The organism is Candidatus Dorea massiliensis AP6 (assembly GCF_964245105.1).
Taxonomy (GTDB): domain Bacteria; phylum Bacillota; class Clostridia; order Lachnospirales; family Lachnospiraceae; genus Laedolimicola; species Laedolimicola intestinihominis.
This window is the reverse complement of the sequence record NZ_CAXTKW010000008.1, coordinates 115344-173014: the sequence shown is the minus strand read 5'-3', so window position 1 is coordinate 173014 and position 57671 is coordinate 115344. Positions and strand designations below refer to the sequence as shown.

The following is a 57671-nucleotide window of genomic DNA, read 5'->3' as shown; positions in this document are numbered from 1 at the left end:
GGCAATATCAATAATGGAATAATTTGTATTGATCAGATATTTCTTACTTTCCTCAATTCGTGTATAATTCAGAAATTCCTTAAAAGTAGAACCGGAGCATTGCTTAAACAGTGCAGAAAAATAAGAAGGATTCAGTTTTACATGATCAGCGGTTTCCTTCAGGGTAAGAGGCTGGTCATAATGCTCGGAGATATAAGCGATGGCAGCGGTCATCAGTTCCTGTTCGTTGCGGTAATTACCGCCTTCTCTGGCGGCACTCTGCTTTTTGGAACAGGATGAGCAGGATGTGGTGCAGAAGGAGCAGGAATCTGACTTTGCCGAGAACAGCGGAGGAAGCATATAGGACAGAAGCCAGCTGATCTGTTCTGCTTTTTCCGGCGAAACCAGAGAAATGCTGGAGGTGTACGCACAAAGCTCCAACAGTGGTTTGGAGGGAAGCGCGTATCGTTCTCCGATATCGCTGAGCATATCGGTATCCGCAGGCGCAGTCAGAAAGGGGCCGATGAGAATACAGCCTAGAGCCTCGGAATCATGGTATAAGGGATAGACCAGATGATTCAGATTGGCATGACAGGAAAAAATATAGGGCTTCTGAGATTTTAGAGCGCGCAGAGCCGCATCCGCGTGGAGCTCCCGACAGGAGTCCTTGGGAGTGGAATAGACAGAAAGCAGCTTTTTAAAACAGTCGCAAAAGGGCGTGGAGATGCCGAAGCCGCAGAGTGTCTGCCCGTTTTCGTTTAATGCCTGCAGAGGAAGCTCCAGGCAGGAGTAAAGACATTCCAGGAGCTTTTCCAATTTCTTTTTTTCAATATATTCGTAGAGTTTAACTTCCAAAACAAAGCCTCTTTTCCGGTAATTATTTTGTGAAATAAATAATACCATAAGTTTGGTAAAAATACCATTTTTTATGCAAAAAACTTACTAAATTTCTGATTATCTTTTCATAAGTTGGTAAATGCCGATATATCCCATATTTTCGGGCTTTATTGGCATTTTCCTTTTGGAAGATACCTCGCATAAGATGGCATTTACCAGCATGAAAATGCAACCAAAAGTAGTAAATAAGTAGTAAGATACATTTTCGATATTAAGAAGCCAGCCTTTCTAATTCAGCCTTTGCAGACTGGAAAGTACCGTGAGCATAATACCCTAATGTCATGGTTATGTTTGCGTGCCCCATGATGTATTGCAGGGTGTTAGGGTTCATTCCCTTATTTGCCATGTTCGTACAGTAAGTATGTCTGAATGAATGGGGTGTGATGTTTGGCAACTTGTCCTTATGCGTCTTGTTGTACTTCTTAATCAGCCCACGCACCATACTTTCATAATTTCCTGCGACCTTTGGCAATCCCTCACGGTTCAAGAACAAGAAGTTGCTGTAACCGTCAACAACAAGCGGTTGTGCTTTTCCTCGGTTCTTTAAAATTCGTTCAAGTGCCTGATATGCTCTTTCTGTCAATGGAAGCTCACGCTTCCCGTTTTTTGTCTTAGGTGTGGAAATATAGTAACCCACCTCTGTATCACGCAATAGCTGGTGGTCTATGTTAATCACACGGTTAAGCATATCAATGTGTGTTGTCAGTCCGCATAATTCAGAGATACGAAGTCCCGTTTCCAGCAGAAGAATAACTTCATCACGATACTTGCTGTAGACATTATCTGTTTCCATAAAGGCAAGGAGTTTTTCTTCCTGCTCTGGTGTTAGGATAACCTTTGCTTCCGTATCATCTTCCAGAACATCACTCAACTTGAAATTGAAAGGATTTTTTCTGATACAGTCGTCTTGTATCGCCATATAGAATGAAGCCTTTAAGGAACGCTTATAGTTATCTATCGTTTTGTAGGAATAACCTTTGTCATCCATTCTGATAGCCCATTCTTTAGCGTCGGACTGCTTGACCGTATCAATCGCCCTCATACCCAATGGGTCATTTTCCAGTGCGTTCATAAGATACTGTCGTCCTATTTTTGTGTTTCTCTTGATGTTCTTTCTTTGATTGTTCTTCTTTTCGTAAAGCTGGCAGACTGTCATTTTACCACCCACTGTGTCGATACCGTCGTCAAGGTCTTTTTTTATCTGCTTTTCTTTTTCCCTCAACGATATATCATCACGTTTTCCAGCAGGTGTTTTGTCTGTGGGTACAAGTTTCCAAGCATATACAAACTGTGGCTTCCCGAATATATCGGTATATTTATAAACGTATCTTCCGTCTTTTCTCTGGCTCTCTCCAAGACGCAAATTGCGTCCTTTACTGTCTTGTCTTTTCATTTTTGACATAGTGTAAAGCTCCTTTCCGTCATGGAATGAGCCGTGATAGGCAACATATAGTCCCACCACTAAGATAATGAGAAGCAGGAAACCAACATAGAAGCCCGTGGAAGAAAAACCGCTTGCGGTAACGCCTGCAAGGGTCTGTATGCTTTGTCCGATACTATCTGCCATATCGTTAATAAAATCAAGTTTATAGGCTTCCTGCACCACATAGCCCGTTGCGTTAGATAAGTAAAGACTTATCGTCCAGACAAAGTTGGTAATACAGTAAAGCCCATACTGCACCGATTTTCCGATACCGTCCAGCCAGTTCCACGGCAACCACGCCCAGCTATTATCTACATAAAAATCAAGCTGGTAGTTGGAAAGCGGATATATGGAGTAAAGATTTTCAGTGTTTATCGTATCGTCCACAAGCCCCGTCGCATGAGCCACCGTCCCCAGAAGTGAAAGCAGGATAAGGGAAAGTGCCGCGACGAACAGAGCCATTTTGAGAAAGTGGAGTATCTTCTTTTTTGTGAACGCACTTTTTATCCTTTCTTTCATCACTCCACCTCATTTCTCTGTACGGGCGGTCTGGTATCAAAGGCGTGTAAGAGTTCTTCAAAGACGGGGTGTATCTGCACTACGCCGACACGCCCATATAAGTCCTGCAATAAACATTGTCCGTTCTCTAAATCTCGCAAGCGTTTCTGGTTGTTTTCGTCCTCTTTGTCGATACCGAAAAATTCTAAGGTCTGCTTTATCTCGTTGATGTCGGTACTTCTAAATGCGAATTTTAAGCCGATATTGTTTTTCAGACTTTCTTTTGACACGTCGCCAGAAGATTGTGTAACAAAATAAACGCCTGCCTGCATAGCTCGTCCAGCACGAACCAGCTTATTTGATAAGGTTTCGCCTTGTGCCACATTTAAGAACGCCCATGCTTCGTCCAAATCTACAATCTTAAAAATACTTCTGTCCGAATGGATAAAATCAAGGGCAAAGGTACTAATCACAATCAGCATAGACACCGATAATAATTCAATGGTCGTGTATTCCTCAAAAGTGGTATCTTTATCTGGCAACACAAGGTCGGCTACTTGAATGATATTAAGCTGGTTATCCAGACTAATAGCATTTTCCACCGTTCCGTCCGAAAACAGCAGATGTGCAAAATCATAGTCCGTGAAACTGTCGATATGGTCTGCGATATTTCTTGATACTGGTGTATCTTCACGGCGTAGCTCGTCTATCACATGGAGCAAGCCCCGACTGTCGCTCTGAGTAACGGAACGTACCGCCTTACGAAGTACGGGGAATTTTTCGCCGTCCCTAGAGGAAATACCCGTAAGGAATGTCAAGATGTCGATTGCCAGACTTTCAGCGTCTTTCACATTCTTCATAATCACAAACGGGTCAAGAAGTCCTGCATTGTCCTTGTCGCTGGTAAGATTAACGATATTGATTTCATGGGCGATTTCTGGGAGCGTTTCTTTCCAGTTGCCACGCTCTGATTTTGGGTCTATTCTTATAGATCAGCCAGAAGATGATTTGGATAATAAAATTATTTACGATGAAGTAATTACGGCAATTACGAAAAAGAAGCAAGAAATTCAATTTATTTTTGCTACGCATAATGCTAACATTCCAGTTTTAGGTGATGCTGAAAGAATTTTTGTGGTTGATTATCAAGATACCAAAATTGATATATCACAGGGAAATATTGATTTGAAATCTACACATCAGCAAATTGTTGATATTATGGAAGGAGGAAAAGAAGCATTCAATAAAAGACAATTGATCTATACATCATGGAAATAGATTATACAAACCTATTAATAGCTCTATTACTCCGGCAAGACGTCAGGAAATCATCGACGAGTTTGATAAAGCGCCTGCAGGTCAAGTCATGGTGGAACAGATTATCGCAGATGGTACAGGGTTTAACATTCAGTCGGCCAGTGTAGTGATTCTATGTGAGCCACAGTTAAAGTCGTCTATAGAAAATCAAATACAAGGCTATAAAACACTGTTTCTCACCGGCTACTAAATGAGAGGGTATTATGAAAGCCAAGATTTCATATACCGGACTTATACAAAGTCATAGGAGGAAACGGATTATGAATGAAAAGAAATTATTATCCATAAAGGAAGCGGCAGCTTTATTTGGTATCGGCCAGCATCGTTTAAGAGAAATAGTAAGAGAGGATTATGATTGTAGATATCATTTGATGATTGGCAGGATTATTCGGATTAAACGGCAGCCTTTTGAAAAATTTATTGATGAAGTCGAGCAGATATAGAAGTCGACAAGGCGTCTCAAGTGTGATATTATTTAACGGTACACATTCGAGGCGCTTTTTACGGAGGGCTGAGAATATGGCAAATAAGAAAACATGCGAAAAGAATAAACCTGCAAGAAAGACATTGCGCGAGAATGAATATTACAATCCTAAGACGAAGAGATATGAGTATCGATATAAGGATGCGATAGGAAAAAAGCGTGTAATAAGTTCCTACAGGCTTGAAAAGACAGATCAGGTGCCGAAAGGCAAAAAAGCTGGAAAGAGCTTACGGGAAAAGGAGGAAGAGTTAAAGGCACAACTGGATTGTAATATTGATATTGACGGTGCGAAGCTTACATTGTTGGAAGTTGTGGAAAAATATTTAGAGAGCTTATACAACCGGAAAAAGTTGAAAGATAACACAAAAACAGGCTATAATGTCACAGTCAATATATTAAAGCAATACCGATTGGGCTATATGGAGATTGGTAAGATTAAACCGGAGCATTGCGAAGCATGGCTGACGGATATGAAAAAGAAATACCGTGGGTCGTCCATACAAAAGGATATTAGTTTAATTAAGCGTTCATTTGAATACGCACTGGATTATGATTACATTGCAAAAAATCCTTTTCGAAGAATCACCACAGACAGAAGTGACAGTAAAAAGATGGAAGCCCTGACAATAACAGAAATGAATCGTTTCCTGGAATTTTGTTCGAGAGACGGGCATTGCAGGCATTGTTATGATATGTTGTATATTCTGTTTTGGGCAGGGCTGAGAGTTTCAGAACTATGTGGTTTGACGATGGATGATATAGATTTGGAAAATCGGTTGATAAGGGTTGAAAAACAATTACAGTGTTTCAATCACAGACATAAGGTCGATAAGCCTAAAACATCGAATGGCATACGATATATCCCTATGACGGAGGGAGTATATCGGAGTTTTAGAAATGTGTTGAACAACAGATATTTGAAAGGTGATATGGAACCTGTGTGTTATGATGAAGAGGGTACTGCATACGAGGGCTTTGTGTTTTTGGCGACACGCAGCCGGAAAACGATAGTGAGAAGTCATGTCGAGGAGTACCTGCAAAATTGTATCAAAAGATTTAATGCAGTGAACCCGGATGCGCCGATCCGTAAGTTTGAACCTCATATTTGCAGACATACCTTTGCGACAAATATGCAAGGGCTTCCGCCTAAAACATTGCAGTATATTTTGGGACATGGAAACATTAATACGACAATGAATTGCTATGTGGATGCCAGGCCCAGTGAACAGCAGTTGATTGAAATCAACAGGGTGGCAGACAGGATAGAAGCTAATTCGTAAGAAACTTTGCATACGAAATATTTACGAATTATATGCAGGAATGAGATGTAATAAAAGGCTATAAAAAAGAATGAAGTGAAATGAAGAATAGCTTAAAAATACACCTTAATTACGGAAACAGTAGCAACGATAGGAGATGACAATCAATGATAGCGATAATCGATTATGACGCGGGCAATTTAAAGAGCGTGGAAAAGGCGCTCCTTTCCCTGGGGGAAGAGGTGCTGATAACCCGTGAGAGAGAAGCATTGCTTCGCGCGGATAAAGTAATTCTTCCGGGCGTCGGCAATTTCGGGGATGCCATGGAAAAGCTGAAAAGCTATGGACTGGTTCCGGTGATTCACGAGCTGGCAGAGAGGGGAAAGCCCTTTCTTGGTATCTGTCTTGGTCTGCAGCTTTTGTTTGAGCGAAGCGACGAAGCACCCGGTGTGGAAGGACTTGGAATCCTGAAGGGCGAGATATTACGAATTCCGGATAAAGAAGGCTTAAAAGTACCTCATATCGGATGGAATTCCCTGCATCTGCAGAATGAAGGCCGGCTGTTCCGGGATTTGCCCGAGGGATCCTATGTGTATTTTGTCCATTCCTATTATCTGAAGGCGGAGAATCCACAGATCGTAAAGGCCACCACGGAGTACGGCGTGACCATCGATGCCTCCGTGGAGCAGGGCAATGTGTTTGCCTGCCAGTTCCATCCTGAGAAGAGCAGCCGGGTGGGGCTTAGGATACTGGAAAATTTCGCGAAGCTGGAGGGTTAGACATGTTTACAAAACGAATTATTCCCTGCCTGGACGTACACGCGGGACGCGTGGTGAAGGGCGTTAATTTCGTAAACTTAAGGGACGCGGGCGACCCGGTGGAGATCGCGGCAGCCTATGACGCGGCGGGAGCGGACGAGCTGGTATTTCTGGATATCACAGCCTCCTCTGACGCAAGAAATACGGTTGTGGAGATGGTACGCCGGGTGGCTGAGAAAGTGTTTATTCCTTTTACGGTAGGCGGCGGTATCCGTACTGTGGACGACTTCAAGGCGCTGCTGCGGGAGGGTGCAGATAAAATCTCCGTGAACAGCGCGGCCATCATGCGGCCGGAGCTTATCAGCGAGGCAGCGGACAAGTTTGGCAGTCAGTGCGTGGTGGTTGCCATTGACGCGAAGAAGCGGGCTGACGGCAGTGGATGGAATATCTATAAAAACGGTGGCCGTGTGGATATGGGTATCGACGCGGTAGAGTGGGCCATGAAGGCTGACAGGCTTGGCGCAGGTGAGATTCTGTTGACCAGCATGGACTGTGACGGCACCAAGGCGGGATACGATCTGGAACTGACCCGCACCATTGCGGAAAATGTGTCCATTCCGGTCATCGCGTCCGGCGGCGCGGGAACGAAGGAGCATTTCTACGACGCGCTGACGGAAGGCAAGGCGGACGCGGTGTTGGCAGCTTCCCTGTTCCATTATAAAGAGCTGGAGATCCGGGCGCTGAAGGAATATCTGCGTGGACGTGATGTATCCGTTCGACTATAAAAGTGATTTTTGATTTAATATATAGATTTTTACAGGAGACAAAACTATCATGTCAATGATTCAAAACGATTGGCTTGCGCCGCTGAAACCGGAATTTAGCAAGCCCTATTACGCGGAGCTTTTCAAGTTCGTGAAAAATGAGTATGCGACCCGGCAGATTTTCCCGCCAGCGGACGATATTTTCAATGCCTTTCATCTGACGCCGCTTCACGAGGTAAAGGTGGTCATTCTGGGACAGGATCCCTACCACAATGATGGCCAGGCCCACGGGCTCTGTTTTTCCGTGAAGCCGGATGTGGACATTCCGCCTTCACTGGTGAATATTTATCAGGAGCTGCATGACGATCTGGGCTGCTATATCCCGAACAACGGCTATCTGACCAAATGGGCGAAGCAGGGCGTGCTGATGCTGAACACGGTGCTGACCGTTCGGGCTCATCAGGCCAATTCCCATCGGGGCATGGGCTGGGAACAGTTCACCGACGCGGCCATCCGTATCTTAAATGAGCAGGATCGCCCGATTGTATTCATTCTCTGGGGTAGTCCGGCCCAGAAAAAGGCTCAGATGCTGAACAACCCGAAGCATCTGATTCTGAAGGCGCCCCATCCGAGTCCTCTGTCTGCATATAGGGGATTTTTCGGAAGCCGTCCCTTCAGCCAGACCAATGAATTCCTTGTAAAAAATGGGCTGGAGCCCATAGACTGGCAGATTGAAAATGTGTAGGCAGATAAAACTGGCCAGAGCCTGGTATGCAGAACAGAAGAAGGGCACGCGGGTGATGCTCGAGCTTCTGACAGGACTGGTGACCTGCTATCTTATATTTTGGCTGTGGCTGATTCCACAGATGATGGCGGCTGTGCCGATGGATACGAAATACTGGAAGGTAAAGCTTCTGGCTGCATTGGTGATGCTGATTCCGGTGTATCTGGGATTGCAGTGGGGTGTGTACCGATGCTCCGGTATGATTTTATCGGAGACCAGCCCCTGTACGGATTCGAAGAAAGAACGGCGGCGTCTGATTTTTTGGGCGGTGCTGGGCTTTGGTGCAGTCTTTATCTGGATGATGGTGTATTTCTACGCTTATTTCCCGGGCTCCTTTGACTGGGATAATCTGGATCAATGGTGGCAGATACAGAACCACCAGTACGACACCTGGCATCCGGTGTTCCATACACTGATTATCGCGCTGTTTTCGAAGATAGTGAACCATTACGGCTTCGCAGTTTTCATGCAGTTGCTTTTATACAGCCTGGTCTGCGGTTACCTTGTATACACCATGGCAAAATGGCGTTTTCCGGTATGGGCATTGGTGCTCACAGAGTTTTTCCTGGCGGCCAATCCGCAGACCCACCGGATTCTGCTTTTTATGTGGAAGGACAGCGCGCTGACGGTGTTCATGGTGCTGTTTACCGTATATCTTGTCAACATTTGGAAGACGAATGGACAGTGGCTTAAGAAAAAAAGGAATCTGGCAGTATTTATTCTGGTGCTGATTTCCATTTCCCTGGTGCGCCACAATGGCATCCTGTATACGATTCCACTGCTGATTCTGATGCTCTTGTTCTTCAGGGAGCTTCGCAGGGAAGCAGCCGTTTCCCTGGTGCTGATGCTGGCGGGCATGTGGATCATCGAGCATCCCATCTACGAACTGGTGGGGGCCAGCCGTCCGGACCAGACCTATGTGGAGACGGTAGGTGTGCCCATGACGATTCTCTGCAATGTCCATGAGATGGCGCCGGAGAGCTTAAGCCCGGAGGCGGCGGAGTTTTTCGCCAAGATTGGACCGGAGAAGCGCTGGAAGATCTACGAGATGGGCAATTATAATTCCTTTAAGTTTGTAACCAATGCAAATACGGTTATCAAGGAGACTGATCCGGCAGAATTCCTGAAATTTACGGCGGAGACCATAAAGAATGCGCCGGGTCTGTCCCTGCAGGCGTTCTACGAGGTCACACGGATGGTCTGGGATATTCGGGGAACAGAAGAGTGGCATGCAGATCTGGAGTATCAGATCCGGGAAAATGACTGGAATTTCAGCTATGTGAAGAACCGGGAAGGCATGCGGACAGCCCTCAATGACTTCGACGAGTGGGTGCTGAACAGTCCCGTAGATTACCTGTTTTCCTACAATGGCACGCACCTGTTGATTCTGATTCTATGTACGCTGTTTGTCTTCATACGGAAGGGCAAGGGTTGGAAAGCCATGACGCTGACCCTGCCGATCCTGGCTTACAGCTATGGAACCATGCTGCTGCTGTGCGGCCCGACCTATCGGTTCTTCCATTTTGACAGCGTGATTTTTGTGCCGCTGTGTCTGCTTCTATTTAGTAGAACCGGGGAGAAAGAGGGAGAACAGAAAACGGTCTGATAGGAGTCAGAAAAAATAAAAGAATATAAAAATATCAAAACCGTGTATCTATATCATAAAAGGTACACGGTTTTGGTTTATAAAAAAACACCCGCAAGAACCCTTATTACTACAGAGTCCTTACGGGTGTTTCAATTTCAATTCGGAGAACTATTTTGTTCAGCTTTCAGATGCTTATTGGCCGTAGACAGCATCAGCTTTAACCGGTTCAGCTGATTGACCTCGCTGGCGCCGGGATCGTAGTCAATGGCTACCACATTGGAGGTGGGGTAGCGGCGGCGCAGCTCTTTGATAACGCCCTTGCCGACCACGTGGTTCGGCAGACAGCCGAAGGGCTGGGTGCAGACGATGTTCGGCACGTTTTCGTGAATCAGTTCCAGCATTTCCGCGGTCAGGAACCAGCCCTCGCCGGTCTGATTGCCCACGGATACAATGTCGGAGGCCATATCGGCCATTTCGTCGATGTTGCCGGGCGCGTTAAAGTGGACGCTCTCTGTAAAGGCCTTGGCGGCGGGCTTCCGAAGCCATTCCATGGCCTGGATACCGGCCCGGGCTACCCGCGCGCCGGAGCGCTTTTTGCCCAGGTGGTCCGCCTTGAACTCGCTGTTCTTAAAGCAGTACAGCAGGAAGTCCATCAGATCCGGAACCACAGCTTCCGCTCCCTCATGCTCCAGAAGCTCCACCAGATGGTTATTGGCAGAGGGTGAGAACTTCACCAGAATCTCGCCAACCACGCCGACCCGGGGCTTCTTCAGATCCTCATGGATGGGCAGGCGGTCGAAGTCCTTGATGATGCCGCGGCAAATCTGGACGAAGCGCTTGTGGCTCACATGCTTCTGGGAGACGAAGTCCTGACAGATTTTCAGCCATTTGGCGTGGAGACGGTCTGCAGAGCCGGCCTCTCTCTCATAAGGACGCATCCGGTACAGGACCCGCATGAAGATATCGCCAAAGACCAGTCCGTAGAGACCTTTTACAGCCAGACCCGGGGTAATCTTGAAGCCCGGGTTAGTCTCCAGATGATTCAGGTTCAGGGATACTACCGGAATCTGCTCCTGTCCGGCCTTGGCCAGAGCCCGGCGGATGAAGGAGATGTAGTTGGTGGCACGGCAGCCGCCGCCGGTCTGGGTGATGATAACGGCCAGCTTATTTGTGTCGTATTTACCGGAAAGGACAGCAGTCATAATCTGCCCTACCACCACCAGAGAGGGGTAGCAGGCGTCGTTGTTGACATATTTTAAGCCCATGTCGATGGCAGCCCGGTCAGAATCCGGCAGTACCTCCAGCTTGTAGCCGGAAGCCCGGAAGGCAGGCTCGATAATGTCGAAATGAATCGGCGACATTTGTGGACACAGGATGGTGTATTCTTTGCGCATTTCCTCGGTGAAGACCACGCGATCATAAGCGGAGGAAACGATGCTCCGGCATTCGCCCTTGTTTTCACGCACGCGGATAGCGGCGATAAGGGAACGGATCCGGATGCGGGCAGCACCCAGGTTATTGACCTCGTCGATCTTCAGGCAGGTGTAAATCTTGCCGGAATTGGTCAGAATGTCGCTGACCTCGTCGGTGGTGACGGCGTCCAGACCGCAGCCGAAGGAGTTCAGCTGAATCAGATCCAGATCGTTCCTGGTCTTTACGAAGCTGGCAGCTGCGTACATCCGGGAATGGTACATCCACTGGTCCATGACGAACAGCGGGCGCTCCACCGGATGGAGATGGCTGACAGAATCCTCGGTCAGTACAGCCAGACCGTAGGAATTGATCATTTCCGGGATGCCATGGTTGATCTCCGGATCCACATGGTAGGGACGGCCTGTCAGCACGATGCCACGGCGGCCGGTCTTCTGCATGTATTCCAGGGTTTCCTCACCCTTGCGCATGATATCCTCGCGGGTATGCTCCATTTCCGCCCAGCCTTTCTTGGCTGCCTCGCGGATCTCATTCTCGGAGATACCGCAGTGTCTGGAAAATTCTGTAACAAGTTCATTTTCCAGAATGGACTCGTTCTCAAAGGACAGGAATGGGTTAAAGAAATCGATGTCGCTGCCAGACAGCTCGTCGATGTTATTTTTGATGTTCTCCGCGTAGGAGGTGACGATGGGGCAGTTATAGTGGTTGCCCGCATCCGGGAACTCAGTCCGCTCATAGGGTACGCAGGGGTAGAAGATGAACTTCAGGCCCTGACGGATGAGCCAGGTCACATGACCGTGGGCCAGCTTAGCCGGGTAGCACTCAGACTCGCTGGGAATGGACTCAATACCCATTTCGTAAATCTTATGGGTGGAAGAAGGGGAGAGTACCACCCGGTAGCCCAGCTCCGTAAAGAACGTGAACCAGAAAGGATAGTTCTCATAGAAATTCAGAACACGGGGGATACCCACAGTTCCGCGCTTCGCAGCTTCCTCAGATAAGGGCTCATAGTCGAAGAGACGCTTATTTTTGTATTCGTACAGGTTCGGAATATTGTCCTTGTTTTTTTCTTTTCCGATACCACGCTCGCAGCGGTTGCCGGAGATATAGCGGCGGCCGCCGGAGAATTTATTGATGGTCAGACGGCAGTGGTTCGTACAGCCGTTGCACTTGGTCATGGAGGTGGAGAACTCCAGGTTGTTGATTTCGTCGATGGAGAGCATGGTGGTCTCCATACCGTCCTCATAGCGCTCCCTTGCGATGAGAGCCGCTCCGAAGGCGCCCATGATACCGGCAATGTCGGGGCGGACAGCCTCGCAGCCTGCGATCTTCTCAAAGCTTCGGAGGACCGCGTCATTGTAGAAGGTACCGCCCTGTACCACGATATTTTTACCCAGGGCAGAGGCGTCGGACACTTTAATAACCTTAAAAAGGGCGTTCTTGATGACAGAGTAAGCCAGACCTGCGGAGATATCGGAAACCTCCGCGCCCTCCTTCTGGGCCTGCTTTACCTTGGAATTCATAAATACCGTACAGCGGGTTCCCAGATCGATGGGGTGCTTGGCGAAAAGCGCTGCCTTGGCGAAATCCTCCACGGTGTAGTTCAGGGATTTGGCAAAGGTTTCGATGAAGGAGCCGCAGCCGGAGGAACATGCCTCATTCAGCTGCACGCTGTCTACAGTGTGGTTCTTGATGCGGATGCATTTCATATCCTGACCGCCGATATCCAGGATACAGTCTACCTTCGGGTCAAAGAATTCAGCTGCATAGTAATGAGAAACAGTCTCCACTTCTCCCTCGTCCAGCATCAGGGCTGCCTTAATCAGGGCCTCGCCGTAGCCGGTGGAGCAGGAACGGGCAATGCGCGCGTTCTTCGGAAGGAACCGGTAGATATCCTTGATGGCGCGGATGGTGGTCGCCAGGGGGTTACCATTGTTACTGCTGTAGAAGGAATAAAGCAGGGCTCCGTCCTCACCTACCAGCGCAGCCTTGGTGGTGGTGCTTCCGGCGTCGATGCCGAGGAAGCAGTTGCCTTCATAGGCCTGGAAATCGCCGCGCATAACCTCATGACGGCTGTGACGCTCCTGGAATTTGGCATATTCATGCTCATTGGCAAAGAGCGGCTCCATACGGGCCACCTCGAAATCCATCTGGATATGGTTTTGGAGACGCTGCTTCATATCGCTTAAGGAAGCGCTCGTCTTCTGCTCGCAGCTTAAGGCGGAACCCATGGCGGCGAACAGGTGAGAGTTCTCCGGCGCAATGATGTGCTCTTCATCCAGATCCAGGGTGCGGATAAAGGCTGCTTTCAGTTCCGATAAGAAATGAAGCGGGCCGCCCAGGAACGCCACGTGTCCCCGGATGGGCTTGCCGCAGGCCAGTCCGCTGATGGTCTGGTTGACCACGGCCTGGAAAATAGAAGCGGCCAGGTCTTCCTTGGTGGCACCGTCATTGATCAGCGGCTGAATATCGGACTTGGCAAATACGCCGCAGCGGGCCGCGATGGTATAAAGGGAATGATAGTTCTTGGCGTACTCATTCAGACCGGTGGCGTCCGTCTGCAGAAGAGAAGCCATCTGGTCGATGAAGGAACCGGTACCGCCGGCGCAGATACCGTTCATACGCTGCTCCACATTGCCGCCCTCGAAGTAAATAATTTTTGCGTCCTCACCGCCAAGCTCTATCGCCACGTCGGTCTGGGGAGCTGTCTGCTCCAGAGCCGTCGCTACAGCTACGACTTCCTGTACGAAGGGCACGCCCAGATGGTTCGCCAGGGTCAGTCCGCCTGATCCGGTGATGGCCGGATAGACGGTCAGATTGCCAAGCCTTCCTTCCGCCTTTTCAAGCAGAGAAGCCAGGGTCTCCTGGATGTTGGCGAAATGGCGCTCATAATCAGAGAAGAGAAGCTCCTGTTTCTCATTTAAAATAGCTACTTTTACAGTGGTGGAACCGATGTCGATTCCCAGTGTATAGATAGTTGAATTATTCATAAAAAATATACGGCGGATTTCTCCGCCTCCCTCCTTTTCTAAATGACAGCAAAAGGTTTCTTTGACACTAATGTACATTATACGACACAAAATTTTTGAAATCAAATAAAAAAAATATAAACAATTTATGGAAAGTTTAACAAAAAGGCGCAGAGGTAACAGGATTTTCCGGATTGCATACAGTAAATATATATAAATAGGAAGAAAAGGAACCGGATTTTATGGAAAAATGCATGGGATTTCTGCATACGGTCGAAAAAGGGGACACTCTCTATGCCTTAAGCCGCCGTTACCGGGTGCCTCTCGGGGCGCTTCTTTACGTCAATCCCTACATCAATGTCTACAACCTGCAGGTGGGGGACGAGGTGTGTATTCCCCTGCGTCGGCGTCCGCGGCAGGTGCCTCCGGAAAAAGAGAGGGGAGAAGGAAAGACCATTGCCTCCGGTTGACAAACAGAGGCTTCCCGCCTATAATAAAATTGTCTGAAAATGTTTCCGGGATTCGTGGAAATACAGTTTCCACGGCCCGGAAATCTTGTGTCACAGACATTTTTGATAGGAAAGGATGAATTATTTTTTATGAACTGGATAGACAAGCTGGAGAAAAAATTTGGCCGCTACGCGATTCACAATCTGATGTATTATGTGATTATTCTTTATGCGCTGGGGTATGTGATTAATGTGGTGGCGCCCGATTTCTATACCGGATACCTGTCTCTCGATCCCACCGCCATCCTGCACGGCCAGATCTGGAGAATCGTGACCTTTATCATTTACCCACCTTCCACAGGGCTGTTTTTCTTCCTGATCAGCATGTACCTGTATTATTCCATCGGCAAGGTGCTGGAGATGCAGTGGGGCGCGTTTCGCTTTAACCTGTATCTGCTGACAGGTATGCTGCTTCATGTGGTGGCAGCTTTCTTAAGCTGTTACGTGTTCGGTGCGAATATTGGCCCCATGTTCGGCACCTATTATTTGAACTATTCGCTGTTTTTCGCTTTTGCGGCCACTTATCCGAACATGCAGTTCCTGCTGTTTTTTATCATTCCGATTAAGGCGAAATGGCTTGGTATCATCAATGCGGTGTACTTTGGCGTAACTATCGTGGCGGGATTTGCAGCACCGTATCTTTCGGTTCAGACGCTTCTGACTCTGTATCAGGCAGGCATCATCGCCCATCCGGCTTATGCGGTCATGGCTCTGGTGTCCCTTGGCAACTTCCTGATTTTCTTCTTCAGTATGAAAACCATGCGTCGGTACTCCCCGAAGGAGGTACACAGAAGACAGGTATATAACCGGAGCGTGCAGCAGGGCGAGAAACGGGCCAGTGTTCACAGATGCGCAGTCTGTGGCAGGACGGAGAAGGACGGCGACGATCTGGTATTCCGGTACTGCTCCAAGTGCAACGGCAATTATGAGTATTGTCAGGATCATCTGTTTACGCATGAGCATGTGAAATAGACATACAAAGCGGACTTCATTCATACACATTGTACGATGGTCATACCTTTACGAGAACGTTATAATTTTAACAAATAAAAAAGGAGGTTTTGTTTCATGAACACACCTGCGGAAATTGCAAAAAATTATGTGGGAATCGGAAAAGGAAAGGTGAATACACCGCCGCTCAAGCTATTTATCCTCGGCATTATGGCCGGTATCTTCATCGGTATCGGCGGTATCGCCTATGAGATGGCAACGGCGACCATCGGCGGAGCTCTGGGCAAGTTGGTTGGCGCCTGCATGTTCCCGGCGGGACTGGCTCTTGTACTGATTGCGGGAAGCGAGCTTTTCACCGGCAACTGTCTGTTGGTTATTCCGCTTCTGGAGGGAGAAGTGAAATTCTCCGGCGTTCTGAAAAACTGGGTTTTCGTATACCTTGGTAACTTCGTAGGATCTTCGATCCTGGCTTTTCTGGTAGCCTTCGGACACAGTCCGTCTCTGCTTGACAAGGGACTTCTGGATGTGGTGATGTCTGTGGCGGCAGGCAAGGTGGCTTTAAGCTTCGGCGACGCTGTATTCCGCGGCATCGTCTGCAACATGATGGTATGTCTGGCTGTCTGGATGTCCTTTGCGGGTAAGACCGTAGCCAGCAAGATTGCGGGACTTTATTTCCCGATTATGATCTTCGTTATGGCCGGCTTCGAGCATAGCATTGCGAATATGTACTATCTGATGGTAGGCATCTTCAGTAATTCTATCTACGGCGTGGGTAACACAGCTGTGAATCTGGGCGCGGCGCTGACGAAGAATCTGCTGCCGGTAACTCTGGGCAACCTTATCGGCGGAGCGGCTATCGGCATCGTATACTGGTATCTGTATTTAAAAGGAACCAAAAAAGACTAAAGAATGAAAAGGGGTAAAGTATGAGCATTCGGGTAGAAGAATTCGGCACCACGAAGGACGGACAGAAGGTAAAGAAATACATACTGGAAAATGGAAAAGGCATGAAGGCGGCTGTCCTGAATCTGGGCGCGGTACTGGCGGAGCTTCACGTGCCGGATAAGGACGGCACGCTCCGTGATGTGGTCTGGGGCTATGAAGATGTAGCGGGCTATGAGGTCAACGGACCGGATCTGGGAGCTGTCGTGGGCCGGAATGCCAACCGTATCGGAGGGGCCGTTATCACCATTGCGGGCAAGGATTACACACTTGTGAAAAATAATGGCGAGAACAACCTGCACAGCGGCCCGGATATGTATTTTACCAGAATGTGGAAAGCGATCATTGCTGACGACAATAAGGTGGAGTTTTCCCTACATAGTCCCGATGGGGATCAGGGGTATCCGGGCAATGCGGATATCACCGTATCCTACACACTGACGGATGGCGGTGAGCTGCAGATTGCTTATGAAGGTAAGGCAGACCGGGATACCATCTTTAACCTGACCAATCATTCCTACTTTAATCTGGACGGTCAGGAGTCTGATTCGGTGCTGGAGCAGAAGGTATGGCTGGACGCAGACGCCTTTACACCGGGTGATGCGGGACTCATTCCTACAGGCGAGATCCGAAGCGTAGAGGGCACACCCATGGATTTCCGTACAGAACATACCATCGGCGAGCGGATTGACGCGGACTACGAGCCACTGAAGCTGGCCGGCGGCTACGATCACAATTATGTATTGAAGAATGAGGGAACATACGCGTTGTGCGGCAGACTCATTTCCGATAAGAGCGGTATCTGCATGGAGGTGTCCACGGACGCTCCCGGTATCCAGCTGTATGCCGCTAATTTCCTGGAGAACGAGAAGGGGGGAAAGGGTGGCCATACGTATGTGAGACGAAGCGCAGTCTGCTTTGAATCCCAGTACTTCCCGGACGCCTGCCATCATGAGAATTTCAAGAGTCCTATTGTAAAAGCGGGCGAGGTGTACCGGACGAAGACCGGATATCAGTTTTCCATAGTAAAATAGAAAAAAGAACGGAAAAGCGGGGAGCGCAGGCTATTTGGCCTGTGCTCTCTTTTGAATTCTGCAAAAAGTACTTGACAGTCTGAAATTAATAGTTTACTATGTGAACTGTTCATTTTGTGAACGAATAGGAAGCATGCAGGAGGGAGGAGCAAAGGATGGAAGCGACCAGAGAAGAGGTCCTGAAGGGCTGGCTGAAATTATCAATGGCGATTAACAATGAGAGATTGGTATCCGGACTGCCGTACAATGAATTTCTGATTTGTGGCATTTTGTACCGGAATCAGAAGAGCGAAAAGCCGGAGGAGCTTACGGCCACAGATCTGTGTAATGCGACGAAGATTCTGAAATCCCAGATGAATCGGATTCTGAACAGTCTGGAGAAGAAAGAACTGATTATACGGACTCGTTCGGAGCGGGATAAGCGGCAGCTTTATGTGACCTTTCGGATGGAGAGGGCGGAAAGTTACGAGCGGGAGCATGAGCGAATCTTGAAATTTGTGGACGAGTTGATGAACCGGATCGGCTGGGACCGCTCCGAGGAAATCGTAAAGCTCTTCGACCTGATTGCAAATATGGCAGACGAGGTAATTGGATGATAAAGATATTGGTAGATTCTTCTTCGGAGCTGACGAAGAAGGAAGCGGAGAAAAAAGGCTTTTTATTTGTACCCATCAGCGTAAATATCGGCGGAAGGGAATATCGGGACGGCGTGGATCTGACGAAGGATAAGTTCTACGATCTGCTGGTGAACGGCGGCGAATTCCCGCAGACTTCCCAGCCGTCGCCCCAGGCCTTTCTGGAACTGTTTGAGCAGGCGAAGAAGAATGGGGATGAGGTTGTGGCGATTCTCCTGTCGTCCGCTTTAAGCGGCACGTACCAGAGCGCGGTACTGGCAAAACAAATGGTGGATTATGAGGGGATTTATCTCATTGACTCCCTGACGGCTACGGGTGTGATCCAGATTCTGGCAGATTATGCGCAGGGACTCATTGAGAAAGGAAAGAGCGTTGCGGAAGTAGCGGAGCGGACGGACATTTTCAAGACCAGGGTACACGCTATCGCCATGGTAGATACACTGGAGTTTCTGCAAAAGGGAGGCCGTATCAGCAAAACAGCGGCCATGATCGGCGAACTGGCAAGGCTCAAGCCCCTGATTACGCTGACCGAAGAGGGAGGCGTGGGCGTTATCGGAAAAGCCATCGGAAAAAATAAGGCCGTGAGCTTTATGCTGAAATGGCTGGAGGAGCATCCGGTGGACGACGCCTGGCCGAAATATTCTATCTACACCAGCGGTACTGAGAACTGTGGGCAGTTCGAAGAAAAGTTAAAAAATCATGGAATTGAAACCATGGGCCGGCTGCAGATTGGCGCAGCCATCGGTACCCATATCGGACCGAACGCTTTTGGAATTATATATGTGGAGAAAGCATAATGTACGAAAAGAGGGGAGCTGCGTAAAGCAGCTCCCCCTTCGTGTATACAAAGTAGAAACTTAGTTTTCCATCGGTTTACTGCCTGCAAAACGCAATCAGGAATTACATCCGCAGCCGGTGGTTCCTGTATCAAATGCCGGGTTAAAGGCGTAGAAGTTCTTCGAATTTAACTTATCCTGCACGATCCGGAGGGCTTCACCGAATCGCTGGAAATGTACAACCTCTCTCGCCCGCAGGAACCGGATGGCGTCGGTAACGTCCGGGGAATCCACGCAAAGCCGTAAGATGTTGTCGTAGGTGGTGCGGGCTTTTTCCTCTGCTGCCATATCCTCAGTCAGATCTGTAATCGGATCGCCCACCGACTGGAACATGGCAGCCGTAAAGGGCGTCCCGGAAGCCGCCTGGGGCCAGAGCGCCAGGGTATGATCCACATAATAGTCCTCAAAGCCGGAGGCCTTCAGTTCTTCCATGGACATATTCCGGGTCAGCTGATGGACGATGGTGGCGATCATTTCGAAGTGCCCCAGCTCTTCGGTGCCGATATCCGTAAGTGTTGCCATACATTCCTTATAAGGCATCGTATACCGCTGGGACAGATAACGCATGGAAGCGCCCAGCTCGCCGTTGGGGCCTCCATACTGGGTAATAATCGCCTTCGCCAGCTTCGGATTCGTCTCCTTGATGTGAATGGGATATTCCAACCGTTTTTCATAATTAAACATAAGCGCGTCCTCCCTTCTATTGCCACGGCCACGGCTGGTCTGCCCAGGTCCAGTAATCCTTCGGATTGTGGACGTGGGACAGCGTCAGCGGGCCGTACTGGGTGGAATATTCATGAAGGGCTTCCTGATACATTCGGTTCTGTTTCTCAAAATAAGCGATGGCTTCCGTGTCTTCCGGATGGGTGTCCAGATAGAGGCAGGCGTCCACGCAGGCGAAGCCGGTGGTGGCGATGCGGCGGAGCAGCTGTTCCTTCGAAAGACCGCTGCAGGAGCAGGAGTCCATGGGACGAACCGGGCCGGGGCCGCTCTGGGGAGCCGTCGGTATGGGACAGCCGGTGGCATTTCTTGGCTGGGGACAGGGCCTTACGGGCGATTGACAATTATTTCTCATCATCTGCAGCCACCTCGCTTTCCTGAAAATGGTTTATTTAACTCCGGAAATATGGTCCCGCACTGCAGGGCTTTTTCCAGGTCGTAGGTCTGCTCCCAGTACTGCCAGGGCACATAGGCGATGGCCAGCGCAAGACCGCGCAGAGGATCCCGCATACAGGAGCAGCGCATGGAATTCTGGTTTCGATAATCCGCCATGAAGTGATTCCTTTCCATAAAACTATTCCTGATATCTTATGAAAAAAAGAAAAATCTGTGAAATTTCTAATTTCATTTACAAACGATAGAAAATATGGTTATAATAGTCAGGAACAAACTGTAGAAATTGCAGACTTTATTGATAAAAACCAGATCAAACTAGGAAAAGAGGAACGTCACCAATGAAAAAAGAACCGTTTGTAACACTGGAGCAGTTACAGGAGATTACAAAAACCTATCCGACCCCGTTTCATCTCTATGACGAGAAGGGGATCCGTGAGAATGCAAAGGCTTTAAAGGAAGCATTTTCCTGGAATAAGGGCTATAAAGAATATTTCGCGGTAAAGGCTACGCCGAATCCGTTTCTGATTAACATTTTACGGGAGTACGGCTGCGGCTGCGACTGTTCATCCATGACAGAGCTGATGTTGTCCCATGAGATTGGCGTCAAGGGCGAGGATATCATGTTCTCTTCCAATGACACTCCGGCTGAGGAGTTCGCTTACGCGGCAAAAATCGGCGCCATCATTAACCTGGATGACTATACCCACATTGATTTTCTGGAGAAGACTCTGGGCTATATTCCGGAGACCATCAGCTGCCGGTTCAATCCGGGCGGAATCTTCCAGATCAGCAACGACATTATGGACAATCCCGGCGACGCCAAGTACGGCATGACCGAGGAGCAGTTATTCGATGCTTACCGGGTACTGCAGCAGAAGGGTGCGAAGCATTTCGGTATCCATGCGTTCCTGGCGAGCAACACCGTTACCAATGACTACTATCCGATGCTGGCCAAGGTGCTCTTTGAGCTGGCAGTCCGCCTGAAGAAGGAGACCGGCGCGGACATCCGCTTCATCAACCTGTCCGGCGGCGTGGGTATTCCCTACCGTCCCGATCAGGAGCCCAACGACATCCGCGTTATCGGCGAGGGCGTCCGCAAGGTATATGAAGAGGTCATGGTTCCCGCGGGCATGGGCGACGTGGCGATCTACACAGAGCTTGGCCGTTTCATGATGGGGCCCTACGGCTGCCTGGTGACAAAAGCCATCCACGAGAAGCACACTTATAAAGAGTACATTGGCGTAGACGCCTGCGCGGTAAATCTGATGCGCCCGGCCATGTACGGCGCTTACCATCACATTACCGTGATGGGCAAGGAAAATGAGCCCTGCGACCATATCTACGATGTGACCGGTTCCCTTTGTGAGAACAACGATAAGTTTGCCATCGACCGTCCGCTTCCGAAGATTGATATGGGCGATTATCTGGTTATCCATGATACCGGAGCGCACGGCTTCGCCATGGGCTACAATTACAACGGCAAGCTGAAATCCTCCGAGATTCTCTTAAAAGAGGATGGAAGCGCCCAGCTTATCCGCCGCGCGGAGACTCCGAAGGATTATTTCGCCACCTTCGACTGCTTCGATATCATCAAAAATCTGGTATAAATACAAAGCTTTTAAGGACAGGCCTTTCAAAAGGGCATGTCCTTTTTGCTCTACAGGAAACACCGTGTTACGTTAAAAATAACGGACAGATAGCTGGGATTGTGTATTGGGTTTTGACTGAAAATCTGTAATAATATATAGTTAGCATAGAATAACCTGCTGAAAATGAAGCTGCAGATGGAGAATACGATGGAGATAAAGACAGGAAAATGGAAGCGCTCACCCTACCGGCTGCTTCGCTATGGAGCGCTGGTGCTGGGCGCGATTCTGTTAATGTGCGTCTACAAACATATTTATACGGAATACAAGGACAGAGATGTCCAGATCCTGGCTTCTTGCGTGGAGGCTGGACGGGAATTGAAGCTGGATGTGTTCCACATCGGCAATCGGGATGTAAAAAGCTGCGTCTGGTATGCGGGAAGCGAAGAGCGGCTGCGGGAGAAAAAGCTGTGCGGTTATACGCCGACGGCGGAGGATGTGGAGCAGTTTATCCGGGTGGAGGTGACGCTGAGGGATGGCAGCGTCTATGAGGATTCCAGGTATTTCAGTGTGCTTCCTGTTCTGTCCCTGAATAGTGGTACGGCTTATGAAGAGGTGGAAAAGGAGACGGACACAGCGGTGGAAGTGAGTCTGGAAGGCCCGGGTTATTCCCCGGAAGAGCTTTACCAGGGAACCGGAACCATTCACCTGCGGGGAAACAGTACGGCAGAGCTGCCGAAGAGACCCTTCAAGCTTCATCTGGATGAAAAAAGCGGACTGTTGGGAATGGGAGAAAAGCGCCACTGGGTACTTTTGGCCAATGCCATTGATTCCACGCTGCTGCGGGATCAGCTGGCCTATGGCCTGTCTGCCGATCTGGGAGCGGAGTACTTCATGGATTCCCGGCAGGTGACCCTGATTTACAATGGGGAATATTATGGAGTCTATCAGCTCTGTGAACAGATTCGTGTGGGGAAGAATCGGATCGATATCTATAACTGGAGAGAACTGGCGGAACAGATCGCAAAGGGAATCGCAAAGGATCTGAATATTGCGGGGCAGGACGCGGCGGCTTATCGGGAGGGATTCCGAAATGTTCTGCAGCAGGAGCTGGAGCGGGATATGTCCTGGATTGATACGGGCGTGTTTGAGTCAGCCGGTCTGGCGGACTGGAACGCGGCGAACGGCACAGATTATCCCACACGATTTACCGTCACAGACTATCTGGACGGAGAAAAAATTCCTGAGCCCACAGGCGGCGTGCTTCTGGAGCTGGATTCCAGAAACCGCCACAGTACGCTTACGACGGCCTACCATGAGCCTATTGGATTTGCAGATCCGGAGAACGGGGAGACCAGCGAGACCCTGCGCGCGGAGATAAAAAGGCAGATCCAGACGCTGGAATACGCCTTTCATTCTTCTGATTTTTGCTATCACGATTCCGATTCCCACTACGAGGTGGTGGATGAGGGGTACTGTAATTACGCGAATCAGTTCGCGCGGGAAGGCGTCTCCTATAAAGAACGGGAATATCAGGACAGTGAAAATGACGGAAAGCATTATTCGGAATTGATAGATATGGATTCCCTTCTGACGAATTTTCTGCTCTGCGAATTTACCATGAACTGGGACGCCATGAAGAACAGCGTATATCTGTATAAGGATCTGGAGGGTCTCTGGTCCCTGGGACCGGCCTGGGATTACGACTGGGGCTGGGGCAACAGTATGTACACACTGAACACCTGGTATACAAAAGAGTGGTGTACCACCAGCGCCTACTATGCCAACGAGGCTTACTACCAGACAGTACAATGGAACCGCTATCTGATTCGGGATCCTTATTTTCTGATGTTGCTTTGGGAAAAGTATCAGGCAATAAGGGAAACCGTGCTGGAGGAGCTGATCCGGGACGGCGGAACCATCGATCAGTATGCGGAAAAATTACGTCCGGCAGCGAAGGCCAACGACGCCCGCTGGGGCGGCTGCATGGGGACCTTCGAGGGTCAGAAATTTGACGAGGGAATTACGGAGCTCAAGCGCTTTATGAAGGAACGGCTGTCCTGGATGGATGAGCAGTTCGCGTCCGTAGAAAGCCTGCGGAAATCCTTCGGATATTATGCCAATTCCAGCCTGATCTGGATATCGGAAGTGGATCAGACGTCCGAACGGGAAAATGTACGGATTGTAGTGGAGACAGAGGTGCCGGAAGGTACGGCGGTGTCCCTGCAGGTAAATGGCATAAACTTTTATACGGCGTCCCTTGAGGATGGGAAAGCTGTGTTTGAAGTTCCAAACGCGGCGCTTCGCTCCGGCGGCAACGTGGCGCAGGCCCGGCTTAAGGGAGCGGACGGGGAATGGCTTGTGAACCCGGATGGAACGACGGAGGGAGACTATACAAACGCCATTTCCAATTACGCCTATTTTGTTAAATAAAGGTAAAAAAACACAGATAAATTTTCGATAACTTTTACAGCGCCGTTTCTTGACGGCGCTTCTTTTCTGGTGTTATAATGGGCGGGTAAAATGGAAAAGATAGAGAAAAGAAAACAGGAGTGAGAAGAAGATGACTATGAAATTAAGAAAAACGAAAATTATCTGTACTCTGGGACCTGCCTCCGAATCCGAAGAAGTGATTCGCGAACTGATGCTGGCAGGCATGAATGTAGCAAGACTGAATTTCTCCCATGGAACCCATGAGGAGCAGAGAGGAAAGCTGGAGCGTGTAAAGAGGGTCCGGGAAGAGCTGGGGCTGCCTGTTGCATTGCTTCTGGATACAAAGGGCCCGGAGATCCGAACCGGCGAATTTGAAAAAGGAAAGGTAGAGCTGAAGAAGGGACAGACCTTCGTGCTGACCACCGAGGATGTGCTGGGAAATGAAGGAAAGGTCTCCATTACCTACAAAAACCTGGTGAAAGACGTACAGGAAGGCGATTCCATCCTGATCGACGACGGTCTCATCGGCCTGAAGGTTGTAAAGGTGACCGAGAAAGAGATCATCTGCAGCGTAGAGAACGGTGGAACCGTTTCCAATAAGAAGGGTATCAATGTGCCGGGCGTCGAGCTGAAGATGCCGTTTATCAGTAAAAAGGATAAGGACGATATTCTGTTTGCGGTGAAAGAGGGCTTTGATTACATCGCTGCTTCCTTCACCCGGACTGCCGACGATATTCTGGAGATCCGCCGGATCCTGGAAGAGAACAACTGTAATTTCATCAAGATCATTGCCAAGGTGGAAAATGATCAGGGTATTAAAAATGTGGACGAGATCCTGCGCGTGGCCGACGGCGTCATGATTGCCCGCGGCGACATGGGTGTGGAGATTCCCTTAGAAGAGGTGCCGAGTATCCAGAAGAAGCTGATCCGCAAGGCCTTTGAGACAGGCAAGCCGATTATCACTGCTACCCAGATGCTGGATTCCATGATGAAGAATCCGCGCCCAACCCGTGCGGAGACCTCTGACGTGGCCAACGCCATTTACCAGGGTACCAGTGCCATTATGCTGTCCGGCGAGACTGCTTCCGGTCAGTATCCGGTAGAGGCCCTGAAGACCATGGTAAAGATTGCCCTGCGTACCGAGGCGGATATTGATTATGACGAGCGTTTCAAGCGCCGGAGTATCGAAGATCGGACCGATATCACCAACGCTGTTTCCCATGCGACCTGCACCACAGCCGTGGACCTGCACGCGTCGGCGATTATCACGGTCACCAAGTCCGGCCGTACTGTGGGAATGGTAGCCAAGCATCATCCGGGCTGCATGATCATCGGCTGCTGTATGGATGATTACGTATGCCGTCAGCTGAACCTGTACTGGGGCGTGCAGCCGCTGCTGCTCCCGAAGGAGGATGACGCGGACGCTCTGTTCAACAGCGCGGTGGCTGCCGCAGAGGAGGCCGGTCTGGTATCCAGAGGTGATCTGACGGTTCTGACCGCGGGCGTACCCCTTGGCGTGACCGGAACCACGAACCTGATCAAGGTACAGGTAGCGGGTAAGATTCTGGTCAAAGGTAAGGGCTATACCAAGAAGAAGGTCTGCGGCCCTATCTGTGTGGCGAAGGACGCAGAGGAATTGAAGAAAAATTTCGCGGCCGGCGATATCGTCGTTGTACCGGAGACTACCAATGAGATGCTGCCGGAGCTCAAAAGCGCCCAGGCAGTCATTGCGGAGCATGGCGGAAGCAATTCCCATGCGGCCATCGTAGGCCTGACCCTAGATATTCCGGTTATTGTGAACGCGGCCAACGCGACGGAAATACTGAAGAGCGGAGCTGTGGTACAGGTGGATGCGGAGACCGGAACCGTTTCCAGCAACAGCTAGGAGGATAATTCATGGCGGAACTGACACCCATGATGCAGCAGTACCTGAAGACCAAGGAGCAATACAAGGACTGCATACTATTCTATCGTCTGGGCGATTTTTATGAAATGTTTTTCGACGACGCGAAGATCGCGTCCCGGGAACTGGAACTGACATTAACAGGAAAGAGTTGTGGATTGGAGGAACGCGCACCTATGTGTGGCGTTCCTTATCATGCTGTAGAGGGATACTTAAACCGGCTGGTGTCCAGAGGCTATAAGGTGGCCATCTGCGAGCAAATAGAGGATCCGAAGGAAGCCAGGGGCCTGGTGGCCCGGGATGTGGTGCGCATCGTGACGCCGGGTACAAACTTAAGCACCGCCGATGAGACGAAGAATAATTATCTGATGTGTATTGTTTATCTGTCCGATCGTTACGGGATTTCCACAGCGGACATCACCACCGGCGATTATCTGGTGACCGAGGTGGATTCAGAGCGGAAGCTTTTGGATGAGATCAATAAATTTGCCCCTGCGGAGATCATCTGCAACGAGGCATTTTCCATGAGCGGCGTGGATCTGGAGGATCTGAAGTTCCGTCTGAATATCGCCCTTTACCCGTTGGAGTCATGGTATTTTGACGACGAATTATGTAAAAATACCCTGTTGGAGCATTTTCAGGCAGCAAATCTTGCGGGACTTGGCCTTACAGATTTAAGCTGCGGTATGATCGCAGCGGGCGCTCTGTTGAAATACCTTTATGAGACCCAGAAGCAGCCCCTGACCCATATGACCCACCTTAAAACCTATACCATCGGCAAATACATGATCATCGACAGCTCCAGCCGGAGAAATCTGGAGCTGACAGAGACCCTGCGGGAAAAGCTGAAGCGGGGCTCGCTTCTGTGGGTGCTGGATAAGACAAAGACCGCCATGGGGGCCAGAACCCTTCGGGGCATGGTGGAGCAGCCTCTCATTGACCGGGCGGAGATCGAGAAGCGCCATGCGGCTATCGAGGAGCTGAATCAGCATGTAATCAGTCGGGAAGAGCTGCGGGAATACATGAATCCCATCTATGATCTGGAGCGTCTGATTGGCCGTATCAGTTATAAGACGGCCAATCCCAGAGATATGATTGCGTTCCGGTCATCTCTGGAAATGCTGCCCCATATCCACACATTACTGGAAGATTTTTCCTCTCCGCTTCTCTGTGAGCTGCGGGAGGATCTGGATACGCTGACGGATATCCAGGCTATGATTGAAAAAGCTATTCAGGAGGATCCGCCCATCTCCATCCGGGACGGCGACATCATCAAGGACGGCTATCATGAGGATGTGGATCGCTTCCGGAAGGCCAAGACCGAGGGCAAGAGCTGGCTGGCAAAGCTGGAGGCCGAGGAGCGGGACAAGACAGGTATCAAAAATCTGAAAATCAAGTACAATAAAGTATTCGGTTATTATCTGGAGGTCACCAACTCCTACAAGGATATGGTTCCCGAGACCTGGATGCGCAAGCAGACCCTGACCAACGCGGAGCGCTATATTACGCCGGAGCTGAAGGAGCTGGAGGATACGATTCTGGGGGCCGAAGAGAAGCTGACAGCCCTGGAATACGGCCTGTTCTGCGAGCTGCGGGACAATATTGCTTCCCAGGTACTGCGGATTCAGAAGACTGCCAAGGCTGTGGCCATGGTGGATGTATTCGCGTCCCTGGCCTTCGTGGCGGAGCGGAATCATTTTGTGCGCCCGAAGATGAACGAAAAGGGAATCATCGACATCAAGGGTGGCCGCCATCCGGTAGTGGAGCAGATGATCGATAACGACATGTTCATTCCCAACGATACATATCTCGATAATAACGCCAAACGGATTTCCATCATCACCGGCCCGAATATGGCCGGAAAATCCACCTACATGCGCCAGGCGGCCCTCATCGTGCTGATGGCTCAGATCGGCAGCTTCGTTCCGGCGGACAGCGCGAAGATCGGCATCGTAGATCGGATTTTTACCCGTGTGGGCGCTTCCGACGACCTGGCTTCCGGACAGAGTACTTTTATGGTGGAAATGACAGAGGTGGCGAATATCTTACGGAACGCCACCGGCAACAGCCTTCTGATTCTCGACGAGATCGGAAGGGGAACCAGCACCTTCGACGGCCTGGCCATCGCCTGGGCGGTCATTGAATACATCAGCAATCCGAAGATTCTCGGGGCCAAGACCCTGTTCGCCACCCATTACCATGAGCTGACCGAGCTGGAGGGCTCCCTGGCGGGCGTGAATAACTACTGCATCGCCGTCAAGGAAAAGGGCGACGACATCGTGTTCCTGCGGAAAATCATCCGGGGCGGCGCGGACAAAAGCTACGGCATCCAGGTGGCCAAGCTGGCGGGCGTGCCTGAGCCGGTCATTGCCCGGGCAAAGGAGCTGGTGGAGGAGTTAAGCGAAGCGGATATTTCTCTGAAGCCGAAGGCCCTGCCGGTGGAAATGAGCATGGAGTCCGAGCAGATCTCCCTTTTCGATACGGTGAAGGACGACGATATCATTACCGAGATCCGGGACATGGATCTGGGTAATATGACGCCGCTGGACGCGCTCAATACCATCTATCGGCTGCAGAACAAGATTAAGAACAGGTGGTGATCGGATGGCAAATATTCAGGTACTGGATCAGAAAACAATCGATCAGATCGCGGCGGGAGAGGTTATCGAACGGCCCTCCTCCGTGGTCAAGGAGCTTGTGGAAAATTCCATCGACGCGGGGGCTACGGCGGTCACGGTGGAAATCCGGGACGGCGGCACCTCCTTTATCCGGGTGACTGACAATGGAAGCGGCATCGACCGCGACCAGGTGGCAGTTGCCTTTTTGCGCCATTCCACCAGTAAAATCCGGGTGGTGGAGGATCTGTTTCATGTGGCTTCTCTGGGATTCCGCGGTGAGGCCTTGTCTAGTATCGCGTCCATCGCCATGGTGGAGCTGATTACGAAGACCAGGGACGCGGACGCTGGCGTGCGCTATGTCATCGAGGGCGGAGCGGAGAAGAAGCTGGAGGATATGGCTGCGCCGGACGGCACCACCTTTCTGGTGCGGAGTCTCTTTTATAACACCCCGGCCAGGCGGAAGTTTCTAAAGTCCCCCATGACCGAGGCCGGTTATATCAGCGATCTGATGGAGCGTCTGGCTCTGTCCCGTCCTGACATTTCCTTCCAGTTCATCAACAATGGACAGACAAAGCTTCACACCTCGGGCAATCATAACCTGAAGGATGTGATTTACCATATCTATGGCCGGGAGATCGCGGCCAATCTGGCGGAGATCGACGCAGAGCAGGGGCCGGTGCGGATTACGGGCTTTATCGGGAAACCGGCGGTGTCCAGGGGAAACAGAGGATTTGAGAACTATTTTATCAATGGAAGATATATTAAGAGTAATGTGATCGCCCGGGGCATCGAAGAGGGCTATCGTACCTTCATGATGCAGCATAAGTACCCGTTTACGGCGCTGCATTTTACGATAGACGGCGGGCTCCTGGATGTGAATGTGCATCCGACGAAGATGGAGTTACGATTCTCTAACCAGGAGCAGCTGTACCGGTTCGTGAGAGAAACGGTGCATCAGGGGCTTATGGGACGGGAGCTGATTCCGGAGGTGAAGCTTAACGAAGACGAGCCTGTGAAGAAGGCGGAAGATAAGCCCGCTCTGGAAAATGAGATCAATCCGGTCAGCGCTTTGGCGCGGCAGGGAAGTGCGGCAGCTACGGCAAAACCGGAACCGGCTAAGCCCCAACAGCCTCAGGCAGCGCCGACCCCGCAGGAGCGGAATCTGGAATATTTTATGGCTCAGATGCGAAAGCGGGTCAACGCGGAATTTGAGGAGAAGAAGATAGCGAAGCAGGTAGAAGCGAAGCCAGTGCTGAAGGATGATCCGATCTTCAGTAATGAGGAGCTGGCGATGCTGGAGCCAAAGATAGAAAAACGGCAGCAGGAACAGCCGGTGGTACAGGCGGAAGAGAAAACACCTGTACCGGAGTGTGCTGTGGAGCCGGGGATTCTGCGGGAGGATGGCGTGTACCGGGTGACTCGGAAAGAGAACGAAGCCATGGAGACAACGGTTGTGGCTGCTCCAGAGCCGGAGCAGGCAGCCATGCTGGAAGCGGCGACAGTGAAAGCACCGAAAGCAGTCGATATCACCGCGCGGATAGAGAAGGCCCCGGACACAGCATATGAGCAGCAGGATCTCTTCGACCACCGACTCCTGAATCCCAAGACAAAATCCGACATTATCATCATTGGTCAGTTATTTGAAACTTACTGGCTGGTGCAGTTCGAAGATAAATTTTACATGATCGACCAGCATGCGGCTCACGAAAAGGTGCTCTACGAGCGCACGGTCAAAACGCTGGCGAACAAGGAAATTACGTCCCAGATGGTCAGCCCGCCCATGATCCTGACCCTGAATATGCAGGAGGCGGCGAAGCTTGCCGAATATCAGGACTATTTTCAGGAGCTGGGCTTCGAGATCGAGCCCTTCGGCGGCAAAGAATACGCGGTCAGCGCAGTTCCGGCCAATCTGTACGGGCTGGCGGAAAAAGACTTATTCATGGAGCTCTTAGACGATCTGGAATACGTCAGCGGAAAAAACACAGAGATGATTCTGGATAAGATCGCTTCCATGTCCTGCAAGGCTGCAGTCAAGGGTAACCAGCGCCTGTCCACGGCGGAGGCGAAGGAACTGATTGAGGAGCTTCTGACCCTCGATAATCCTTACAACTGCCCCCATGGACGGCCTACGATTATCTCCATGTCGAAGCAGGAGATTGAGAAGAAATTCAAGCGAATCGTGTAAAGATGGAAAAGATAGTAGTGCGATGTGACGGTAGTCTTGGAAGAAGTATTTACGGAGACAGAAGAGAAGCGTACAGACGCAAAAGGAGGATGAACCTGTGAAGGAAGAAAATGCGGGAACCCCTGCGGTTTCTATTATTATTCCTGTATACAATGCGGAAAACTTCCTGGCCCGCTGTGTAGACAGCGTGCTGGGGCAGGAATATACAGACTTTGAATTGCTTCTCATCGATGATGGAAGTAAAGACAAATCAGGAGCCATGTGTGACGCTTACGCAGCGTCTGATTCCCGCGTGTGTGTCTTCCATAAGGAAAACGCCGGCGTTTCAGCAGCCCGGAATCAGGCTCTGTCCGAGGCCCGGGGAACTTACATTCAGTTTCTGGACAGCGACGACTGGATGACGCCCGATTCCACCAAGCTTCTGGTGCGGGCGGCGGAAGAGAACGACTGCGATCTGGTCATCGCGGATTTCTACCGGGTGGTCGGCGAGCGGGTATCCCGGAAAGGTGATATCGAGGAAGAGGGCGTCATGAGCCCTGAAGAGTTTGCGGCCCATATGATGGAGAGCCCGGCGGATTACTATTACGGCGTGCTCTGGAATAAGCTGTATCGCCGTTCCATTATTGAGGAACATGCCCTTCGCATGAATGCGGAAATCAGCTGGTGCGAGGACTTTATGTTCAACCTGGAATACATCCGTTTCGCGGAGCGCATCACGGCCCTGCGCGCGCCCATCTACTACTATGTGAAGCGGAAAGGCTCTCTGGTCACCACCCAGGGAACCAGCCTGGCCAAGACCATTCAGATGAAGCTGGGCGTCTTTGAGTACTACCACAATTTCTATAAGCATGTGTGGAACGAGGAAGAATACGAGAAAAACCGTCTCCAACTCTACCGTTTCCTGGTGGACGCGGCCAGCGATGGCCTGGTGGGCATTCCGCTGCTGCCCGGCACCAAGAAGCTGGGCGACGAACGGGCGGGCGTCAGCGCTGCGGCTCTGGCGGGCGAGGGCATGCTTTCCGATCTTTACCGGGAGCGGAAGCTGATGCAGCGCTATCTGGAGGTGGCCGCCCTGAAAAATGATCTGACTGCGGTGGAGGCCTATCTGCTGCTGTGCCTGAACCATCAGGGCGATACGGTAAGTAAAAAAGAACTGGCGGATTTCGCGGGGGTATCCCGAAGCGCCCTGAGCATGCAGCTTCAGAAGCTGGTGCTGAGGGGGCTGATTAAGGTGGAGGACGTTCCGACGCCGAAGCCCGTGCGCCAGAAGAAGGAAAAAAGCAGGGAAAAAGACGAACTGGTGCGTAAGGCCCCGGAAAAACGGGTACGCGTCATGTTCCAGCCGGAGGCAGAGCCGATTTTAAGGGAGCTGGCGGCAGTCCAGCGGGACTACGACGAGGCCAGATTCGCAGGCTTCGAGGAAGAGGACCTGATTCAGTACGCCCGCCTGACCGAGAAAATGAAGCGGAACATGCAGAAAGTGCTTGCGCCTGTACACTAGAGTAAAAAAATGGAAGATAGAGGCAGATTCCATTTTTCAGAATAGACAAGGGGGAATCCACATGACCAAGAAAAAGCCGAAGGCCACCAACTGCGAGATGTGCGGCAACTACGTCTACGACGACGATTACGGCTACTACGTCTGCGAAATGGACCTGGACGAGGACGAAATGCGCCTCTTCATCCAGGGCAGCTTCCACGGCTGTCCCTATTTCCAGTACGGGGACGAGTACCGGATTGTGAGACATCAGATGTAAAAGAAAAGAAGATAGGGGAGCCAGGCAGATGAACGGAAATCGACTGGGGCGCTCACATCGATCCGGTCAGGCCCATACAGGATCTGATCATTTACGAGCTTCATGTCCGGGGCTTTACGAAGGACGCTTCTTCCGGCGTAAAAAATCCGGGAACCTTCGCCGGAATCCGGGAAAAAATTCCCTATCTGAAAGAGCTTGGAATACCGGCTTCATCCCAGATCCGCCGCAGTGTTTGTGGGCGTGAGACGAAACTAATACTGTATACTGATTTTTCGATACTGGCTTCTGGTGGTCACGGTCTCTTCCGTGGCGCAGAGCTTATCAGCGATGCAGAGAATCACGCTTTCCCGGTAGCGGGGGAGCGTAATGTTCAGCGGAAACATATGGCGGGCAATCATGTCGCGCTCGATTTTCCCAAGGGTAAAATCCCGGGACGCGTTGGCAAGCGCTTTTCCGGCGTGGAAGAAGCCGTGCCATCGGTGGCTCTTATCCGGCACATGCCAGTCGTAGAGAAAATAATCGTGGAGCAGCGCGCCCCGCACCAGGGCCCGCTCATCCACCCGGATACGCAGCCGGTCGGCCAGCCAGATACAGGTGCAGGCCACCGCGACCGAGTGGTCGAAGACGGATACATTTCCGTGCTGCATAAATTGTTTTTCCAGCTGCATGTTGGCGGAGGCGAGAATATCGCTTCCGTGCAACAGCAGCTTTTCTTTATATACAGAATCCTTCACAGGTTTTCCTTCCTTTACACAAAAGATTGATCGGACATTTCAGGGAAACTGTCCGGCTAATTGTCAGTATGCCACAGAAATCCTCTGTATACAAGGATAAAAGCGTTAAGTTTTTCTAAACAATCTCAAAACTGTATTGGGTTCAGTGATTCCAGCTCCGATGCAGCGCGTCCAGGGTCTTTATGGCCCGTACAGACATCTCTTCGGTCATCACCGGACTCTCGGTCAGCCCGGCCCGGATACAGCTAAGGGCATGCTCCAACTCATAACGCAGCTCGAAGTCGCAGGGATAGTCAAGCACTATAGGCTCCTGCCCCTTAAAATGCAGAATTGCCTGTCGGGCTTTCCAGTAATCCGGCAGCTCCACATAGCCCTTTTCCCCGTAGAGGTAGCCCACATGGACTGTATCCGCCGCCGTGCTGGTCTTGTTGGTGAAGATAAGGCCGTTGTCCATGCGCATCACCGCCGCAAACTGATTTTCCACCGGACTGTCTGCGCGGGTGCAGAGCCCGGTCTGCTCTGTTACAAAGGAATCGAAGAGATACTGCATCAGCTGCAGGCTGTAGCTGGCGTTGGAAAAGAGAGGTCCGCCTCCTTTGGAAGCGTCGAACATCCAGCTATTGTAACCGGCGTCAAAGGAGCTGGAAAAATCTGCCATAGTAATCCGCCCGAATTCACCGGCCTGAATGCGCCTTTTCAGCTCCTGCACCACCGGCAGAAAGACACATTTCTGCATCTCCATCACAAAAAGCCCTTTTTCCCGGGCCAGCATAAAAAGATCCCGCACCTCGGCCGGCTTCAGCGCGAAAGGCTTCTCACAGAATACATGCTTTCCCTGCTCCAGCGCAAGCCGCGCATAGCGGGCGTGCTCGCTGTTGATGGTCGCAATATAGACGATATCCACCAGATCCGAGGCAATCAGCTCCTCATAGCTGCCAAAAGCCTGCGGGATCCGCCAGAGCCGCGCCTTCTCAGCGGCCTTTTCCAGATTCCGCGAAGCGATAGCCGTCACCACACAGCCTTCCACAGTTCCTGCAGCGTTCACAAACCGCGGTACGATAGAGGCAGTACTCAAAATACCGATACGAAGAGGATTCATAAAAAACTCCTTTCCCGGAAAAATCCGATGTCACGTAAAAACAGGTCTATTTATAGGATAGAGGGTTGGAGAGTGAAAGTCAAGAATGGTATGGCAGTATTTTCTTTTGTGAATTCGTTAGAAGGCATTCATTCTTGAATTACCTTCATTCTGTGGTATACTTATAGGTATGAAAAGAATGGATAGAAACACGTTGATAAGAGATGAGGTAAATGAATGGAAGGGAATTGTCAAATCCCCACACCTTTACAATATGTGAAAATACTGCTGGATGACGTGTGCTATAGAGGACAGCTATATGGAAAACGGGTGTTGGAAAATTCATGTGGTGATGGGAATATTTTAGAAGAGATCATCGTTCGCTACATTGAGAGTGCAAAAAGAGAGAAGCGTTCGTCAGATGAGATACGGAATGGACTTGAGAGAGATATTTGTGCATATGAGATAGATGAAAAATGCATAAGACGATGTATAGACAGGTTAGACAAGACGGCAGAAAAATATGGAATTACCCAGGTGAACTGGAATGTCAGGAATGAAGATTTTCTTACGAAGCAACAGGAAGGAATCTATGACTTTATTATAGGAAATCCACCATACATTACATATCATGATATGAATGAAATGCAGAGGGAATTATTGAAAAAAAAGTATCGTACCTGTGCATATGGAAGATTTGATTATTGCTATGCATTTACGGAGGCGAGCATTTCAGATCTGGCGCCGGCGGGCAGGATGGCTTATTTGATTCCATATAGTATCATGACCAATAAATTTGCGCAAAGTCTGCGCGATTTTGCGTTGCCTTATGTCACAGAGATCCATGACTATAGTACGATATCGATATTTCCGGATGCAATTACATCATCAATTATCCTGATTTGTGAAAATGATAAACGGAAGCCGGAACTGGCAGACTATTATCTGGAGGCTGAAGGGCGGAAAATAGAAATCCGAAAAGCGGATTTAATGGGAAAAAAATGGACAATATCAGGAGAAACACCAGGAAATGCCCATAGATTTGGAGAATATTTTGAAGTGACAAACAGCGTGGCAACATTGCTGAACGAGGCGTTCGTCCTTAAAGAGTATGATTATCAGGAGCCTTATTATATAGTAGGAAAATACCGAATAGAAAAAGAACTTGTAAAGGATGCGGCAAGTACAAAGAGTTTAAATAAAAAAAGTGGGAAGAAGGATAAAATTATTTTCCCGTATCGTATGGAAACAGGCGAGGCTACAGGTTATACGGAAGAAGAATTCAAGAGATATTTTCCATACGCGATGTCATATATGAGACAATTTAAAAAGAGGCTGAAAGAGCGAAAAGCGGATAAAAATGCGCTCTGGTTTCAATACGGACGCAGTCAGGCAATTGGTCGGATACAAGGCGAAAAGCTGATTATGCCGATGGTTATCACAAAAAAGAATCATGTGTATCATGCGGGGGAGGACGCAGTACCGTATGCGGGCTATTTCATTAAATGCAAACCGGAAAGTGAGAAGAATTTAGAAGAAGCAAAAGAAATTCTGGAAAGCAGAGAATTTTATGAGCATGTAAAAGTACACGGTACCTCGACAACCCCGACTTCTTACCGGATTTCGGTGAATGATATTAAAAACTATGTGATAGATGCAGACTAAGTGCAGGAGGGATTTATGCCAAGAATTCCATTTAATGTAGATGCTTACACAGCAAGACTGATAGGCCGGGAAAACGTATCAAAGCTGGAAGGCGCTGTGATTGAACTGGTAAAGAATACATATGATGCGGATGCGAGCTGCTGCGTTCTTTATTATGATGAAACACAAAACGCACTTTATTTAGCAGATAATGGAAGCGGCATGACGGCGCAGACCATTCAGAATCACTGGATGACGATCGGACGTTCTTCAAAAAAAGGAAATTATATATCGGGGGAAGGACGCATTCAGACAGGTGAAAAGGGGATTGGTCGGTTTGCATTGGACAGAATTGCGGATAAATGCCAGATGCTGACAGGAACCCGGAATAGTAGTGGAAAATTATTATGGACGGTAGATTGGACGGCATTTTCGGAAGGAAGAAATATTACGGAAATCGGAGCGGAACTGGATGAGACATCGATGGGGTTCTCAGAATTTATCCAAAGCTGTAGTAATCCACAGGTACGCAGACTGATAGAGAAAAAATGGAGACAGAATGGTACAATATTTTTACTTACGGAATTGCGCGATGAATGGAATGAACAGTTGTTGCATGGCTTGAAAGAGAGCCTGGCGTCCCTGATTCCCTATGAACTGTCTTCTGTGTATAAGATCTATTGTTTTAATAATGAAACGACTATAGAGGACGCGGAAGTTTTCAGTGATCTGGAGGCGTTCTCTTATGACTATAAGATAGAGTTTCAGGTGTCAGATGAGCAGAAGCCGGTTTCTATTAAGCTTCTGAGAAATGAGTATGAATTTGGGCAGGATGAGGATAAGATCCTAAAGGAATTGGGATTGCAGAAAGAAAAAACGTATTTCCATGGAATTCCGCAGACGTTTGAAATCCCATTTGGTGAGATTGTGCCCGGAGTAGAAAAGACGCGGGAAAAGGCACTGGGGGCATTCAGCGGAGTGCTGTATTTCGCAAAACGGACGCAGACGAAAAAAGACAGAGAAAAATTTTATCAGAAGAGCATTGCGGGAAGAACCGATGTAAGAGATACCTTTGGCGGGATTAAGATTTACAGAGATAACTTTCGGGTGAGGCCGTATGGAGATCCGAAGACCTCAGCCTACGACTGGCTTCAGCTGTCCAGACGCCATTCACTTTCCCCGGCTGGTGTGGGCAGCAAAGGAAAGTGGACGGTCAATGCGGATCAGATGTTAGGATCGGTATTTATTTCCCGTATGAATGTAATGCTGCCGGATCAGTCAAATCGAGAAGGAATTATGGAGACCCCGGAGTTTCTTTTGCTTCAGGAGTTTTTACAGGGAATTTTGGGAATCCTGGAAAAAGATCGACAATATATAAGCAGAATTTTCAGCGATGACTATGATAAAAAGCATCCGGCAAAAAAAATCCAGGATGATATCAATCAGAAAGCAGCACAACAGAAGAAAGAGCGCGAAAAAGCGGAGGCGGAAGGAAAACAGAACCAGGCTCCTTCAGGAGAAACTGCTGTGGATGCGGAGCAGGCGAAGCAGGCTCTGGATGCGAAAGATGAGCAGATTGAAGAACTGGAAAATGAAAACAAGATGCTTCGTATGCTGGCCACGACAGGAATTGTCACAAATACCTGTATCCATGAATTTAAAACGTTGTCCCATAAACTGAATCTTAAGATTGTGATGGCGAAAGAGGCCCTGGAAAAAGACAAAGATATGGAAGAGGCGCTTTCTTATATAAATGAAGCGGATACTATTCGGGATGGATTTGACTCCTGGTTCCAGGTGACTATTGAGGCAGTAAAGAAGGATAAAAGAAAGCGGCGAAAAACAGATATAGCAGCTCTCTTTGTAAAAGGTATAGATTCCTGGAATAAAGTGCTGCAGTCCAAACATATAATAATAGAGTATGCAGGAAAAGAAAAGGAAGTATACCTCAGATGTTTTCCGTATGAAATGGAAACGATATTATCGAATCTGATTTCAAACAGTAAAGCTTCGTTTGAAAAAAAACGGGTAAAGGAAAAGAAGATAGAACTGAGTATTTCGGAAGATGAGGAATATATCCGAATAGATTATTCGGATACCGGAGCCGGTCTGTCCCCGGTTTATAAGATGAACCCGGATAAAACGCTGGAAGTATTTGAAACAGATAAAAGAGATGCTTCCGGACAGAAAATCGGTACCGGCATGGGATTGTGGATTGTTAAAAATACGGTCGATGATTACCAGGGAAAAATAGATTTATCCCGGAACACGACCGCAGAAACAGGCTACTATATAACGTTATATTTGAAAAAGTAGAGGTGCGTATGTATAGAATAGGAATGGTGGAGGATAGCGAAGAGCTTCTGGATGATTATATCAAGCGGATGAGAAGAGAGAAACTGGAACTTCTGATAGCGCCGGAAGGCAATATGGAGGCGGTGAAGAACTGGATCATAAAGGAGCATATCAAATGCCTGCTGATTGATCATCAATTATCGTCTAAATATGACTTTAATGGGACAGAATTCGCTTTTTATCTGAAAGACAAACTTCAGGGATTTCCGTATTTAATTATGACCAGTTATCCGGAGGATTCTGTGGATGAAAAACTGGTTGTGAAAAATGCAATATATGATCGGAAAATACTGGGTGCGCATGAAGAGGAATTTACGGAATTTTGTGAGCAGTTAAAGCAGATGACGGAGGTATATGACAATACGGTCCAAAGATATAAGGAACGATATGAAGCATTGCTTGAGAAAAAGAATTCTGAAAGCATGACAGGCGGGGAAGAAGAGGAATTAAAAAAGGTATTTAACATTTTAAAAGCCTATGGAGAAGTAGATGAAGTACCATCTGCGATGCTGGAAAGCGGGCTGAGTGAACGGGTGGATAAGCTTCTGGGAGAACTGGACAGATTATTAAAAAAATAAATCGGGGGAAATGCTGTGAGGGTGCATGGCGATAAAGTAATAAGACGCAGAAGCGGGCTTGAAAAGCGGGCAGATTATAAAGCATATCTGACAGAACTGCGAGAAGATTTTCAACATATGTGCGGATATTGCGGAAAAACAGAAGCGATCACGAAAAATAAGTTCGAGATTGACCATTTTGTGCCGAAAAATATGCGGAAGACAGAGTAAATGATTATACAAACCTTGTCTATGCCTGTTGGGTATGTAATCGCAAAAAGGCGGCAAAATGGCCATCGGAGGATCCGAATATTTCCACTGTGGACGGAAAAGGTTTTGTAGATCCGGCGGATGAGAAATTTGATTTACACATGGAACGCTCCGAGGATGGTATGATTTGCGGAAAGACAGAAATCGGAAGGTACATGGCCAAGGAGGCGTTTCAGTTTCAAATGCGGCCAATGCGGGAGATGTGGCAACTTATGCAGCTGTTTGAAAAGAAGAAAAAGCTACGGGAGCGGATGAAAACCATTCAAGATCCGGAAAAAATGCGGGAGTACATAAAAATAGATGAGATGTTGGAAAAATTAGAACAGTATTTATTTGAAAAAAACGAATAAAAACCAAAAACATTTCGCACCCCGGCGCCCCTGACCGAAAAAGCAGAGACGCCGGGATTTTTTTTGCGCATTTTTATAAGAAAACCACCAAATTATCAATTAGAATAAGTAATAACCGTCCCCCGATCCGCCCTTGCATTTCAAAAAATCATGGTTTATACTTTTGTACGTACTAAATGAGAAAATTCCGACGGCCTTATCTGACCGTCATCCGTACAGAAAAGCATCTTTATAAGAAAAGCACAGGACGGAGGTACCCCATGAACAGAGAACAAATCCATGAACAATACGAAGAGGACGAGAAGCTCCGTGAGGAATGCGGCGTGTTCGGAATCTATGATTTCGACGGCAACGACGTGGCTTCTACGATTTATTACGGCTTATTTGCCCTGCAGCACAGAGGACAGGAGAGCTGCGGCATCGCGGTCAGCGATACGAACGGCCCCAAAGGCGTGGTAAAAAGCCATAAAGGCATGGGCCTGGTAAATGAGGTCTTTGCGCCGGACCAGTTAAGCGCCCTGAAGGGCGATATCGGCGTAGGACATACCCGCTATTCCACGGCGGGCAGCAGTACCAGAGAGAACGCCCAGCCGCTGGTATTAAATTATGTGAAAGGAACCTTAGGGTTAGCCCACAACGGCAACCTGGTCAACGCGCCGGAGCTCCGCCGGGAGCTGGAATACACCGGAGCTATTTTTCAGACCACCATTGATTCCGAGGTCATCGCCTACCATATCGCCAGAGAGCGAATCCACACGGGGAGCGTTGAGGAAGCAGTTTCCCGGGCCATGGATAAGATCAAGGGAGCCTATTCCCTGATTGTCATGTCCCCCAGAAAGCTCATCGGAGCCAGAGACCCCTACGGCTTCCGTCCCTTATGCATCGGCAAGCGTGACAACGCTTACATCCTGGCCAGTGAGACCTGCGCCCTGGATACCATCGGCGCCACCTTTGTGCGGGACGTGGAGCCCGGCGAGATCGTGACAATTACGCCCCAGAAAGGCATCGAATCGGATAAGAGCCATTGCCTTCCGAAGGATCAGGAGGCGCGCTGCATCTTTGAATACATCTATTTCGCCCGCCCGGACAGTCATTTCGACGGCGTCAGCGTCTATCAGGCGCGGATTCAGTCAGGCAGATTCCTGGCCATGGACAGCCCGGTGGAGGCCGACCTGGTGGTGGGCGTACCCGAGTCAGGCAATGCGGCGGCCCTCGGCTATTCCCTTCAGTCCGGCATCCCCTACGGTACCGCCTTTGTGAAAAATGGTTATGTGGGCCGTACCTTTATCAAGCCGGGCCAGAGCAGCCGGGAATCCAGCGTCCGGGTGAAGCTGAATGTCCTGAAAGAGGCAGTCAATGGAAAGCGCGTGATTATGATCGATGATTCCATCGTCCGCGGCACCACCAGCGACCGCATTGTGAAGATGCTCCGCGACGCCGGAGCCAAAGAGGTACATATGCGGGTCAGCTCCCCGCCCTTCTTGCACCCCTGCTATTTCGGTACCGACGTACCGGCGGAGGAGCAGTTAATCGCCCATAACCGGACCATCGAGGAGATCCGCCGGGTCATCGGGGCTGATTCCCTGGCCTATCTGAAGACAGAACGCCTGGGCGAGATGATTGGCGGCATGGGCCATTGCACGGCCTGCTTTACCGGCGAGTACCCGATTGCGCCGCCCACCGAGGACATCCGGGGCAGCTTTGAAAAATAAGAAAAATAAGCCCGGAAAATAAGATTGTGATATGGCGGGAAATATAGTAAAATAAATGGAAAAACAAAGAGGAGAGAAAACATGAGTACAGACAGATACGTAAGCCCCTTATCCGAGCGCTACGCAAGTAAAGAGATGCAGTACATCTTTTCCCCGGATAAGAAATTCCGCACCTGGAGAAAGCTGTGGATCGCCCTGGCTGAAACCGAGAAGGAGCTGGGATTGCCCATCACCCAGGAGCAGATCGACGAACTGAAGGCCCATCAGGACGACATCAACTACGACGTGGCAAAGGCCCGTGAGAAAGAGGTACGCCACGACGTCATGTCCCACGTATACGCATACGGCTGCCAGTGTCCGAAGGCAAAGGGCATCATCCATCTGGGCGCTACGTCCTGCTATGTGGGCGACAATACAGACATCATCGTCATGACCGAGGCCCTGAAGCTGGTTCATAAGAAGCTGATCAACGTGTTAAATGAGCTGGCAGCTTTTGCTGATAAGTATAAGGATCTGCCGACCCTGGCGTTTACCCATTTCCAGCCGGCCCAGCCCACCACCGTGGGAAAGAGAGCGACCCTGTGGATGCAGGAATTCTGCCTGGACCTGGAGGATCTGGAGCACGTGATTTCCACCATGAAGCTTCTTGGATCCAAGGGAACCACCGGCACCCAGGCCAGCTTCAAGGAGCTGTTTGAGGGCGACGAAGAGAAAATCAATAAAATCGATCCGATGATCGCGGAGAAGATGGGCTTCAGGGAGTGCTACCCGGTATCCGGCCAGACCTACTCCCGTAAGGTGGACACCCGTGTCCTGAATGTGCTGGCAGGCATTGCAGCCAGCGCCCACAAGATGTCCAACGACATCCGCCTTCTGCAGCATCTGAAGGAAGTGGAAGAGCCCTTCGAGAAATCCCAGATCGGTTCCTCCGCCATGGCATACAAGCGCAACCCCATGCGCAGCGAGCGAATCGCTTCCCTGTCCCGCTACGTGATCGTGGACGCCCTGAACCCGGCCATCACCAGCGCCACCCAGTGGTTTGAGCGTACCCTGGACGACTCCGCCAACAAGCGTCTGTCCATTCCGGAAGGCTTCCTGGCCATCGACGGCATCCTGGATCTGTGCCTGAACGTGGTAGACGGCCTGGTGGTATATCCGAAGGTGATCCGCAAGCACATGATGGCAGAGCTGCCCTTCATGGCCACCGAGAACATCATGATGGACGCGGTCAAGGCAGGCGGCGACCGTCAGGAGCTGCATGAGCGTATCCGTGAGCTTTCCATGGAAGCAGGAAAGAATGTGAAGGTAAACGGCGAAGAGAATAACCTGCTGGAGCTGATTGCCGCAGACCCGGCCTTCGGCCTTTCCCTGGAGGATCTGAAGAAGACTATGGAGCCCTCCCGCTATGTGGGACGCGCCCCGGAGCAGGTAGACGCGTTCCTGGGACAGGTGGTAAAGCCGATTCTGGAGAAATACAGCGATATTCTCGGAGAAAAAGCAGAAATTAACGTATAAACCCCTTGCATTTATGGAAAAAGTGTGCTACATTGTAATAGAATAAATAGCGCGGCCGACAAAGAGTGAACGAAAGTTCACTCTTTGTTTTTGAAATAAAAAACACGACCGCCCAGGGAAAGGAAGACTATGACAAAGAGAGAAGAGTACGAACAGAAGACAGAGAAGCTTCTCATGCCCATCATGGAAGCCAACGGCTTCGAGCTGGTGGATGTGGAGTATGTAAAAGAAGCCGGCAACTGGTATCTGCGGGCTTACATCGATAAGCCGGGCGGAATCACAGTGGATGACTGCGAGGTAGTCAACCGGGAGCTGGGCGATCTGCTGGATCGGGACGATTTCATCGACGATTCCTACATTCTGGAGGTCAGTTCCCCGGGCCTTGGCCGACCGCTGAAAAAAGAACGTGATTTTATCCGGAGCAAGGGCGAAGAAGTGGAGATCCGCACCTACCGCATGGTAGACAGGCAGAAGGAATTCCGCGGCGTATTAAAAGCCTGGGATAAGGACACGGTAACCATTGAGACAGAGGACGGACAGGAACAGATATTTGACAGAGACAACATTGCGCTGATTCGTCTGGCGTTTGATTTTTAATAGAAGAGTGAAAAACTAGGAGGAAAGAAAAGAATGAACACAGAACTGCTGGAAGCTCTGGAGCTTTTGGAGAAAGAAAAGGATATCAGCAAGGAGACCATGCTGGAGGCCATCGAGAACTCTCTGCTGAAAGCCTGTGAGGCGCACTTTGGCAAGGCCGACAATATCAAGGTCAATATCGACCCGGTTACCTGCCAGTTCTCCGTACTTGCGGAGAAGAAGGTCGTAGAGCAGGTAGAGGATGATGTGACCGAGATCAGCCTGTCCAACGCGAAGATGATCGACCCCAAGTACGAGGTGGGTGACATTGTGAATGTGGAAGTAAAATCCAAGGAATTCGGACGTATCGCCACACAGAATGCCAAGAACATCATCCTGCAGAAGATCCGTGAGGAAGAGAGAAAATCTCTGTTTAACCAGTATTACGGCATGGAGAAAGAGGTTGTGACCGGCGTCGTACAGAGATACCTGGGCCGCAATGTCAGCGTAAACCTGGGTAAGGTAGACGCCATTCTCAATGAAAACGAGATGGTAAAGGGTGAGGTATTCAAGCCCACCGAGCGTATCAAGGTATATATCCTGGAAGTAAAGGATACCAATAAGGGACCGCGTATCCTGCTGTCCAGAACCCATCCGGAGCTGGTAAAGCGCCTGTTTGAGTCCGAGGTAACCGAGGTCCGGGACGGCATTGTGGAGATCAAGTGCATCGCCCGTGAGGCAGGCTCCAGAACGAAGATCGCCGTATGGTCCAACGATCCGGACGTGGATCCGGTAGGCGCCTGCGTCGGTATGAACGGCGCCCGTGTCAACGCGATTGTAAATGAACTGCGCGGCGAGAAGATCGACATCATCAACTGGAACGAGAACCCGGCCCTGCTGATTGAGAACGCCTTAAGCCCGGCCAAGGTGATCGCGGTCCTGGCTGATCCGGAGGATAAGACAGCCAAGGTTGTGGTTCCCGATTATCAGCTGTCCCTGGCCATCGGTAAGGAAGGCCAGAACGCGAGACTGGCAGCAAGGCTCACCGGCTTCAAGATCGACATCAAGAGCGAGACCCAGGCAAGAGAAATCGAGGGCTGGCTGGACGTAGACGAGGAGTACGAGGAGTACGAGGACTTCGAGGAGTATAAGGAGTCCCAGGCTTACGAGGAAGCGCAGGCCGCGGAAGCAGCTGAGACAGAGACAGAGGAAGCGAGTCAGGATGAATAAAAAAGTACCGATGCGCCAGTGCGTGGGCTGTCAGGAAATGAAAAGCAAGAAAGAGATGCTGAGAGTCCTTAAGACAGCGGAGGATGAAATTGTGCTGGACGCCACAGGCCGGAAGAACGGTCGGGGCGCGTATCTTTGTTTTTCTAAGGAATGTCTTGCAAAAGCCCGGAAGAACAAAGGCCTGGAGCGTTCCCTGAAGATGGCCATTCCTTCAGCAGTGTACGACAGCCTGGAAAAGGAGTTGGATGAGCTTGGCACAGAATAGAGTATTATCCCTGATAGGCCTGGCCCAGAAGGCAGGAAAGACCGCCAGCGGCGAATTCGCCACGGAGCACGCGGTCAAGTCCGGAAAGGCGGCGCTTGTCATTGTGTCGGATGAATCGTCCGATAATACAAAAAAGAAGTTCCAAAATATGTGTGACTACTACGAAGTACCTGTGTATTTCTATGGTGGAAAAGAGGAGCTGGGCCACGCGATGGGCAAGGAATTCCGCGCGTCCCTGGCGATTCTGGATGAGGGACTTGCGAAGAGTATAGAGAAGAATTTGAGATTGTGAAGAAGCTGAACAATCAATCATAACGGAGGTAGAAATTTGGAGGGAAACAGCCATATGAATACAAATGGAGAAGAACAGGAAGTAAAGAAGAAGAAAAAGATCATTGCTGTATACAATACCCACAACAGTAAGACCGGCATCAAGGATCCGAGAGCCGAGAAAAAGCAGCAGGCAGCCCGTCAGGCACAGTCCCGTCCGGCAGCAAAGCCTGCGGCAAAACCGACGGCAGCACCGGCAAAGTCTGCGGCAGCACCGGCACCGGCTCCGAAGACCGAGGCAGTAAAGCCGGCGGCAGCACCGGCAGCAAAACCAGTCACAGAGGCGGCAAAACCGGCAGCAGCGTCCCAGTCCCGTCCGGCAGCGTCTGAGAATAACGCAAGACCGGCAGGCCAGGGCAGACCGGCACAGAATCGCGATGGTCAGAGAAGAGACGGTCAGGGCGGCTATCAGAACCGTGACGGTCAGAGAAGAGACGGCCAGAGACGCGATGGTCAGGGCAGCGGCTATCAGAACCGCGACGGTCAGAGAAGAGACGGTCAGGGCGGCGGCTACCAGAGACGCGATGGTCAGGGCAGCGGCTATCAGAACCGCGACGGTCAGAGAAGAGACGGCCAGAGTGGCGGCTACCAGAGACGCGATGGTCAGGGCAGCGGCTATCAGAACCGTGACGGCCAGAGAAGCGGCGGCTATCAGAACCGCGACGGCCAGAACAGAGGAGGCCAGGGAAGAGACAACCGTCGTTCTTCCATGGATATCCCGTCAGCACCGGTAGAGCTTCGTAAGAACGAGAACCGCAGAGCGGAGAATAAGAATCGCAATGATGATACCAAGAAAGATAAGAACACAAAGTTCAATGATAGCTGGAATGGCAAGCCGGGTCAGGGCGGACGTCGTCCGAACCAGGGCGGTAACCGTCCGAATCAGAAGGGCGGCAAGGGAGGTAAGGGCGCTGCTGCGACTCGTCAGCCGGCACCTGCGCCTAAGAAAGAAGACAACACCCCCAAGGTTATCGAAATTCCGGAGATGATCAGCATCCATGATCTGGCGGAGAAGATGAAGATTCAGCCGTCCGTGATCATCAAGAAGCTGTTCCTGGCAGGCAAGATGGTAACCGTAAACTCCGAACTGGACTTTGAGGCGGCAGGCGAGCTGGCTATGGAAATGAATTTCGATCCGGTTCCCGAGGAGAAGGAAGACGTCATCGCGAAGATGCTGGAGGATACGGAAGACAGCGATGAGACACTCGTATCCCGTCCGCCGGTAGTCTGCGTTATGGGTCATGTAGACCATGGTAAGACTTCCCTGCTGGATGCCATCCGTGACACCCATGTCATTGACCGCGAGGCAGGCGGAATCACCCAGCACATCGGTGCTTACGTGGTAAGCATCAACGGTCAGAAGATCACCTTCCTGGACACACCGGGACATGAGGCGTTCACCGCCATGCGTATGCGTGGAGCTAACTCCACCGATATCGCCATCCTGGTAGTTGCAGCCGACGACGGCGTAATGCCCCAGACCATTGAGGCTATTAACCATGCCAAGGCCGCAGGCATCGAGATCATCGTTGCCATCAATAAGATCGATAAGCCCAGCGCTAATATCGAGCGTGTAAAGCAGGAGCTGACCGAGTATGAGCTGATTCCCGAGGACTGGGGCGGCAGCACCATTTTCTGCCCGGTATCCGCCCATACCCATGAGGGTATCGATAACCTGCTGGAAATGATTCTGCTGACATCTGAGGTTCTGGAGCTGAAGGCCAACCCGAACCGCCGGGCGAGAGGTCTGGTTATCGAGGCAGAGCTTGACAAGGGCAAGGGCCCGGTTGCTACCGTGCTGGTACAGAAGGGAACCCTGCATGTGGGCGATCCCATTGCCGTAGGCTCCTGCCACGGTAAGGTCCGCGCCATGATGGATGACAATGGCCGCCGCGTGAAAGAGGCAGGCCCGTCCAAGCCGGTCGAGATTCTGGGTCTCAATGACGTGCCCAATGCCGGAGAGATCTTCGTATCTCCGGAGACCGACAAGGAGGCAAGAGCCTTTGCCGAGACCTATGTAAAAGAGAGCAGAGAGAAGCTCATCGAGGATACCAAGCTCAAGATGTCCCTGGACGATCTGTATTCCCAGATTCAGTCCGGCAACTTAAAGGAGCTGAATATCATCGTAAAGGCCGATGTACAGGGTTCTGTAGAGGCCGTAAAGCAGAGTCTCTTAAAGCTCTCCAACGAGGAAGTAGTAGTAAAGATTATCCATGGTGGCGTAGGAGCCATCAACGAGTCCGACGTCAGCCTGGCGGCAGCGTCCAACGCCATTATCATCGGCTTCAACGTGCGTCCTGACGCGACTGCTAAGGAAACCGCGGAGCGCGAGAAGGTGGATCTGCGTCTGTACCGCGTCATCTACGACGCCATCAACGACGTAGAGGCAGCCATGAAGGGCATGCTGGATCCGATTTTCGAGGAGAAGGTGCTGGGCCACGCAGAGGTGCGTCAGATCTTCAAGGCGTCTGGCGTGGGCAATATCGCAGGCTCCTATGTGCTGGACGGCGTATTCCAGAGAGGCTGCAAGTGCCGTATCACCCGCGAGGGCGAGCAGATCTTCGACGGCCCGCTGGCGTCCCTGAAGCGTTTCAAGGACGACGTGAAGGAAGTCAAGGCAGGCTACGAGTGCGGTCTGGTCTTCGAGAAGTTCAACGACATCAGGGAGCTGGATATCGTAGAGGCTTACACCATGGTAGAGGTGCCGAGATAGGGCATTGTCTGAGGTGAATAATATATGAGAAAAAACAGTATTAAAAATACAAGAATCAACGGCGAGGTGCGCCGGGAGCTGAGCAATATCATTTTAAATGAGATCAAGGACCCGCGCATCTGCCCGATGACTTCGGTGGTAGAAGTGGAGGTTGCCCCGGACCTGAAGACCGCAAAGGCCTACATCAGTGTCCTGGGCGACAAGCAGGCCCAGGCAGATACGCTGGCAGGCCTTAAGAGCGCGGAAGGCTATATCCGCCGCGCTCTGGCCAAGTCCATCAACCTGCGCAACACCCCGGAGATCCGCTTTGTCATGGATCAGTCTATCGAGTATGGCGTCCATATGTCAAAGCTTATCGACGACGTAAACCAGGGCAGTAAAGAAGAGGATGAAGAGGATGATCAGGCTTAAGGATGAGCTTACAGATGTGAAGACAGTGGCGATCAGCGGACATATCCGTCCGGACGGGGACTGCACGGGTTCCTGTCTGGGTGTGTGGAATTATCTCCGGGACAATTACCCGGAGATTCAGGCGGACGTATATCTGGAACAGATCGTACCCAAGTTCCGCTTCCTGAACGGCGCGGAGCTGGTAAAGACGGACTGTAATGAGGATAAGGTCTATGACTTATTTATCTCTCTGGACGCCAGTGACAAAGAGCGGCTGGGAGCGGCGGTCAGGTATCTGGACGCCGCGAAGCATACAGTCTGCATTGATCATCACGTTACCAATCCGGGTTTTGCGGATGTGAACTGGGTAGTAGCCGACGCCAGCAGCGCGTCGGAGCTTGCCTGGGAAACCATGGAAGAGGAAAAAATTTCCAGACACACAGCGGAGGCGCTGTACATGGGCATTGTCCATGATACCGGCGTTTTCCAGTATTCCAATACTTCCCCGAAGACCATGCAGATCGCGGGAAGCCTGATTGCCAAAGGCATCGACTTCAGCCGGATTGTGGATGAGACCTTCTATAAGAAAACCTACATCCAGAACCAGATTCTGGGCCGCGCGCTGGTGGAGAGCATTCTTCTGCTGGATGGCCGTGTTATCGTAGGCCGCATCCGGGAAAAGGATATGGATTTTTACGGAGCAATTCCTGCGGATCTGGACGGTATCGTCAGCCAGCTGCGCGTGACCGACGGCGTGGAAGTAGCCATTTTCCTCTATGAAACAGGCAATCATCAGTATAAGGTCAGCCTTCGGTCCAACGGCCCCGTGGATGTCAGCGCGGTCTGCGCTTATTTCGGCGGCGGCGGGCACGTAAAGGCGGCGGGCTGTACCATGCACGGAACCTTTTACGATGTGGTCAACAATCTGACCCTGCACATCGAAAAGCAGCTGAATCAGAATCAGGATGTATAACATGAATGGTGTAATCAACGTCTATAAAGAAGCGGGCTTCACCTCACACGACGTGGTGGCGAAGCTCCGCGGAATCGTAAAACAGAAAAAGATAGGCCATACGGGAACTCTCGATCCGGATGCGGAGGGAGTTCTTCCTGTCTGTCTGGGAAATGCCACAAAGCTCTGCGGACTTCTGACAGAAAAAGAGAAGACCTACCGGGCAGTGCTTTTGCTGGGACAGACCACCGACACCCAGGATACTTCCGGCAGGGTGCTGACAGAAGCGCCGGTGGCAGCCACCGGGGAGCAGGTCCGGGAGGTGATCATGAGCTTCCTTGGCGACTACGACCAGGTCCCGCCCATGTATTCGGCCCTGAAGGTCAACGGAAAAAAGCTCTATGAGCTGGCCCGCGAAGGCAAAGAGGTGGAGCGCCAGGCCAGACGGGTACGGATTCTGGATATGGAGATTCACGAAATCCGGCTCCCGGAGGTGACCTTTACGGTGACCTGCAGCAGCGGCACCTATATCCGCACCCTCTGTCAGGATATCGGTGAAAAGCTAGGCTGTGGCGGCTGTATGAAAAGCCTGCTGCGTACCAAAGTAGACCGTTTTGAACTGGCGGACAGCCATAAGCTTTCTGAACTGGAGACAATGATGCACGAGGGCCGCATCGAGGAGGTACTGCTTCCGGTGGACGACGTCTTTGCGGTCTGCCCGGCAGTCCGTATCAGGCAGGAGAGCGATCGCCTGATTCAAAACGGCAATCCTTTTGGAAAAGAGGATATCGCGGAAACGACCGGAGAGTGCCCGCCGGAAGGTACGGAGCTGGAGCGCAATTGCGTGCGTGTATACAATTCCGAAGGGGATTTCCGGGGGCTCTACCGACGGGAACAGGGCGGCAGACGCTATAAGCCCGAGAAAATGTTTTTATCCTGAGGGATAAAATAATAGGATAAAGGATTTACCATGAGATTAATTACCGGAACGACAGAATTTGAGACAACGGAAGCGACAGCCATTTCCCTGGGAAAGTTCGAAGGGCTGCATATGGGACATCAGCTTCTGGTGAACCGCATTTTAAAAAAGAAGGAAGAAGGCTTAAAGGCTCTGATTTTTACCTTTGATTTCGGAGAACGGTCCACCCTTTTGCTCCCGGAGGAGCGGAGAAATCTCCTGGAAAAATGGGGTGTGGACTATCTGATAGAGTGTCCCTTTGTGGAATCCATAGCCCATATGGAGGCAGAGGATTTTGTGCGGGAGATTTTGGTAAAGAGGCTGCATGTAAAATATCTGGCTGTGGGGACGGATTTTCATTTCGGCCATAACCGGAAGGGCAGTTACCGGCTTCTGGAGGACATGCAGGAGGAATGCGGTTTTCAGGTGGAGGTAGTAGAAAAAGCCTGCTATGACGGCGGGGAAATCAGCAGTACCCGGATCCGTAAGGAACTGGAGCAGGGCCATATGGAGCTGGTCAATCAGCTGCTGGGCTACGCCTATTCCGTGACCGGAGAGGTACTCTATGGCCATCAGATTGGCCGGACCCTGGGGCTTCCCACCATCAATCAGCAGCCGGAGCTTTCAAAGCTGCTGCCGCCCAACGGCGTCTATGCCACCAAAACCCGGATTGCTTCCGAGATTTTTGAGGGCATCACCAACATCGGTTACAAGCCGACCATAGGCGGAGAGACACGAAAAGGTGTGGAAACCTTTTTGTTTGACCTTGATCGGAATCTGTACGGGGAGACGCTGACTGTATCCTTCTATGGCTTTGAGCGCCCGGAGCGGAAATTTGATTCTCTGGAAGCCTTAAAGGAGCGGATTGAGAAAGACGTGGCCTGGGGCAGAAAATATTTTGGAGAAAGAGAAAACTAGTTTCATGAGACTATTTTATTATCTGATAGCGGCACCCGCACTGTTTCTACTGCGGGTGCTGTTCTGGCCTTTTAAGACCATATTCCGGTGCGCCGGCCGGATTCATGGCTGGCGGAAGGAACGCCGGCGTTTCCGCCGGGCCGACTATGACGACATGGACGGCTGGGAATTTGAGGAATATGTGGGCGGACTGCTGGCGCGGGACGGCTATATCCATGTGGAGGTCACCCGGGGCAGCGGCGACCAGGGCGTGGACGTGCTGGCGCAGCGCGACGGAGTCTCCTACGCCATCCAGTGCAAGCATTACCGGGCGAAAATCAGCAATAAGGCGGTACAGGAAGCCTACGCCGGAGCCGAGTTCTACGGCTGCGACGTGCCGGTGGTACTGACCAACAGCTATTTTACCCCGTCGGCGGAGGAACTGGCGGATGAAATCGGCGTGGAGCTGTGGGATCGGGACGAACTGAACCGGCTGGTACGGCGGGCGCGGCGGTAATTCTGCGGAAAACCCACAGAAATCCGCAAAATCCACGTGAATCAAAAAGATTTCCTTGACAAATCTTCCCGATTATTATAAGGTGTAATAGGTTCTTAACAAAATTGTAATAATTATACCGGATAATCAATACGGAGGATTGTATGTTTAAAAGATATAAAGCGGGATTTGTAATGGGTGCGATTTTCATGGCCATGATCGGCATGCAGGCGCAGGCTGCGCCGCTGGGGGACGGTCTCGGCGAGGGAATCGCATCCAATTTTGATCAGACCACAGACAGCGAGGAGCAGACCCAGGCCACCGCGGAGGTGGTATGGACCGGTACGCCGCTGGAGGGCTATGTGAATATCGCCATTGCCAACGTGGACGACAGCCTGAACATCCGCGAGGCGGCGGACGGCAGCAGCTCCCTGGTGGGTAAGCTTCGCAAAAACGGCGCCTGTGAGGTGCTGGGGATCGACGGCGAGTGGGCCCATATCAAGTCCGGCGAGGTAGAGGGCTATGTGAAGGCCGAGTACCTGTATATCGGACAGGAAGCCATCGACCTGGCCTTTCAGCTGGGACAGACCATGGCGAAGGTGAATACAGACTCCCTGTATGTGCGGATGGAGCCAAGCACCGACGCGGATTACTGGACCAAGGTTCCGGCAGGCGAGGAGCTTCAGGTTATCGAGGATATGGGCGACTGGATCAAAATCGATATCGACGGCGAGGACGGCTATGTGGCGTCGGAATACGTGGATGTGAAAAGCGAGCTGGACACAGCCCTGACTCTGTCCGAAGCGCTGTACGGCGAAGGCGTCACCGACGTACGCATTTCTATCTGTGATTTCGCTAAGCAGTATGTGGGTAACCGCTACGTGTGGGGCGGCACCAGCCTGACCAAGGGCGCGGACTGCTCCGGCTTTACTCTGGCCGTATACCGGAACTTCGGTATCTCTCTGCCCCATTCATCCAGAGCCCAGGCTAACTGCGGCACGAAGATCAGCGTCGGCGACGTGAAGCCGGGAGACCTGATTTTCTATGGCAGCGGCAAGCATATCAACCATGTAGCCATGTACATCGGCGGGGGCCGTGTGGTACATGCCAGCAACGCCCGCACCGGAATCACCATTTCCAATATGTACTACAGAAGCCCGGTGACTGCGGCCCGGATCCTGAAGGACTGATTTTGAAAAATCACCCTTGACACCCCCATATTCCCTATGATACACTATCGGAGTATGAGTTTGCTGGTATCCGGTTATCGGACACTCCGACCATTGCTTGATACCCAGCGTATAAAAAATATAAGGAGGAAACATCATGATCGCAAAGGACAAGAAGCAGGCTATTATTGCAGAGTACGGTTTAAAAGAGGGAGACACCGGTTCACCGGAGGTACAGGTAGCTATCCTGACCGCACGTATCCAGGAGCTGACCGCTCATCTGCAGGCAAACCCGAAGGATCATCACTCCAGAAGAGGACTTCTGAAGATGGTTGGTCAGAGACGTAATATGCTTGCATACCTGAAGAAGATGGATATCGAGAGATATCGTAGCCTGATTGAGAGATTAGGACTGAGAAAATAAGTTTCCAAAAGGGCGGAGGAATCTCACGGTTCTTTCGCCCGGTTTTTGTGTAACCCATTCACCATGTAGGAGAAATGTTCCGAGACCACTGATGTACGCAGGAGCGCATCCCGCGCAAATCAGTAGTTTCGGTTTCTCCTACACCAGCAAAATAAGGAGAAATATTATGTACAAGAGTTTTTCTATGGAGCTGGCCGGCCGTACACTGACTGTAGACGTAGGACGCGTCGCAAAGCAGGCTAACGGCGCAGCCTTCATGCACTATGGCGACACCACCGTGCTTTCCACCGCAACCGCATCCGACAAGCCCCGCGATGGCATCGACTTCTTCCCCTTAAGCGTAGAGTACGAGGAGAAGCTGTATTCCGTAGGCAAGATCCCGGGAGGCTTCAACAAGCGTGAGGGCAAGGCGTCCGAGAACGCGATTCTGACGTCCCGCGTCATCGACCGTCCCATGCGTCCGCTGTTCCCGAAGGACTACCGGAACGACGTAACCCTGAACAACCTGGTGCTTTCCGTAGACCCCACCTGCAGCCCGGAGCTGACAGCGATGCTGGGCTCCGCTATCGCAACGGCGATCTCTGATATTCCGTTCGCAGGCCCCTGTGCTATGACACAGATCGGCATGATCGACGGTGAGTTCATCGTAAACCCGGGTCAGGCAGACTATAAGGTATCCGACCTGAAGCTGACCGTAGCTTCCACCAGAGAGAAGGTCATCATGATCGAGGCGGGAGCCAATGAGATCCCCGAGGCAAAGATGATCGAGGCTATCTATAAGGCTCACGAGGTAAACCAGCAGGTTATCGCGTTCATCGACCAGATCGTAGCAGAGTGCGGCAAGGAAAAGCACAGCTACACCAGCTGCGCAGTACCGGAAGAGCTGTTCGCAGCCATCAAGGAGATCGTTCCGCCCGCAGAGATGGAAGAGGCAGTCTTCACCGATGAGAAGCAGAAGCGTGAGGAGAACATCCGTAAAATTACCGAGCGTCTGGAAGAGGCATTTGCAGAAAAGGATGAGTGGCTCGAGGTTCTGGGCGAGGCTGTATATCAGTATCAGAAGAAGACCGTACGTAAGATGATCCTGAAGGATCACAAGCGTCCGGACGGACGTGCCATTACTCAGATTCGTCCGCTGGCTGCAGAGGTAGATATTATTCCGCGTGTACACGGTTCCGCCATGTTCACCAGAGGACAGACCCAGATCTGCAACATCTGTACCCTGGCTCCGCTGTCTGAGGCACAGCGCCTGGATGGCCTGGATGAAAATGAGACAAGCAAGCGTTATATGCATCACTATAACTTCCCGAGCTACTCCGTAGGCGAGACAAAGCCGAGCCGCGGACCGGGACGTCGTGAGATTGGACACGGAGCGCTGGCTGAGCGCGCGTTGCTGCCGGTACTGCCGTCCGAGGAAGAGTTCCCCTACGCGATCCGTACCGTATCCGAGACCTTCGAGTCCAACGGTTCCACCTCTATGGCTTCCACCTGCGCGTCCTGCATGTCCCTGATGGCAGCAGGCGTACCGATTAAGAAGATGGTAGCAGGAATCTCCTGCGGTCTGGTAACAGGCGAGACCGACGACGATTTCGTGCTGCTGACCGATATCCAGGGTCTCGAGGACTTCTTCGGCGACATGGACTTCAAGGTAACCGGTACCACCGAGGGTATCACTGCCATCCAGATGGATATCAAGATCCACGGTCTGACCCGTCCCATCGTAGAGGGCGCAATCGCGCGCTGCCGCGAGGCACGTCTCTACATTATGGACAACTGCATGAAGCCCTGCATCAGCGAGCCGCGTAAAGAGGTAGGCGAGTTTGCACCGAAGATTGTACAGATCCAGATCGACCCGCAGAAGATCGGCGATGTGGTTGGCCAGAGAGGTAAGACCATCAACGCCATCATCGAGCAGACCGGCGTGAAGATCGACATTGACGACGACGGCGCTGTATCCGTATGCGGTACAGATAAGGCTGCTATGGACAAGGCCATCGAACTGATCAAGACCATCGTAACCGATTTTGAAGAGGGCATGATCCTCACCGGTAAGGTAGTCAGCATCAAGGAGTTCGGCGCATTCCTGGAGTTCGCTCCGGGCAAAGAGGGCATGGTACACATCTCCAAGATCGCAAAACAGCGCATCAACCGTGTGGAGGACGTCCTGACACTGGGCGACATCGTGAAGGTCGTATGCCTGGGCAAGGACAAGATGGGACGCTTCAGCTTCTCCATCAAGGATCTGCCGGAGAACGCGTAAGCATTATAATAAGAAGTGCAGGATCTGCCGGAAAGAAATTTCCGGCAGATTTTTTCTATGGAATAGGAAATTCCGATAGAATTCCCTATTCCATAAAAGCAAGCAGAGCTTGCAAAGATGCGCACTCGGCGCAGTGGTAGATGGTTGCTGAAGAAACCGCGCCTCGGCGCGAGAATGTGCCAACGGCACATTCTATCTTACATAGTAACAAAAGGAGCAGCCGTACATGAAATATGGGCAAAATTTAATGCTTGTAACTATTTTCCAGAGAAAACTTGTGCAAAGTTCTGAAAAGCCGGAAAAGAATGTCGATGTATGGACATTCTTGTCGAAATGTGGTAGCATTACCAAAGATGAGACATAAGCTGAACATAGGAATACCCCTCCGGAAATCAAAAATTTTCGGGGGGGGGTATTTTACATAGATATAGCAAAAAAAACGGTAATTTATAAGGTTACAGAGAATGGAAATTACAGATATACATTGTCACATTTTGCCGGGAATGGACGACGGCGCGAAGGATGAAGAAGAGAGCCTGGCCCTGGTGCGGATGGCCTGGGAGCAGGGCGTCGAAGCCTTTATAGCCACGCCCCATTATTCCAGACAGTTCCGTAACGACTGCCCGGAACGCATTCGAGAGAAATGCGAAAAACTGGAAAAAGAAGCACGGGAAACCATCGCATCGGAGATCCGGATTTATCCCGGCCAGGAGATCTGCTGGGAAGAGAGCATTCCGGAAAAACTGGACAGGGGAGAGCTTCTCACCCTGGCAGACAGCTCCTACGTGCTGGTGGAATATCTGCCCTCCGTGTCCTACGGAGCTCTGTTCCGGAACCTGCGGACTCTGCGCCTGGAGGGCTACCTTCCCATACTGGCCCATGCAGAGCGCTACGGAGCGCTGCGGACAGAAGGCCTGGAGGAGCTGACAGAAGCAGGCGTCTGCATCCAGATGAATTACGGCAGCATCGGCACGAGCCTTTTCGATAAGGATCAGCGCTGGTGCAGAAAGCAGCTGAAAGAGGGCAATATCCATTTTCTGGGAACCGACATGCACAGCGTTCACAGGAGACCGCCCCGGGTGGCCGAGGCCATGAAATGGCTGGAGACACATCTTAGTGGGGAAGAGCTTTCGCGGATATGCCGGGATCACGCCGGACAGGTGCTGACCAATCAGAATCTATAGAGGGGATACATAAGAGATGGAAAAAAGACAGAATGAAGTGATAGAAATCGATCTGCTGGAGCTTTTCTACGCACTGAAAAAGCAGATCCTGTGGATTATACTGGCAGCGATCGTAGGTGGAACCCTGGCATTTGCGGGCACGAAGCTTCTGATGACGCCCATGTACGAGTCCACCACCACCATGCTGGTCCTGACTAAGGAGACCACTCTCTCCTCGCTGGCGGATCTGCAGATGGGCACCCAGCTGACCAACGACTATGAGATCCTGACCGTCAGCCGTCAGGTACTGGAGCGGGTCATCGACGACCTGAACCTGGATATGGAGTATGAAGATCTGAAAGACAGCGTACAGATCAGCAATCCGTCCGACAGCCGGATCATGGAGATTACCGTGACGTATCCGAGCCCGAAGATGGCCAAGGAGATCGTGGACGATATCGCAGCTGTGACCTCGGAATTCATCGGAGACAAGATGGAGGGCGTTCCCCCGAAGATCATCGACGAGGGCGAAGTGCCGGATCATAAGTCCAGCCCCAGCACCATGAAAAATACAGCCCTGGGCATTCTTTTAGGCATCGTCATAAGCTGCGGCGTCGTAACCCTGTACACCGTCATGGATGACACTGTGAAGTCCGAGGAGGATATCGAGAAATACCTGGGTATCCCGACCCTGGCCAGCGTGCCCGACCGTAAGGACTACATCACAGGCAAAAAAAAGAAAACGAAGAAAAGCAAACCGGCCAAAAAGCGGTAGCAGGAGGAGAGACAGATGTCATCAGATAGAAAAGTGGTCATGATAGATCCGAAAAAAGCGGACAGCCTTTATGAAGAGGCCATAAAAACCCTGCGTACCAACCTGCAGTTTGCCGGAAGAGGGATACAGGTCATTCTCGCCACCAGCTGCTACCCCAACGAGGGAAAGAGCGACGTCGCCTTCCAGCTGGCCCGTGAGATTG

General features: G+C 50.8%; 50 protein-coding genes and 4 pseudogenes (2 of these 54 cut by a window edge). 44 read left to right on the top strand and 10 right to left on the bottom strand.

Annotated elements, in window-relative coordinates; all coding sequences use genetic code 11:
* From ACESZP_RS10100 to ACESZP_RS10085, 4 genes and pseudogenes are all read right to left on the bottom strand, one after another.
* Window positions 1-834, bottom strand: the 5' portion of a protein-coding gene (locus tag ACESZP_RS10100) for a helix-turn-helix domain-containing protein (protein ID WP_499708949.1). Its footprint begins 87 nt before the window's first position; the window shows 834 of its 921 coding nt (coding positions 1-834); it begins with the start codon at window positions 832-834; its stop codon lies beyond the left edge, outside the window.
* Window positions 835-1087: 253 nt separating this feature from the next.
* A complete protein-coding gene (locus tag ACESZP_RS10095; protein WP_117442907.1) occupies window positions 1088-2278 on the bottom strand; it encodes a site-specific integrase in 1191 nt (396 codons plus the stop codon).
* 30 nt (window positions 2279-2308) lie between these two features.
* A pseudogene (locus ACESZP_RS10090) lies at window positions 2309-2818 on the bottom strand (CD3337/EF1877 family mobilome membrane protein); the annotation flags it as partial.
* Window positions 2818-3789: pseudogene (locus ACESZP_RS10085) on the bottom strand (ATP-binding protein); the annotation flags it as partial. The pseudogenes ACESZP_RS10085 and ACESZP_RS10090, both read right to left, overlap by 1 nt.
* Between ACESZP_RS10085 and ACESZP_RS10080 the strand changes: the two are divergent.
* The 8 genes and pseudogenes from ACESZP_RS10080 to ACESZP_RS10045 form a co-directional block, all read left to right on the top strand.
* A pseudogene (locus ACESZP_RS10080) lies at window positions 3779-4075 on the top strand (TrlF family ATPase); the annotation flags it as partial. The pseudogenes ACESZP_RS10085 and ACESZP_RS10080 overlap by 11 nt on opposite strands.
* Window positions 4059-4304: a helicase-related protein gene (locus tag ACESZP_RS10075; protein ID WP_499708953.1), complete on the top strand. Its 246-nt coding sequence runs from the start codon at window positions 4059-4061 to the stop codon at window positions 4302-4304. The pseudogene ACESZP_RS10080 and the gene ACESZP_RS10075, both read left to right, overlap by 17 nt.
* Before the next feature lie 13 nt (window positions 4305-4317).
* Window positions 4318-4557 carry an excisionase gene (locus tag ACESZP_RS10070; protein ID WP_499708948.1) on the top strand — a complete coding sequence of 80 codons (240 nt, stop codon included), beginning with the start codon at window positions 4318-4320 and terminating at the stop codon, window positions 4555-4557.
* Between the two features lie 76 nt (window positions 4558-4633).
* Entirely contained in the window at window positions 4634-5878 is a 1245-nt protein-coding gene (locus tag ACESZP_RS10065) for a site-specific integrase (protein ID WP_499708947.1), read from the top strand.
* A gap of 146 nt (window positions 5879-6024) precedes the next feature.
* Window positions 6025-6636 (top strand): imidazole glycerol phosphate synthase subunit HisH, encoded by a 612-nt coding sequence (gene hisH / locus ACESZP_RS10060; protein ID WP_499708946.1) that lies wholly within the window; start codon window positions 6025-6027, stop codon window positions 6634-6636.
* Between the two features lie 2 nt (window positions 6637-6638).
* A complete protein-coding gene (gene hisF, locus ACESZP_RS10055; protein ID WP_499708945.1) occupies window positions 6639-7400 on the top strand; it encodes an imidazole glycerol phosphate synthase subunit HisF in 762 nt (253 codons plus the stop codon).
* A gap of 49 nt (window positions 7401-7449) precedes the next feature.
* Window positions 7450-8124 carry a uracil-DNA glycosylase gene (locus tag ACESZP_RS10050; protein ID WP_178039106.1) on the top strand — a complete coding sequence of 225 codons (675 nt, stop codon included), beginning with the start codon at window positions 7450-7452 and terminating at the stop codon, window positions 8122-8124.
* Complete coding sequence (locus ACESZP_RS10045; RefSeq protein WP_499708944.1) at window positions 8117-9769, top strand: glycosyltransferase family protein; 1653 nt, start codon at window positions 8117-8119, stop codon at window positions 9767-9769. Before ACESZP_RS10050 ends, ACESZP_RS10045 begins: the two co-directional genes overlap by 8 nt.
* Window positions 9770-9906: 137 nt before the next feature.
* Here the strand turns inward: ACESZP_RS10045 and ACESZP_RS10040 are convergent, their stop codons facing one another.
* Window positions 9907-14172: an acyl-CoA dehydratase activase-related protein gene (locus ACESZP_RS10040; protein WP_499708943.1), complete on the bottom strand. Its 4266-nt coding sequence runs from the start codon at window positions 14170-14172 to the stop codon at window positions 9907-9909.
* A 221-nt stretch (window positions 14173-14393) separates the two neighbouring features.
* On the opposite strand from ACESZP_RS10040, the gene ACESZP_RS10035 reads away from it, so the two are divergent.
* From ACESZP_RS10035 to ACESZP_RS10010, 6 genes are all read left to right on the top strand, one after another.
* The gene (locus tag ACESZP_RS10035) at window positions 14394-14621 is read left to right on the top strand and encodes a LysM peptidoglycan-binding domain-containing protein (protein WP_349165340.1); all 228 of its coding nucleotides are present in this window, start codon (window positions 14394-14396) and stop codon (window positions 14619-14621) included.
* Between the two features lie 129 nt (window positions 14622-14750).
* Window positions 14751-15632 carry a rhomboid family intramembrane serine protease gene (locus ACESZP_RS10030; RefSeq protein ID WP_349165341.1) on the top strand — a complete coding sequence of 294 codons (882 nt, stop codon included), beginning with the start codon at window positions 14751-14753 and terminating at the stop codon, window positions 15630-15632.
* Between the two features lie 96 nt (window positions 15633-15728).
* Window positions 15729-16517, top strand: a complete 789-nt coding sequence (locus ACESZP_RS10025; RefSeq protein ID WP_499708942.1) for a formate/nitrite transporter family protein — start codon at window positions 15729-15731, stop codon at window positions 16515-16517.
* 20 nt (window positions 16518-16537) lie between these two features.
* Window positions 16538-17587, top strand: a complete 1050-nt coding sequence (locus tag ACESZP_RS10020) for an aldose epimerase family protein (protein ID WP_440321496.1) — start codon at window positions 16538-16540, stop codon at window positions 17585-17587.
* A gap of 155 nt (window positions 17588-17742) precedes the next feature.
* Window positions 17743-18183 (top strand): MarR family transcriptional regulator, encoded by a 441-nt coding sequence (locus ACESZP_RS10015; RefSeq protein ID WP_440321494.1) that lies wholly within the window; start codon window positions 17743-17745, stop codon window positions 18181-18183.
* Window positions 18180-19019, top strand: a complete 840-nt coding sequence (locus ACESZP_RS10010; protein ID WP_499708941.1) for a DegV family protein — start codon at window positions 18180-18182, stop codon at window positions 19017-19019. The genes ACESZP_RS10015 and ACESZP_RS10010 overlap by 4 nt, the downstream gene beginning before the upstream one ends.
* Window positions 19020-19115: 96 nt before the next feature.
* Here ACESZP_RS10010 and ACESZP_RS10005 read toward each other — a convergent pair whose 3' ends face one another.
* The 3 genes from ACESZP_RS10005 to ACESZP_RS09995 are packed head-to-tail and all read right to left on the bottom strand — an operon-like array spanning window position 19116 to window position 20303.
* Window positions 19116-19742, bottom strand: coding sequence for a manganese catalase family protein (locus tag ACESZP_RS10005; RefSeq protein WP_440321491.1), 627 nt, complete (start codon window positions 19740-19742; stop codon window positions 19116-19118).
* Window positions 19743-19758: 16 nt separating this feature from the next.
* Window positions 19759-20136: a spore coat protein CotJB gene (locus tag ACESZP_RS10000; RefSeq protein ID WP_178039294.1), complete on the bottom strand. Its 378-nt coding sequence runs from the start codon at window positions 20134-20136 to the stop codon at window positions 19759-19761.
* Window positions 20133-20303: a spore coat associated protein CotJA gene (locus ACESZP_RS09995; RefSeq protein ID WP_499708952.1), complete on the bottom strand. Its 171-nt coding sequence runs from the start codon at window positions 20301-20303 to the stop codon at window positions 20133-20135. Before ACESZP_RS09995 ends, ACESZP_RS10000 begins: the two co-directional genes overlap by 4 nt.
* 209 nt (window positions 20304-20512) lie before the next feature.
* Between ACESZP_RS09995 and ACESZP_RS09990 the strand changes: the two genes are divergently transcribed.
* From ACESZP_RS09990 to ACESZP_RS09955, 8 genes and pseudogenes are all read left to right on the top strand, one after another.
* Window positions 20513-21781, top strand: coding sequence for a diaminopimelate decarboxylase (locus ACESZP_RS09990; RefSeq protein ID WP_499708940.1), 1269 nt, complete (start codon window positions 20513-20515; stop codon window positions 21779-21781).
* A 165-nt stretch (window positions 21782-21946) separates the two neighbouring features.
* Window positions 21947-24193: a CotH kinase family protein gene (locus ACESZP_RS09985; protein ID WP_499708939.1), complete on the top strand. Its 2247-nt coding sequence runs from the start codon at window positions 21947-21949 to the stop codon at window positions 24191-24193.
* A 136-nt stretch (window positions 24194-24329) separates the two neighbouring features.
* The gene (gene pyk / locus ACESZP_RS09980; protein WP_499708938.1) at window positions 24330-26078 is read left to right on the top strand and encodes a pyruvate kinase; all 1749 of its coding nucleotides are present in this window, start codon (window positions 24330-24332) and stop codon (window positions 26076-26078) included.
* A gap of 11 nt (window positions 26079-26089) precedes the next feature.
* Window positions 26090-28696: a DNA mismatch repair protein MutS gene (gene mutS, locus ACESZP_RS09975; RefSeq protein ID WP_499708937.1), complete on the top strand. Its 2607-nt coding sequence runs from the start codon at window positions 26090-26092 to the stop codon at window positions 28694-28696.
* A 4-nt stretch (window positions 28697-28700) separates the two neighbouring features.
* Entirely contained in the window at window positions 28701-30899 is a 2199-nt protein-coding gene (gene mutL / locus ACESZP_RS09970) for a DNA mismatch repair endonuclease MutL (RefSeq protein ID WP_499708936.1), read from the top strand.
* 97 nt (window positions 30900-30996) lie between these two features.
* Window positions 30997-31518 (top strand): annotated as a pseudogene (locus tag ACESZP_RS09965) (glycosyltransferase family 2 protein); the annotation flags it as partial.
* 393 nt (window positions 31519-31911) lie between these two features.
* Window positions 31912-32400, top strand: a complete 489-nt coding sequence (locus ACESZP_RS09960; protein WP_499708951.1) for a MarR family winged helix-turn-helix transcriptional regulator — start codon at window positions 31912-31914, stop codon at window positions 32398-32400.
* 61 nt (window positions 32401-32461) lie between these two features.
* Window positions 32462-32656, top strand: coding sequence for a DUF6472 family protein (locus tag ACESZP_RS09955; RefSeq protein ID WP_178039742.1), 195 nt, complete (start codon window positions 32462-32464; stop codon window positions 32654-32656).
* Window positions 32657-32907: 251 nt separating this feature from the next.
* Here ACESZP_RS09955 and ACESZP_RS09950 read toward each other — a convergent pair whose 3' ends face one another.
* Together ACESZP_RS09950 and ACESZP_RS09945 are read right to left on the bottom strand one after the other, a co-directional pair.
* Window positions 32908-33390, bottom strand: a complete 483-nt coding sequence (locus ACESZP_RS09950) for an HD domain-containing protein (protein ID WP_499708935.1) — start codon at window positions 33388-33390, stop codon at window positions 32908-32910.
* Window positions 33391-33532: 142 nt separating this feature from the next.
* Window positions 33533-34489, bottom strand: a complete 957-nt coding sequence (locus ACESZP_RS09945; protein WP_499708934.1) for a Gfo/Idh/MocA family protein — start codon at window positions 34487-34489, stop codon at window positions 33533-33535.
* A gap of 216 nt (window positions 34490-34705) precedes the next feature.
* On the opposite strand from ACESZP_RS09945, the gene ACESZP_RS09940 reads away from it, so the two are divergent.
* From ACESZP_RS09940 to ACESZP_RS09835, 22 genes are all read left to right on the top strand, one after another.
* Window positions 34706-36133 carry an Eco57I restriction-modification methylase domain-containing protein gene (locus tag ACESZP_RS09940; RefSeq protein ID WP_499708933.1) on the top strand — a complete coding sequence of 476 codons (1428 nt, stop codon included), beginning with the start codon at window positions 34706-34708 and terminating at the stop codon, window positions 36131-36133.
* 15 nt (window positions 36134-36148) lie between these two features.
* Window positions 36149-38428, top strand: coding sequence for an ATP-binding protein (locus ACESZP_RS09935; protein WP_178039745.1), 2280 nt, complete (start codon window positions 36149-36151; stop codon window positions 38426-38428).
* A gap of 8 nt (window positions 38429-38436) precedes the next feature.
* Window positions 38437-39045: a hypothetical protein gene (locus ACESZP_RS09930; protein WP_499708932.1), complete on the top strand. Its 609-nt coding sequence runs from the start codon at window positions 38437-38439 to the stop codon at window positions 39043-39045.
* A 404-nt stretch (window positions 39046-39449) separates the two neighbouring features.
* Window positions 39450-39644: a hypothetical protein gene (locus tag ACESZP_RS09925; protein ID WP_499708931.1), complete on the top strand. Its 195-nt coding sequence runs from the start codon at window positions 39450-39452 to the stop codon at window positions 39642-39644.
* Window positions 39645-39904: 260 nt separating this feature from the next.
* The gene (purF, locus tag ACESZP_RS09920) at window positions 39905-41356 is read left to right on the top strand and encodes an amidophosphoribosyltransferase (protein ID WP_499708930.1); all 1452 of its coding nucleotides are present in this window, start codon (window positions 39905-39907) and stop codon (window positions 41354-41356) included.
* An 81-nt stretch (window positions 41357-41437) separates the two neighbouring features.
* Window positions 41438-42871, top strand: coding sequence for an adenylosuccinate lyase (gene purB / locus ACESZP_RS09915; RefSeq protein WP_499708929.1), 1434 nt, complete (start codon window positions 41438-41440; stop codon window positions 42869-42871).
* A gap of 129 nt (window positions 42872-43000) precedes the next feature.
* Entirely contained in the window at window positions 43001-43468 is a 468-nt protein-coding gene (locus tag ACESZP_RS09910; protein WP_178039750.1) for a ribosome maturation factor RimP, read from the top strand.
* 33 nt (window positions 43469-43501) lie between these two features.
* A complete protein-coding gene (nusA, locus tag ACESZP_RS09905; protein ID WP_499708928.1) occupies window positions 43502-44677 on the top strand; it encodes a transcription termination factor NusA in 1176 nt (391 codons plus the stop codon).
* The gene (gene rnpM, locus ACESZP_RS09900; RefSeq protein WP_178039752.1) at window positions 44670-44942 is read left to right on the top strand and encodes an RNase P modulator RnpM; all 273 of its coding nucleotides are present in this window, start codon (window positions 44670-44672) and stop codon (window positions 44940-44942) included. The genes nusA and rnpM overlap by 8 nt, the downstream gene beginning before the upstream one ends.
* Window positions 44923-45234: a L7Ae/L30e/S12e/Gadd45 family ribosomal protein gene (locus ACESZP_RS09895; protein WP_178039753.1), complete on the top strand. Its 312-nt coding sequence runs from the start codon at window positions 44923-44925 to the stop codon at window positions 45232-45234. The genes rnpM and ACESZP_RS09895 overlap by 20 nt, the downstream gene beginning before the upstream one ends.
* 54 nt (window positions 45235-45288) lie before the next feature.
* The gene (gene infB, locus ACESZP_RS09890; protein ID WP_499708927.1) at window positions 45289-47985 is read left to right on the top strand and encodes a translation initiation factor IF-2; all 2697 of its coding nucleotides are present in this window, start codon (window positions 45289-45291) and stop codon (window positions 47983-47985) included.
* Between the two features lie 24 nt (window positions 47986-48009).
* Window positions 48010-48396 carry a 30S ribosome-binding factor RbfA gene (gene rbfA, locus ACESZP_RS09885; RefSeq protein WP_178037988.1) on the top strand — a complete coding sequence of 129 codons (387 nt, stop codon included), beginning with the start codon at window positions 48010-48012 and terminating at the stop codon, window positions 48394-48396.
* Complete coding sequence (locus ACESZP_RS09880; protein WP_440321465.1) at window positions 48383-49348, top strand: DHH family phosphoesterase; 966 nt, start codon at window positions 48383-48385, stop codon at window positions 49346-49348. The genes rbfA and ACESZP_RS09880 overlap by 14 nt, the downstream gene beginning before the upstream one ends.
* On the top strand, window positions 49341-50267 hold the full coding sequence (gene truB / locus ACESZP_RS09875) for a tRNA pseudouridine(55) synthase TruB (RefSeq protein WP_499708926.1): 927 nt from the start codon (window positions 49341-49343) through the stop codon (window positions 50265-50267). Before ACESZP_RS09880 ends, truB begins: the two co-directional genes overlap by 8 nt.
* A 30-nt stretch (window positions 50268-50297) precedes the next feature.
* Window positions 50298-51203 (top strand): bifunctional riboflavin kinase/FAD synthetase, encoded by a 906-nt coding sequence (locus ACESZP_RS09870; protein WP_499708925.1) that lies wholly within the window; start codon window positions 50298-50300, stop codon window positions 51201-51203.
* A gap of 4 nt (window positions 51204-51207) precedes the next feature.
* A complete protein-coding gene (locus tag ACESZP_RS09865) occupies window positions 51208-51699 on the top strand; it encodes a restriction endonuclease (RefSeq protein WP_499708924.1) in 492 nt (163 codons plus the stop codon).
* Window positions 51700-51842: 143 nt separating this feature from the next.
* Window positions 51843-52868 (top strand): C40 family peptidase, encoded by a 1026-nt coding sequence (locus ACESZP_RS09860; protein WP_499708923.1) that lies wholly within the window; start codon window positions 51843-51845, stop codon window positions 52866-52868.
* Between the two features lie 136 nt (window positions 52869-53004).
* A complete protein-coding gene (gene rpsO / locus ACESZP_RS09855; RefSeq protein WP_158361885.1) occupies window positions 53005-53271 on the top strand; it encodes a 30S ribosomal protein S15 in 267 nt (88 codons plus the stop codon).
* A 166-nt stretch (window positions 53272-53437) separates the two neighbouring features.
* Window positions 53438-55531: a polyribonucleotide nucleotidyltransferase gene (locus ACESZP_RS09850; protein ID WP_499708922.1), complete on the top strand. Its 2094-nt coding sequence runs from the start codon at window positions 53438-53440 to the stop codon at window positions 55529-55531.
* Window positions 55532-55995: 464 nt separating this feature from the next.
* The gene (locus ACESZP_RS09845) at window positions 55996-56715 is read left to right on the top strand and encodes a CpsB/CapC family capsule biosynthesis tyrosine phosphatase (protein WP_499708921.1); all 720 of its coding nucleotides are present in this window, start codon (window positions 55996-55998) and stop codon (window positions 56713-56715) included.
* A gap of 16 nt (window positions 56716-56731) precedes the next feature.
* On the top strand, window positions 56732-57469 hold the full coding sequence (locus ACESZP_RS09840) for a Wzz/FepE/Etk N-terminal domain-containing protein (protein ID WP_178037997.1): 738 nt from the start codon (window positions 56732-56734) through the stop codon (window positions 57467-57469).
* Between the two features lie 15 nt (window positions 57470-57484).
* On the top strand, window positions 57485-57671 hold the start of the coding sequence (locus ACESZP_RS09835) for a CpsD/CapB family tyrosine-protein kinase (protein WP_499708920.1). 524 nt of this gene lie beyond the right edge of the window; 187 of the gene's 711 nt are visible here — the first part of the coding sequence; its start codon is at window positions 57485-57487; its stop codon lies off the right edge, out of view.

Coding starts and splice junctions, on each gene's coding strand:
- ACESZP_RS10095 (WP_117442907.1), bottom strand. CDS start 2,278: ATGTCAAAAATGAAAAGACAAGACAGTAAAGGACGCAATTTGCGTCTT.
- ACESZP_RS10070 (WP_499708948.1), top strand. CDS start 4,318: ATGAAAGCCAAGATTTCATATACCGGACTTATACAAAGTCATAGGAGG.
- ACESZP_RS10065 (WP_499708947.1), top strand. CDS start 4,634: ATGGCAAATAAGAAAACATGCGAAAAGAATAAACCTGCAAGAAAGACA.
- hisH (WP_499708946.1), top strand. CDS start 6,025: ATGATAGCGATAATCGATTATGACGCGGGCAATTTAAAGAGCGTGGAA.
- hisF (WP_499708945.1), top strand. CDS start 6,639: ATGTTTACAAAACGAATTATTCCCTGCCTGGACGTACACGCGGGACGC.
- ACESZP_RS10050 (WP_178039106.1), top strand. CDS start 7,450: ATGTCAATGATTCAAAACGATTGGCTTGCGCCGCTGAAACCGGAATTT.
- ACESZP_RS10045 (WP_499708944.1), top strand. CDS start 8,117: ATGTGTAGGCAGATAAAACTGGCCAGAGCCTGGTATGCAGAACAGAAG.
- ACESZP_RS10040 (WP_499708943.1), bottom strand. CDS start 14,172: ATGAATAATTCAACTATCTATACACTGGGAATCGACATCGGTTCCACC.
- ACESZP_RS10035 (WP_349165340.1), top strand. CDS start 14,394: ATGGAAAAATGCATGGGATTTCTGCATACGGTCGAAAAAGGGGACACT.
- ACESZP_RS10030 (WP_349165341.1), top strand. CDS start 14,751: ATGAACTGGATAGACAAGCTGGAGAAAAAATTTGGCCGCTACGCGATT.
- ACESZP_RS10025 (WP_499708942.1), top strand. CDS start 15,729: ATGAACACACCTGCGGAAATTGCAAAAAATTATGTGGGAATCGGAAAA.
- ACESZP_RS10020 (WP_440321496.1), top strand. CDS start 16,538: ATGAGCATTCGGGTAGAAGAATTCGGCACCACGAAGGACGGACAGAAG.
- ACESZP_RS10015 (WP_440321494.1), top strand. CDS start 17,743: ATGGAAGCGACCAGAGAAGAGGTCCTGAAGGGCTGGCTGAAATTATCA.
- ACESZP_RS10010 (WP_499708941.1), top strand. CDS start 18,180: ATGATAAAGATATTGGTAGATTCTTCTTCGGAGCTGACGAAGAAGGAA.
- ACESZP_RS10005 (WP_440321491.1), bottom strand. CDS start 19,742: ATGTTTAATTATGAAAAACGGTTGGAATATCCCATTCACATCAAGGAG.
- ACESZP_RS10000 (WP_178039294.1), bottom strand. CDS start 20,136: ATGATGAGAAATAATTGTCAATCGCCCGTAAGGCCCTGTCCCCAGCCA.
- ACESZP_RS09995 (WP_499708952.1), bottom strand. CDS start 20,303: ATGCGCTGCTCCTGTATGCGGGATCCTCTGCGCGGTCTTGCGCTGGCC.
- ACESZP_RS09990 (WP_499708940.1), top strand. CDS start 20,513: ATGAAAAAAGAACCGTTTGTAACACTGGAGCAGTTACAGGAGATTACA.
- ACESZP_RS09985 (WP_499708939.1), top strand. CDS start 21,947: ATGAAGCTGCAGATGGAGAATACGATGGAGATAAAGACAGGAAAATGG.
- pyk (WP_499708938.1), top strand. CDS start 24,330: ATGAAATTAAGAAAAACGAAAATTATCTGTACTCTGGGACCTGCCTCC.
- mutS (WP_499708937.1), top strand. CDS start 26,090: ATGGCGGAACTGACACCCATGATGCAGCAGTACCTGAAGACCAAGGAG.
- mutL (WP_499708936.1), top strand. CDS start 28,701: ATGGCAAATATTCAGGTACTGGATCAGAAAACAATCGATCAGATCGCG.
- ACESZP_RS09960 (WP_499708951.1), top strand. CDS start 31,912: ATGCTTTCCGATCTTTACCGGGAGCGGAAGCTGATGCAGCGCTATCTG.
- ACESZP_RS09955 (WP_178039742.1), top strand. CDS start 32,462: ATGACCAAGAAAAAGCCGAAGGCCACCAACTGCGAGATGTGCGGCAAC.
- ACESZP_RS09945 (WP_499708934.1), bottom strand. CDS start 34,489: ATGAATCCTCTTCGTATCGGTATTTTGAGTACTGCCTCTATCGTACCG.
- ACESZP_RS09940 (WP_499708933.1), top strand. CDS start 34,706: ATGGAAGGGAATTGTCAAATCCCCACACCTTTACAATATGTGAAAATA.
- ACESZP_RS09935 (WP_178039745.1), top strand. CDS start 36,149: ATGCCAAGAATTCCATTTAATGTAGATGCTTACACAGCAAGACTGATA.
- ACESZP_RS09930 (WP_499708932.1), top strand. CDS start 38,437: ATGTATAGAATAGGAATGGTGGAGGATAGCGAAGAGCTTCTGGATGAT.
- ACESZP_RS09925 (WP_499708931.1), top strand. CDS start 39,450: ATGGCCAAGGAGGCGTTTCAGTTTCAAATGCGGCCAATGCGGGAGATG.
- purF (WP_499708930.1), top strand. CDS start 39,905: ATGAACAGAGAACAAATCCATGAACAATACGAAGAGGACGAGAAGCTC.
- purB (WP_499708929.1), top strand. CDS start 41,438: ATGAGTACAGACAGATACGTAAGCCCCTTATCCGAGCGCTACGCAAGT.
- ACESZP_RS09910 (WP_178039750.1), top strand. CDS start 43,001: ATGACAAAGAGAGAAGAGTACGAACAGAAGACAGAGAAGCTTCTCATG.
- nusA (WP_499708928.1), top strand. CDS start 43,502: ATGAACACAGAACTGCTGGAAGCTCTGGAGCTTTTGGAGAAAGAAAAG.
- rnpM (WP_178039752.1), top strand. CDS start 44,670: ATGAATAAAAAAGTACCGATGCGCCAGTGCGTGGGCTGTCAGGAAATG.
- ACESZP_RS09895 (WP_178039753.1), top strand. CDS start 44,923: ATGAGCTTGGCACAGAATAGAGTATTATCCCTGATAGGCCTGGCCCAG.
- infB (WP_499708927.1), top strand. CDS start 45,289: ATGAATACAAATGGAGAAGAACAGGAAGTAAAGAAGAAGAAAAAGATC.
- rbfA (WP_178037988.1), top strand. CDS start 48,010: ATGAGAAAAAACAGTATTAAAAATACAAGAATCAACGGCGAGGTGCGC.
- ACESZP_RS09880 (WP_440321465.1), top strand. CDS start 48,383: ATGATCAGGCTTAAGGATGAGCTTACAGATGTGAAGACAGTGGCGATC.
- truB (WP_499708926.1), top strand. CDS start 49,341: ATGTATAACATGAATGGTGTAATCAACGTCTATAAAGAAGCGGGCTTC.
- ACESZP_RS09870 (WP_499708925.1), top strand. CDS start 50,298: ATGAGATTAATTACCGGAACGACAGAATTTGAGACAACGGAAGCGACA.
- ACESZP_RS09865 (WP_499708924.1), top strand. CDS start 51,208: ATGAGACTATTTTATTATCTGATAGCGGCACCCGCACTGTTTCTACTG.
- ACESZP_RS09860 (WP_499708923.1), top strand. CDS start 51,843: ATGTTTAAAAGATATAAAGCGGGATTTGTAATGGGTGCGATTTTCATG.
- rpsO (WP_158361885.1), top strand. CDS start 53,005: ATGATCGCAAAGGACAAGAAGCAGGCTATTATTGCAGAGTACGGTTTA.
- ACESZP_RS09850 (WP_499708922.1), top strand. CDS start 53,438: ATGTACAAGAGTTTTTCTATGGAGCTGGCCGGCCGTACACTGACTGTA.
- ACESZP_RS09845 (WP_499708921.1), top strand. CDS start 55,996: ATGGAAATTACAGATATACATTGTCACATTTTGCCGGGAATGGACGAC.
- ACESZP_RS09840 (WP_178037997.1), top strand. CDS start 56,732: ATGGAAAAAAGACAGAATGAAGTGATAGAAATCGATCTGCTGGAGCTT.